Genomic DNA, 50,844 nt, shown 5'->3' on the forward strand with positions numbered 1-50,844 from the left:
AAGTGAAACAAAATGTTCCGGTTTGAGTTCAGCGATCGCCCCGTCCCGAATTGCGCCCCGACAGCAACAAATATCCTCATCCCGCGCAAACCAGAGAGTATCTTCCGAAATAGCCAGCCCCGTTGCGCCGGTAAACTTAGCCGTTTGAAATGGATTCAAAACAGTAGTGTTGTCATTTTCTCGATCGATCTCCAATAGCAGCCCTTCGGCGCGATCGACAGCGAACAACCTATTTCCTAAAAAAGCAATGCCGTGCAGTGCCAAGACTCCGATGGGTCTTACCATCCGCAGCCCCGAAGGCTGTTTGTCCGAGAGAACAGGTGAATCGAGATTCATGCTAAATTTCTTGCCGGTATTGTACACAAAAACTGATTTGTAACTTGTAGCCGATCGCTTGAGGTTCACCAGCACAATTGCCGAGTTTCCTGATATCCAGGACTGACGCATCAACCAGGTGTTTTTACGAAAAGAGGCGTTGTAGCCTCTTGCTAGAGTTAAAAGACCCCGAATATTAGTCTTTGTCAAAGTTGGGTTTAACAAGCTCAACCCAACCTGCAGCAGTGAATGGAAGTAAGTATAACTACTAAGCTACCACTGACAAACGCGACAGAGAATTCTATGTTGAGCAGATCGACCCAAATAATCGTATCTGCCTGAAGATATAAATTAAGTACAACAGATTACGATATCCGTCAAAACCTTGGATAGAATAAAACCGTGCGATAAAGTTCCTAGGTTCACCAAAAGGCAGGTTCGTCATGGCTTTGAAGTCTGCTCTAAATATCGGTGCTCTTTCATTAATTCTGTCTTTAGAGGCAGTTGCCGCCGGTAGTTTTTTAATACCAGCAGAGGCTCTCAACAGCCCCGCAAACCTTGTCCAGCACTCATCCAGACCGCAGCTACCCCTCAACTGGCAAACAGTTCAACTCCCTGAACCCAGCGGAAGCAGACCGAACAGCCAGCAATTGGGAGCGGCGTGGAATAGCTTTCAACCGCCGGAGGACGGAGTACCCGGAAGGCGGGAAGGGGGAGGAACCCGCGGCTTAGAATGCCCCACGGCCACAACTGCCTTAACTGCCTTGATTCCCCAATCAACTATGGGGCAAACCATATCAGCAAAGCCAACATTTTTCTACTACCTCCCCGTAGCCCTCGACAAAACAGTTCAGTTTGAGTTAGCAGACCAAAGGGACAAAACACTATACAAAAAAAGTTTTCGCATGGTAACTAGCCGTGCAGGTGTCGTTAGCGTCAGCCTCGGCTCCGACGACAACTCGCCAGCCCTGGAAGTTGGCAAAAACTATCAATGGTACTTTACTATCAAATGCAACCCCAAAAATACACAAGATGATGTTCTCGTTTCCGGGTGGATCAACCGCACTGCTGTCGCTCCAAGCGTGAAAACAGAGTTGGATCGATCGCCCGATCTCACCAAACTCAGCATCTTCGCCCAACAAAATCTCTGGTACGAGTACCTGGCAACTCTAGCTAAATTGCGTCTCCAGTCTCCCAGCGATTCCAGTTTAGCGATCAAGTGGTCAGCAGTTTTGAACTCAGTCGAACTCGGCAAAATAGCCCAAGAACCCTTAGTCGCCAGTGAAATAACACCGATCACAAGAAAATAATTCAATACCAGTTTCACGCAAAGAATGTAACGGTAGGCCCTTGTCCCAAACCCTGATAGCCATAAGTCATTGCCAATTCTAAAATCTAAAATCTAAAATCTAAAATCTAAAATGGTATGAGGGGTGCAGCAAGTACGAAAAGCTCGGTTTCGATCGCGGTATTTGGCAGCGCCCCAGATGATTTTTGGTTGTTGCGGGTTGTTTGGTCGATCGCCCTAAATAAATTAAAATTTGTGTACTGATCAGAAGTTCGGACTTCTGGCATCTTGAAAGGCCGACGGTGGAAATTTTGATGGTCAAATTTCGCCTAATACTAAATGATAAACTGGCATAGTGAAGCAGCCGAGAAACTTATTTTAGAGAAATTATTAATTATGCGCCCGAATGCAAATATTGCACTATTTCGGTTGGGGATTTCACTTCTAACTGCACTGCCGATGGCTTGCTTTTATGCCAATAAAGCTATATCCCAAACAAACGATATTTCTCTGTTGCCTGTCGTCGCTGACAACTCAGCAGATACGGGCAATCAAGTATTAGCACTGCAAAAACTGGAAATCAAGCAGGATGAAACAGCAACAAACTTAAATCAGCTTCCCGATGCGATCGAGACCAACCCTGAACCAGAAACACCATCGAACCCCGCCGAGAACAGCCAAGAAGCCTGTTCCACAATCGATGAAACTGCTTGTGGTGCGGGCATCTTGCCCGAACAAACAAATCTCGTTGACAACGATCCCCAATGTCAGAACCAGCTAGATTGCAATCATGTTTTAGCCCAGAACCAACCCTCGCTGCCTCCAAACCTGCCACCGCCGCCGACGGAGCCCGATCCAAATCGCGATCGATTTCTGCAACCAGCCCCGCAGCCTTCCCCAGAACCTCCCCAAGTACCACCCACAGTAGCGCCGCCGTCCCCGTCGCCAGTTCCCCCAACCCTGCCGAATACACCAATTGAGGTGAAGAAAATTCAAGTAGTTGGCAGCACAATTTTAAGCCAAGACGAAATTAATGCCTTAGTCAACCCGTTAGAAGGCCGTTCTACCACCCTAGAACAGCTCAAACAAATCGCCGACAAAATTACCGAAATTTACCTCAATCGTGGCTACATCACTTCGAGAGCAGTCTTGCCGCCCCAAACTATCACCGCAGGAGTAGTCCAAATTCAAGTTATTGAAGGCAAGCTAGCCCGAATTGAGGTAGAAGGAACTAAAAGATTGCATCCTAGTTACATCCGCAGCCGGATTCGACTCGGTGCGGGAATGCCTTTAAGTACAGCTTCATTAGAAGACCAACTCCGGCTGCTGCGAGTCGATCCTTTATTTGACAATGTAGAAGCCAGTCTGCGGGCTGGGGATAATGAAGGAGAGAGCATTCTGATCGTCCGAATCTCGGAAGCTAATCCATTTCAACCTACTTTCAGCATTGACAATTACTCGCCTCCCAGTGTCGGTTCCGAAAGATTGGGAGTTAGTTTGCGGCACCGCAATATAACAGGAAATGGCGACGAACTGGCGGCCGCTTATTATCGATCGATCGGCGATTCAGACGTGTTTGATTTCAGCTATCGCGTGCCGCTAAATGCGATGAACGGCACTTTGCAATTGAGGGCGGCACCGAACCGCAACAGTATTGTACAAGAACCTTTTGACAGTTTTGATATTTCGGGAAAATCGCATTTATTTGAAGTTAGTTACCGCCAGCCACTGCGGAGAACACCGATCGAAGAATTTGCCTTATCTGCCGGTTTTACTTATCAGACAGGCAGAACTTTTGTCGGTGGCGAACCGACTCCTTTTGGCATCGGCCCGGACTCCAATGGTGTCACCACTACGAGTGCAATTAAGCTGGGACAGGACTACATTCGGCGCGACCCGCAGGGTGCTTGGGCATTGCGATCGCAATTTACGATCGGCACTAGCTTGTTTGATGCTACTCAAAACGAAGGTTCCGATCCCGACGGACAATTTTTGAGTTGGCTGGGTCAAGTGCAGCGAGTACAGCGATTGAATGACAAACATTTATTAATTTTGCAGGCAGACTTACAGTTGTCAGCTAATAGTTTGTTACCTTCCCAGCAATTTGTAATTGGCGGCGGACAATCTTTGCGCGGCTACCGCCAAAATGTCCGTTCTGGCGATAACGGCTTTCGAGTTTCTATCGAAGATCGGATTACTTTGCAGCGCGATGCTTCGGGAAATCCCAAACTTCAATTGGCTCCCTTTTTGGATGCGGGTACGGTGTGGAATGTTGCGAACAATCCTAATACATTAACCAATCAGACATTTTTAGCAGGTGTAGGTTTGGGGGTCATCTGGGAACCGATACAGCGGGTGAACCTGCGCGTTGATTATGCTTTTCCTTTGGTGAGAATTAGCGATAAAGGCGACAATCTGCAAGATAACGGCATTTACTTCAACATAATTTATACGCCATAAGGAGAGAGGGGGGGAAAGAGAGAAATCTTCCCTCTTTCCTCTTCCTTATTCAACATCCGATATTAATCGCCGACTTCCCCGACAACCTCCGCAGCAGCCTGAGTTTCCAGCCAGAGTTTGAGCAGCAAGAGCTCCGCCCGATCGCCCAACACAGTCGCAAACACGCCGTCAGCCCCCTCAGACGCCTCAGAAATCCACGTACCGCGCAGTGTCACTTCTACAAAGTCAGCATCAGCAACACAAAGCTCGATCGCATCGTTGTCGTTTCGGCGGGCCTCAGATTCCAACAGAGACAGCGCCGGCAAATTCGCGGGCAGCAAAAATGCCGCAGTGCTCGGTTCGACGCTGATGCTTTGACCAACTCGCATAGCCAGCACAACTCGCAGCGCCACTAACTGTTCGGGAGATTGAGCCAAACGCTCGAGGTTAAAGCCCGTTTCAGTGTAAGTCAACTTCAGCATATTGACAGCCCTAAATTTGGAATAGAAAGTTAAAAATTGAAAATCGGGAATCGGGAATTGGGAATTGGGATTTAGGGCAGATTTTAGATGAGCATTACGCATCAATTTAAAATCTAAAATCTAAAATCTAAAATCTAAAATTCTTCCCATTCCCTATTCCCCAATTTGATATTCGTGCCAAAACAGTTCTGCAAAAGCAACAGTGGGGTGTATAGGAGCCTTCGGCTTAGTTCGCAGAGACATTCCAGCTTCTATGGGAGTTCGATCGCCCTTACGAGAATTGCACCGTTCGCAAGCAGTCACCACATTGTCCCAAGTATGCGGGCCGCCCTTCGATCGAGGCATCACGTGATCCAGCGTCAAATGCCGATTGCTGCCGCAGTATTGGCAAGAATGAGCATCGCGGCGCAGAACTTCCCGGCGATTGACCGGGGGTACTTTCCACAGGCGTTCCCTGTTACCAAAAGTCAAGCGGATTTGTTCAGGTACGTGGATGCTGGTGCTGGGCGATCGTACCAGCCAGCCGTTGCCAATGCTAAAATCCAGAGGTTCAGCCTTGCCTGTTACCAACAGTACGATCGCCCGTTTGATGTTGACACGGCTCATCGGTAGGTAATTCTGAGAAAATACCACCACAGATTGCCTCAATACATCAGTTACTACGGTCACGGCTTGCTCCTCCTCGTCAATTTTGAATTTTAGATTTTAGATTTTGAATTTTAGATTGTCGATTGTGAATTTTGGTTACTTCGTCAGCATTGGCTACATCTGATTTTTTGCCAGTTCCCCAACCCGATCGAATTTATCAAATACCCAATCAAATGCCCCCGCTTCTCTTACTTAGAAGCGGGGGCCAGAAAAACTGCTTTCATGCAAATTTTCATCCTGTCTTGGTACAGTAGTTTAGCTGTACCTCCCGCTTCGCGTCTCTCGATATGGCTGTGCCACTTGCCGACCGTGCTGATCTACCTCGTTGTCTTTAATTTCTGCAATTTCTCCTAATCCACTATAACCGTGTTTATTTAGGGCCAAGCCCGCCCACGAGGTCGCTGCGACAGTCGCAAAACCCGTGCTAAAGACGTGCCGTAACGACTCGGAGCGACCCGTGGGGCGATCGCACTTCAGTTGATAGGTGGAGTAGGTGGGGAGAAATTTCACTGTAGGCAGAAGGTGGTTAAGAGGCTTTCAATCTAGCTGTAAACATACTACACTGATATTACACATATGTCCACCCGTCACGGAGAAAAAATTATGCATACCCTACCTAGAACCTCAACCACCGAAATGGAAGTCACCAGCATTCGACTCGAAAAAGAGCTCAAGGAGAGACTTAAAGAACTCGCGGGCAATCAAGGCTATCAAGCTTTGATTCGAGATTTGCTCTGGAATTACGTGCAGCAGAAGTCTGGAGAGTATCGGCAGATGTTTTCTCGATCGGATATTCGAGCCAGCATTAATGCCACAGCACAGCAGGAGGAACGCTGCGCGCTTACAGGAGAGTTGATTCGACCGGGCGGGCCGATGTTATTAGGCCTGACAATGCACGGCGAAATGGTGCCGCTGAGTATAGGGAGTATGGCTGGATAAACCAGTTTATCGAAAATTTGTGAGAGCGATCGGCCTGGGGTGAAGGCCCCAGGCGCTGAAGATGGGTTTCCGAAGCATTTCAAGGAGATATATTTAACGAACCGCGAAGACGCGAAGTGCGCGAAGAAAGATTAGAGAAGGAAGAAAATAGGCAATTTTAGCGGTTCGGGAGTTTGGTAACGCAGATCCGGAGGCTCGCCCCACGCGCGAGAAGAATGCTAAACTTTCCATCGGGCGTGCCGAACAGACGATCGTACATTTGATGAACAAAAATAAAGTAATGCTGAAAAACCGCTACTTGACTGCTGCGAGTTCGATCGCCCTTCTCACAATTATTGCCGGATGCGCCGCTACTGAATCACCTCAACTTGCATCTCCCTCTCCTGTAGCTGAATCTTCCCCGCCCCCAGTTAAACCAAATCAGCCTCAGCCCTTAATAGTCTCTGTTAGCAATCCCGAAACAGCCACAAATACCAAAATCCAGCAATATCTCAACGGGTTGGCTGCCCAAGGTTTTGCCAAAGAAAACCAAGGAGTCTGGATGCAATCTGGCAACACTTTGCTAGCCAATCATCAAGGTACCGTTCCTCTGTCGGCTGCTTCTATTACCAAAGTAGCCACATCTCTGGTAGCACTGCAAGAATTCGGGCCGGAACATGAATTTATCACCTTAATTGGTACAACTGGAAAAATTGAAAACGGCGTATTAAAAGGCGATTTAATTGTACAGGGAAACGCCGATCCCTTGTTTGTCTGGGAAGAGGCGATCGCCCTTGGTAACGCCTTAAATCAAAAAGGCATCAAGCGAGTCAGTGGTAATTTGATAATTGTCGATAAGTTTTACATGAACTTTGAACTTGATCCCCTCAAATCGGGAGAATTGCTCAAACAAGGATTGAACAGTCAAATCTGGCCCAGCGAAGCCGCCGCCCAGTATCAAACACTGCCTCCCAATACGCCAAAACCCCAAATATCAATTGAGGGTACTGTAAAAGTTTTGGCAGCACCTCCTAATGACGTGCAGCCTTTAGTCAAACATTATTCTTTGCCCCTTGCTGAACTGATCAAAAAAATGAATCAGTACAGCAACAATCTCATGGCAGATATGCTAGCTGATACTGTCGGCGGCGCCAAAACAGTCGCGCAAAAAGCAGCAGCAGCAGCCGGAGTTCCTCCCGCAGAAATTCAACTCGTCAATGGTTCGGGATTGAGCGAAGAAAATCTCATTTCTCCCCGGGCTGCTTGTGCGTTGTTTATAGCTTTAGAACGCTATCTTGAACCTTACAGCATGACAGTTGCTGATGTCTTAACTGTAGTTGGGAAAGATCAAGGAATACTGGCAGAACGCGCGCTTCCCCAATTAGCAGTGGTCAAATCGGGCACGTTGGATAATGTTAGCGCTTTGGGCGGAGCTTTGCCAACTCAAAAACAAGAAACTGTGTGGTTTGTGATTATGAATGGAGGGGCAAATGTCGAGACATTTCGCACTCAGCAAGAGGTTTTGCTGAAAAGCTTTTTGAATGAGTGGGGAAGTGTTCAAGTTTCGCCGCCGGAATTAACGCCAAATCCTGCTAGAAAGAGTAAGGTATCTCGCAGCGAAATTGTTCAATAAACTGTTGTGCATTTAATTTGTATATTCCGGTTGGGCTAGAAGCCCACCCCACAACAGAGTTTGTAGGGTTCGTCAACACAGAAATTTTAAATTTTCAGCTAAAATAATGCAAGCTGATGCACTTTACGAATACAAACTAATTTAATTAGGGGTTTTCGCCCTCGCTACCACAATGCCGATCGCACTTTCGACTCTCCTAATATATCTCTGCAAGTCGTAAGCAACTGTCACCTGCCCAGCCGGCGAAGCGTGAATTAAACCCATATTGCCGTCAGCATTACGGTAGACTAAACCCGTGTGGGTGACATCCAATCCTTTAACATCCGTCGCTACTGCTATAATATCCCCTGGTTTTAACTGAGAATAAACACTTTTTATCTGATTTGTGGGGATGTAATTAACAGTAGTTTTTGCTAAGTCTGCTTCTTGGCTGACTATGCACTGATAAGTTGCTTCGTCTTTAACCATTTGCGGATAACTGTTGCGGTGCTGACTCATGAAATTTAGTGTTTTATTCATGGGCACTCCGCCTAATTCAGCGGTGATATTTTCCACTGTTTGCCGTTTTTGATTGTCATTAATCCATTCGGAAAAATAATGCAATCTGCTGCAATAACCGTTAATTTTACCGTTTAAATATCGCTGTTGTTCTATGCGATCGACAAAATTTTGATAGTCGTAATCTTGTACTGCTACGCCCCTGGCGATCGCCAAAACGGTTTCTACAAATAAAACGCAATCAAATTTATTCAAAGTTATGATCAACTTTTCTTCGCCGGATTTGTCCAACAACCCGGCGGCGTAGGGCTTTCCTAGAAAGTTATTGGCGATCGCCTGGACAATTTCTCCGATCGAGCGATCGTGCAAATTTTGTTGTTTTGCATACTGTACAACCTTTTCAAAACGTGCTATGTCTTCAGGTTGTGCAACGGTTTCTCTCTCGGTATTATTGGAGTCCGATCGTCTCGCAAGCACTTTCAGCAATTCGGAATAGGAAATTTCCGCTAAATTGTTGAAGTCCCACAACATACTCGGAAAACTGGAAACACTTTGCTTGTTTTTTATTTCCAGATTTTCGCTTTCTCCCGTCAAGGAAAACGCTAGATCCGCCCCCTGTCCTGCTGTTTGTCCATCGAGAACATATCCCGTAGCAGATTGAGACTGAAATGCCCAAAAATCAGGGATCAAAGAATTATTCACGCCGACGATCGCAAATCCCAAAACAGCCAGACTCCAAAAATTTCTCATGTTTTTCAAAGGATTTTGCTTCAACTCAGTGCTATCCTGAAAATTTTACAATTACTAGAAGTCTCAATCAGCCTAGTAGACAGATAAAATTGGCAACAGCGGACTAGATCGATACACTTGTCATTTAGACGCCGCCCTATTATAAACTGATCGTGCGAGTTTGATAGCACAAAACTGTAATGCAAGTAGAACGCCGACGCCGCCCACGCCCAATTCCCGCCCGACGCCCCATCGAGCCCCTAGGCCCAATCCGGCCACGACGCCAAAGCAGCCAGCCTCCTGTCCAATCCCGTCGTCGAGTCAGGACGAAATTTTCTCGCTTAAAATACCGTAATATCCTGTGCTTAATTGCCGGGGCGATCGCGATCGGGTGGATTGTCACAATACCGTTCAGAATTCGCCGTCCCCCAGAACCGCCAGTCATCTTGGCTAAACAGGCCGTCTCGCCTCAAGAAACACTCTCGCCTCCGACAATTGAACCATCGGACAATTTAGCCGATCGTCAAAGCGAGCCTACCTTTAGCTACAACATAAAAACACCTCCCAATCCAGTTTACTCTCAAGAATTGCAAGGGATTGTTGATGAAGCGGTGAAGATTGCAACCACCAAAGGAATGCCCGCAGAACGGCTATCAATTACCTTATTTGATGTCAGCAATTCCAAAAGTCACACCTTTGCCGGATATCAAAATCAAACTCTCCGATTTCCCGCTAGTGTTGCCAAGTTATTTTGGATGGCAGCGTTTTACTCAGCCATAGAAAAAGGCATCATTACGCAAAGAGAATCTGCCTTTAAAAACGACCTAGAGCAAATGATTCGCATCTCCAACAACGATGCTGCCAGCAGACTTTTAGACAAAATCACAGATACAAAATCCGGCGGCAGGCTCGCAGGAGAAGAGTTGCAAACATGGCTGAAAAAGCGCACTCAAATTAACACATTTTTCCAGTCCGCAGGCTACAATGATCTTCGTATAAGCACCAAAAATTATCCCATATACTATTTAAGACAAGAAGGGCCAATCGGTCGCGACTTGCAATTGCGGGGCGATGCTTCTCAGCCGATTCGCAATCAAGTAACTACCGACCAAGCGGCCAGATTAATATATGAAATCTATACTAGGCAAGCCGTTTCCAGCGTCGCTAGTCGCAAAATGGCTTACTTGCTGACTAGAGACTTAGACCCCAAGGCATGGAAAAATGACCCTAGCAATTCAATAAAAGGATTTCTTGGCGAATCTTTACCAACTAATATTTATTTTGGTTCTAAAGTAGGCTATACTTCCAAATCCCGCAGCGAAGCGGCTTTTGTCAGAACTTTAGACGATCGCGCGATTTATATCTTAGTTGTTTTTGCAGACGATCCGGCTTATGCCAAGGACGAAACAACATTTCCGGCAATTTCTCGATACGTTTTCGATCGGCTAAACGCTCGTGGCCCCAGCACTTTGGAGTGATATTGAGTAGGGCCGGTTGACTGTTGACTGTTAGTCGAAAAACTGAAGGATGGCTGATATCAAATCCGGTAGCATCGGAATTATTCATCTCTCTGTTCTCTTCCTCTGTTTTCTCTGCGTCAACAGCGGTTTAATCATTCCAATGCAACCGGATTTGATATGAGTGTTGAATGTTGACTCGATTTTACAATTCCGGCGCGGTCAGAAGTGAGATTATGCACAAACAACTGTTTCTGCGAAAAATGGGTACTGACGGCCAAAAAAAACAATTTTTTGACCACAACTCTATGCTTTTAGGTTAGGTAAAACCCGCATAAATAAACCCGGTTTCTGATATCCTATGATACTATGTCCGGCCCATTACCCTTAACCCTCTTCTGTCACTTTCGGCAAAAAATAATCTGCAATCCTTAGAGCATAAGACTTTTATCAAAAATCTTAATTTCCGCCATTCTGTTAGAAAATAAACGCTCAAATCCCCGCTCTATCTACAGTTAAAAATTTGGCTCTCACTTTTATTTTCCCAGAGTGACAGAAGAGGGTTAATAGGGTAAGGGCGGGTTCACGAAAAATATCTGCCAATAATTGACAATCTCAAAAACCCGCCCTTTTAATCACGGTCACTCGATCAGACATGATATGAGCAAGTGCTAATTAAGTTTGTCGTAATGAAGTCGTTTTTCTCTCGTCTGCCAAGCGCTAACTCTAAACGGTGAGTTTAACAATTGATTTACTGGATACAATTTAACTGGGGCGAAAGGATTCGAACCTCTGAATGGCTGGACCAAAACCAGCTGCCTTACCACTTGGCGACGCCCCAACGTCTCAACATTTAATATAGTAACACCCCGACACGGGAATCTGTCAAGCATTTTGACAATAAAATTTAAAAAATGTTTTTGGAACCGATCGCCCGCAGGTTTATGCTTTGACCGCAGGGGGGCGAGCTACCGGGATTTCAATCCTGAAATCCGCTCCCTGTCCAGGTTCCGAGATACAATTCAAACTTCCTCCGTGTTTTTCCACCACTATCTGGTAGCTGATAGACAAGCCGAGCCCCGTACCCTTGCCTACAGGTTTCGTTGTAAAGAAAGGGTCAAACAAATGGCATTTAGCTTTTTCGGGCAATCCGGGCCCGCTGTCTTGAATCCGAATCACCACAACTTGACCCCTCGACTTTCCTGACTCATCAGCCTCCGAGTCTTGGTTCACTACCGCCGTCGAGATTTTGATCGTCTTAGGTGGAGGCTGATTTTCCAAAGAGTCGATCGCATTCGCCAAAATATTCATAAATACTTGATTGAGCTGTCCGGGATAACACTCTACCTTCGGCAAGTCGCCGTAGTCTTTAATTACCTCAATTCCTGGCACTAGCCCGTTTGACTTCAAGCGACTCTGCAAAATCAGCAGCGTGCTGTCAATCCCTTCGTGAATGTCTACCGGCTTCATCTCGGCTTCGTCGTGCCGCGCGAAGTTCCGCAGAGACAGGACAATTTGGCGGATGCGTTCAGTTCCCATTTCTATTGAAGAGAGAATTTTCAGCAAATCCGGCACTAGGAAATCAACATCGATTTCTTCGTTTTTGTCGAGAATTTCGGGGCAAGGCTCCGGGTAATGCTTTTGATACAAGTGCAGCAAATCCAGCAGATTTTTCATGTACTGCTTGCAATAAGTCAAGTTGCCGTAAATAAAATTAACCGGATTGTTAATTTCGTGGGCGACGCCGGCGACCATTTGACCAAGAGAGGACATTTTTTCGTTTTGGATGAGCTGAGCTTCTTTCTGCTGCAACTGCTGCAAAGTTTCCGTCAGTTGGCGGGCTTGAGTTTGAGCGGCTAAGGCTGCCGCCCGGGTTTGGGCGTAGAGTTCGGCTTGGTCGATCGCGATCGCCAGTTGATCCACCACCGCTTGTAGCAATTCCACTTCGCTCGTCGCCCAGGAACGGTGGCTGCTGTAATGGTTACAAACTACAGCACCCATTTGACCGGAGCGAGTCTTGACTGGCAGCAGCAGGTTAGAAACAATCCCGATACTGCTCAAAAAAGCTCGCGTGGGCGGTTCGATGCACAGTGCTGTTGCAGCGTCGCCGATCCGGAGCGTTTGGCGGTGGCAAATTTTCTCGGCCAGCAGGGTTACTTGTTCGATCGGGTATTCTGTGAGCCGCTCTTTCAGTTCGGGATTTGCCGCCTCGTGGGTGATGGCAAAGCTTGGCTGCCCGTCTCGCGAGATCGAGTACCACAAAAAGTAGCACTGGTCAACCTGCAACAAGCTGCGAATTTCGTTGACAGCCGTATCTAAAATTTTGTCGAGGTCGAGGGAATTCCGCATCTGGCTGGCGAGACCGAAGAGCAAGCCTTCCCGGCGGCTCAACAATTCTTCTCGGGCTGCGTGGCGATCGATCGCCACGGCGATGGCGTTAGCCATGCAACCCAGAACTTCTAGCGCTCCCTCGCTTGCCAAAGCGCTACTGCACAGAGTCATCACTCCCACCAGTCGCTCCTCCACAATCAGCGGATAGGCAATGGTGCACAGAGACGGGTTCGACAGTAGGCACACAGGAGCAGTTTGGAGTTTTCCCGCTTCTGTTCGTACCCAATCTTCTATTTCTTTTGCCCACTCTTGGCTGCTAAGTCCTGAATTGGCCTGCAATTCTAACCGCTCTGTCTGCAGGTTAAAAGTCCAGATGCTCACCCCTGTGGCGTCGAGATACTCTACCATTGCCTCGGTGCACCGGTTGAGGATGACCGATATTTTCCCGCCTTGTCCAAGGGCTGCACCGACTTTAGCTTGCAGGGAACCCAAGCGAGCTCGCTCTTGTAGGGACGTTGCCGTTAGTTGGCGATCGGATGTGTCGCCGGAGCCGGCAACGATTTCTCGGGTTTGTTGAGTATCGTCCGCGCGCCCGATGCCCGCTGAAGCTTCCCACACATATTGAGATTTGCCTGTTTCTCCCAGCGTCGGGAGCTTTTTTGTTCCATATATTGTTGTCATGCTGCTCTGTGGCGTATGTACCGCAGACAAGCTCGATCGGTTCGAGCCAGGAACTAACTCCGAGATTTTCTGGCTGTCCGAGGTGATATCTTCTACCTCTGGCAACTGTTTCTGGGCTTTGACTAATTGCCAGCGCAGCTCCACCAAACTCGCAACTTGCCGACTCAAAGCTTGCAGACCTTCTATCGTTTCTTTTGTCAAGTCTCGCGACACCGAGTCCATGACGGATAGCACTCCCAGCATCTGCCCCTCTGAGGTCATGACTGGGATGCCGGCGTAAAATTTCACGAAGGGGTAGAAAACGATCAGCGGATGCTCGCCAAATCTCATATCTGTGGAAGCGTCTCGAACAATGGCGGCAGGCAGTTCTTTAAAGGAATTTATAGGGAGTTCCCTCGCAAATTCGGGAGCAACTGGCGGTTGTTGTAAAGAAATTGCCCGGTCAAATTCCGAGTTTGAGTTTGAACTCTGGGCGAACTCTTCGGGAGTTGGGTCCAGGGCCCGAGCGCAAAAATTCAGGTAACGGTGAGCCAAAGTTCGATCGATACCTAACTGCGACTTCAACCAGTGGCGATTACCGTCAATCAAGCTCAAGAAAGCAATAGGAGTTCGGCTTATATGAGCTGCCAAACCGACCAAACTGTCCAAGCAAGCCTCTGGATCAGAGCCAAGAAGCTGATACAAATCAATATTATGGAGCTTGAACACTTTTTTACCAAGAGGCAAGGGTGATTTCATCATGTGTAACTGCCCGTCTAGTTGCTGGCAACCGCCCTTCTCAATACTTCCCTTGAAAAACAAGCTATGAATTCTGTGCTGGGAGACTCTGGGCGCAACTTCAGCGCAGGTTGCTTGCGCCGAATTCAGACTAACCTCTTGACCGATATGGAAAATTTTGAGTTATGGGAGTTAGAGCACCCCAGATCTAAGACTATATAAATTATACTTCCAGTTGACTATGCTTTTGAATACCTCCGGCTCTCTAAATCTCAGAGCCTCTGTTGGGAGGAAGCAGCTTTCCAAAATATATGACTATTGCTTATCTATAATTTTTTTATCAGTTTAATTGTATTTTAACAGACTTGTCTAATCGTGGGTAGCTGGCTTGCTGGTAGATTTAAATCAGGGGTTTGTGCCACAATACCAGTGTCCTTTACCGAGCTGTGCCTTAACCAGGAGTTCAACTACAGTTAGGAGATGAATTACAAAAGATTGGTAAGATGTTAAACTTTGTAACAATAGTTGTTCAAACTCGACTTTTTAGGGATTTTGGGCCCGGATGCACATTTTGCAACTGTTGTAATTGCCGATCGACAACTCTCCCAATCCCTTTTTTCGAGTTTGAGGTAAAAAAACAGGGGTAAAGTTTCAACTAACGCTCCAAGGGAGTTGACAATTATTGGGTAGAGGCAACGCTCAAAAAATAACTGAACGAAGTATGTTTTGTATTTTCAAGAACTATAAATAAACAGGGAGAAGAATATGTCTGCAAGTAGCAGTCAAGTACCAACTATTTTGGCAGTTGATGATAGCGTCGTGATGCAAGGACTTGTTAAACAGGCCTTAAGCAAAGAGTTTCGAGTTCTCGTAACCGACAATGCAGTGGATGCTTTGTCAACGATTTATCACGAACAAATTTCTGTTTTGTTGCTGGATGTTTCGATGCCTGGTATTGACGGATTGGAACTATGCCGCACAGTGCGGAGCTTGCCTCAGTTTCAGAATTTGCCGATCGTAATGCTGACAGCGCGAGATGGAGCATTTGATAAGGTACAGGGGCGTTTGGCGGGAGCAACAGAGTATTTAACTAAGCCGTTTGATGCCGATAAGTTGCGCGAGGTAATTGGTAAGTTTATTAAAATCAAATAATCGGACTTAGGGAAAAAAGTCAGTTTTGAGTAATTAATCAAGTAATTTGAGTAATTAATGAACTAAAAAGTTGCGATCGCGTTCTGTGATCCTCGACTTCTTTAACAAGTCGAGGGGCGGGGCATTCTGCACTATTTGCGAGGTAAGTCCTAAATTTTTAATTTAGCCAGGAGTAGGGGAGCGATCGCACTGACAGGTAAAACATATTGGGCGGCACCAAGGGCGATCGCCTCCTTGGGCATTCCGAAGACAATGCAGCTAGCCTCGTCTTGGGCGATTGTCAACCCCCCTTCTCTGGCGATAGCCAACATTCCGTCAGCACCATCTCTACCCATTCCTGTCAGTAAAACCCCTGCTGCTGCCCGACTATAAAAATTAGCTACCGACTTAAATGTCACCGTTACAGAAGGGCAGTGTCCCGCAGCATGAGCAGCTTCTGAATAAATAAATCGCCCTTGAGAATCCAATTCTAAATGACGTTTTTCTGGCGGAAAATAAACAGTTCCTGCTTGTGGCAATTCTCCAAAAGAAGCTATTTTAACAGGCAGTTTCGATTCATTACCCAGCCAATCAACTAATCCTTGCAAAAAACCTTCACTGATGTGCTGAACGCAAATTATAGGCACTGGAAAACTAGCCGGAAGTTTAGAAATAATCGCGTACAGCGCTTGTGGTCCCCCCGTAGAAGCCCCTATGGCCAATACTTTAATAGTTGAAGATTTAACATTTTCGTTGGAAAATTTGTAATTAGGAACTGGTGCTTGGTTAATTTTTAAAATTTGATTATTATCTTCTAGTGGCGTCTTTTTTTGATGCCGTGTAAATACTTTAACTCCTGAGAGGATTTTTACCTTAGCTATTAATTGATTTGCTAGGCGATCGTAGTCAGATATCAACCCGCCAATCGGTTTCGGAAAAACATCCAATGCACCAGCCTTTAACACTTGAAATACATTCTGAGTATCATTCGCTTGCACTGAAGCACTAATTACTAAAATTGGTAGTGGATATTTCTTCATTACTTCTTCCGTAAATTCTAACCCGTTCATTGGTGCCATGTTCAAATCCGTACAGATTACTTGGGGCTGAACTTTGGGAATTAATTCTAGTCCTTCTAATCCGTTGCAAGCAGTTCCTACAACTTGGATGTCTGGCGAGGACTCAAAAATGCGTTTGAGGACGATCGTAACGACTGGAGAATCTTCAACTAACAATAGTTTAATGGGCGATAACATCAGTTTGCTGGGGAATGGGGAATGGGAAATGGGGCTGTTTCGGGGCAACCACGGGGGGATTGCCCCTACGGAAAATCAGGCTTTTGTAGGGGCGGTGCTAAGAATGCCAGCCCCCACCCACAGATGATTTCATGGGCATTTCAGGCATCGGGGCTCTTCACGAGGGTTTGCCCCTACAAGAAAATGAAACCCCCCTGGGGAATAGGGCACTTGTGCTACCCTTCGACTTACTTCCCTTCGGCGAAGCTTAGCGGGCAAGGCGCGCAGGGCGAGTGGCTAAGCTCAGCACGAGTCGCTCAGTAACCGCGTAGTCAAAGTATTGGGCATTGGGCATCGATGCACTGGTAATGGTGCACGGGACACTGGATATTAAACCTTGCTAATTGGTAGTAAATAACAAATGCCTCCTAACCAAGGAGTAATGACTAATGACTAAACTAACCTTTTTAGTGTCTCTACCAGCACATCTTGATTGAAAGTACCTTTAGGAATATAAGCATTTGCCCCCGCATCAGCCCCTCTTTTTTTATCTTCATCCGATGCCAAAGATGTCACTAAAATTATCGGCAACTCACTGTATTCTTTTTGCTCCCGAATCTTAATAGTCAGGGCCAAACCGTCTAAATTTGGCATTTGTATGTCAGAAATCACAGCATCAAAATCGCGAGTTTTTAATTTATGGAAAGCATCCAATCCGTCTACCGCAGTCACAACTTCGTAACCCGCACCTTCCAGGATGCGTTTTTCTTGAGTGCGCGTGGCGATCGAGTCTTCTGCTAATAGTATAACTTGTTTTCTGCTGGCTGTCTCAAGTTGTGATCGCGCACCAGAAACCCCACGGGACGAAACTTGCTGGCGTACAGATTTTATCAAATCGTGGGGATTGAGTACCATACAAACTTCCCCAGTACCGAGAATTGTGGCACCCGAAACATTTCGCACCCGTTTCAGCAATAGACTTTGAGGTTTCATAACCACATCCTGTTCGTCTATCAAAGCATTTACAAATAATCCCAATCTTTCCTCCCCAACTTTCAAAACAATACAAGGCATTTTTGCAGAGCTTGAATTTCGGAAGTAGTTTTGATTTTTTATCGAAATTTCACTCCCTGTTTCCTGTCTCAGATACCGACTTTTTTGCCACCCTTTTCTATTGTTTAATGCTAGTAAATCTGTCAGATGAGCAACTGACAGAGGCTGACCCTTTGAAAGTATAGTTTCCTTACCTTCTATAGCAAATATCTCAGACTGAGACACCAGTTGTGCCGTGTCTACAAACTCGACTGGCAGACCATAAGGAATGTCTTCAACTGTGACAATTAATACATTTGCTGTAGCTAAAGACGTGCTGATTTGCAGCCTCAAAGTGCATCCTTTTCCCGGTAAAGACTCTACTTGAATACTACCTTTTAGGGCTTCAACATTAGTGCGAACTACATCTAAACCCACCCCGCGCCCCGATACTTCGGTAACAAATTTTTTGGTCGAAAAACCCGGAGTAAAAATCAAAGATTGTACTTGATTTTCGGTCATTTCGGCCAGTTGTTCAAGCGTACAAATATTGCGTTTTACAGCAGTTTGTTTAATGCTCTCTAGATTTAGTCCCCGACCATCATCAGCAACTTCAATAATAATATTGCTAGCAATATTATAGCCTTTAATTCGGAGAGTTGCCACGGGAGGTTTACCTAGTTTTTTCCGCTCCTCAACCGTTTCAATGCCGTGGTCGATCGCATTTCTAAGCATGTGCATTAAAGGGTCTTTCATTTCTTCTAAAATGCGTTTGTCTGCTGTGGTTTCGCCTCCTTCAATCACTAATGCAACTTCTTTACCTTCCCGTTTTGCTAAATCTCGAACAGTTCGAGGAAATAAATTAAAAATAGTAGACAAAGGCAGAAGTCTCAGAGTGCGAATTCCTGATTCTAATGCCTCAGTGATTAATTCGAGTCTAGCAGTATCTTCATAAACTCGATTTCTCAAGCGGTTGACTAAAGTTCCGAGACGTTCTAAACGTTCTTCTGTACGTTGATAGTAATCCTGCAATTGGCTAAATTTACCGCTGGCTTTAATACCGTTTTCATCTATCTGCATCCGATCAACGGTCAAGCTCGTTACAAAATATTCTCGGCTCCACTCTTCCCACAAAGTTGTAATTTGTTCGATATCTGCAACTCGGTGTCCTAGCCGAGTTTTTGTGACAGTAAGTTCCCCTGCTTGAGTCATTAAATCGTCTAAATTTTGAGTAGCAACGCGAATGGTTTCAATGCGGTAAGATGAGGTTGAGGATGCAGTAACTGCCGACTGCGAAGCCGACTCAGTGGCGGGTCCAGAAGGTGCAGGCAAGTTTTGAGCTTCCAGTAGAAATTCTGGGTTGGATTGTAGGGGTAAAAAAGAGAAATTTTTCTCTAAGTTAAGGACTTCAGAAGTTTCAACATTTGTTTCTAGTTCTTGGGTATAAGGCTCAGTAAATTGCGCTTCTACCAAGGGTTGTTCTGGTACTTGTGAAGATGAGGGATCTACTATTGAGGCAGCAGCCTGTGGCTGTGGCTGACTAGAAGCACCCATCATGCTAGCGAGGATGTAAAAAGTATTAACGCCGGAATCTTCGCCGGTAACGGCTTCGTTAACGAGTTTCCGCATGGCGTCTAAACCTTGCAAAAGTCGATCGCTAATATCCGAATTCAGTTGAGTTTCTCCCCGTTTGACAGCTCCCAAAATATGCTCCATTTGATGAGCTAAAGATGCTACATTTTTTACTCCCAGCATCCCAGCATCACCTTTAAGAGAATGGGTTTCCCGCAACAATTGTTCTAACTTAGCTAAATCGCTCGGATATTGTTCTAAGTACAGCAATCCGTCGTCTAGTTTCTGTAAGTGTTCTTGACTAGCGACTTTAAATACATCTCGAAGTTCTTGATCTTCAATCATCATATATGTTATTGAGTAATAGGTAATTGAGCATGGCTCATGGGTAATTGCTAATGATAATAATGTTGAATACTCAGTCGATTGCTAATGACTAATGACTAATGACTAATGACTAATGACTACACTACTTCTTTAAGATTAAATGCAGCTTCTGTGAGTTGTTGAGTACCAATTTTAACTTGAGTAATGCCGCTGACTGTTTGAGACGCGGATTCCTTCATAGAACTCATGGCATCACCTACTTGCTGAATTGCTATCGCCTGCTGTTTAACATTAAATGAAATTTGCTGGTTGCTAGCAAACACCAGATTGCAAGCTTCCCTCACACCCGTAAAAGCTTCTGCCGTATCTTGTGCTGTTTTCACCCCTTCTGCAACCGTTTTGCGACTATCTTCAGTTGCTTTCACCGTGGAGTCGATCGCGCCCTTAATTTCTGGAACAATACCATTAATCTTTTGTGCTGCTTGTTGGCTTTCATCTGCTAACTTACGAATTTCGCTTGCTACCACCGCAAAACCTTTACCGTACTCGCCGGCTCTGACTGCTTCAACAGCGGCGTTGAGAGCCAGCATATTAGTTTGGCTGGCTAAATCGCTAACCAAACTTGCGAGAGTCGATATATTGCCAATCTGACTCGTGCTGTCGTCGAGTCGATGATTTTGCTTAGAAATTGCCACCACAGCTTCTCTAAGATTCAGCATTTGATTGAGAGTTTGATCTACCTTTTTAGTACCTTCTTCGGCTAGATTTAAAGCTTGGCGAGCGGCAATGGCAACAGACTCAGCTTGCTCGGCTGTTTGCTGGGAAGATCTGCCCAAATTTTCTAGAGTTATAGTTGTTTGATTGACCGAAACAAATTGCCTATCTGCTATTTGTTCTTGCCTATTCATATTAGATTCTATTTGCATTGAAAATGAGGATATTTGGTAAATCAGCCCCCGAATGAGAGCAACAATCTGTTTGAGAAAAAACCAGCCAAATCCCAGCACCACAGCCAGGGAAACAATAGCAATCAACGCTGCTATTTTTTGAAGCGAATCGATGGAATAAAATAGCAGTTTTTTGGGTGAACTATCCACTATCACTAAAAACTTATTGGTATTTTGTTTGCTGGGAAAAACTGTATTATAGCTAATCACTAGCTCCCTATTATCAATATTTCCCTGGCCACCTGAGAGTATTTTAGCAACAAGGTCTCCTGAATAATCATTTTTGACATTTTCCTTGGTTTTGAGTTCAAATCCCCATGCTTTTTTAGGATTGGGATGAGCCAGATAATACCCATCTTGATTTAAGATAAAAGATTGGTCTGATAGTTCAGGATTGAAATTTTTAACCATATCGAGTAGAGTGCTACCCAGAGCATTAGTAATGACAAAGCCTTGTCTTTCTCCTTTGGGATTAAAAATTGGAGTGGCATAGCGAATTGTTGGCTTGTAAGGAATTTCTATTTTCCCCCTTTCCTTATTCAGATTTAAGGAAGACACATAGACTTCTCCTGATTTTAGCTTCATAGTTGCCGAGAAGTAATCTGTGTCTGCTTTATTTTGTAGTTGAGAATCTGGAATAACTTTGATATTGGTGCCGTCAGAATCTACGCGCACGATCTCCTTACCGCTGTTATCTATGTAACGCAATTGCATATAATATGGCTTGGCTTCCATCATAGATAAAAATGTGAGTTGCATTCGATAAACCCAATCTTTATAAGTTGAATTAGTTTGTTTGTCTAATCCATTTCCTTCTCTAGCTCTAATCATTCCCTGAACTGGGGGAGTTTTGCGGAGAAACAAAATATCGGCTCTCAGATTTTCCAATTTGTTAGTCATTTGATTGGCGGTGGAATTAACACTGTCACTAAGGGTTATTAATGCTAAATTTTGCAGTGCTTCTGTTGAAGAAGAAATTCCATACCAACCAACAATAGATACTGGAATCAAGGTACTTAAAATTAGGAGCAGCAACAGTCGATGCTGCATTTTTTGGAAAAAATTGTTAATCATTAGTTACTGGGAATCGGTTACTGGTAACTTGTACGCTCGCATAGTCTAAGTATAGAGAACTAGAAAATTGTATGATCGGGTAGCCGAAGTATTGGGATTTGGGAAGTGGTAGTCAAGAAAAAATAACAACCCCCTAATAATAACTCACAACTCACTACACGACTGATTTGATATTAGGTTTTTATTGGCATTTGCCCATAAACAAGTTATTACTCCCGTTAATATCGCTGGAATTGTAGCGAGGCCTATCGCCAAAGCAATTGTTTTAATTCTTAAGGATATATTTAGCCTTTTTGGGGAACTACTCATAATTCATTGCTTTCCTACAAAACTGCTTTCAAATCTAAGGCTGCTTCATTCAATTTTTGAGTACCGACTTTAGTTTGACTGATACCGCAAGCGGTTTGGGCTGCGGCTTGATTGAGAGAGTTCATAGCTTGCACTACCTGTTCGATCGCGATCGATTGCTGTTTGGCATTCAGCGAAATTTGCTGAGAACTCAAAACCACATTGTTAATGGCATTGGCAACTCCTGCAAATGCCGCTGCGGTTTCTGAGGCAATATTCACGCCCGATTCCACTGTTTTAGTTCCTTCGTCTGTCACCATTACCGTTGAGTTAATCGCCTTTTGAATATCAGCAACTAATAGATTAATTTGCGCTCCTGACTTTTTACTGCGATCTGCAAGTTTGCGAATTTCTGACGCCACTACGCCAAACCCTTTGCCGTGTTCTCCTGCCCGCACTGCTTCAACAGCAGCATTGAGTGCTAACATATTAGTTTGATTAGCCAAATCGCTAACTACACTTGAGATATTACCAATGTGATCTGTTTGTTCGCTCAACTCTATAATTTGTCCTTGGATATCCTGAACTTTAGTTTTCAGAGTTGCCATTGCTTCTAAAGTTTGTTCTACAGCTTTTGTGCCACCTCCAGCTAAATTCAAAGCTTGCATTGCTTGAACCACGGCTGTTTCTATCTGCTGTGATGTCGCCCTGGAAGAGGCTCCCAATTCGTCCATTGTAGTAGTAGTTTGATTTACGGAAGCTGCTTGCTGACTTGCCATGCGTTCCTGTTCTTCCACGGTGGCTGCAATCTCAGTGGAAGAAGTGGCGATCGAGCTAATTGCGCGATCTATAGTTTGGGCAATTCCTGATGAAATCAGCCAAGCTATAACCGCACCTAACACCAATAAAAACACGGAACCAAATACCAATGCCGAGATCAAGAAAACTAAAGATTGCTTCGTTTTTTCTGTAGCTTGCTTAATCGCTTTTACTTCTATGTCGCGAAATTGCTTATTTATTTCCACAAATTCATCCACAAATTGTGTCTGTTTTCCGGTGTTAAAGAGAGCCAAGGCAGCAGTTCTATTATTTTTTTGTAATAAAGCAACTATTTCGCTAGAACCGTCATAATATTCGTTGCATAGTTCTAGCATCTTCTCTAAACGCATTCTCTGTTCAGGATTTTCCATCTTCAACTCCGCACTATTTCCCGACTCACGAGCTAATTCTCCACCTGTCTTAAAATCATTTAAAAACTGCGGATTTTTATTAATTAAATACCCGCGCATTCCCCGTACCATTTGTTCAGCACCTGCGGACATATCATTTGTGTCTCTGATCACATTTTCTATCCTTTCTACTTCTGCAAAATTATTCAACACATGATTAGTAGTTGTATAAACTAGCACGGGAAAACCCAAGTATATAGTTGCGGGCGCTACATAGGCCAGCAGCATTCTATTTCTAATATTTAATTTTATTAACTTAGAAAACATATTTTTCTCCTTAATTTAAGCACGTGAATACACAAATTAGATTGCTTAGTTAAATCTCGCTTGAAAAGCGGATTTGGTATAACTCAATACGCTTGGGTTAAAACTATTTATTCCTCAGAGATCTCCGTCGCATCCCCCCATCGTTGCGAGGATTTTGAGTAAGTTCTTGTTTGTCCCCCCATTTAGAAGGGGGGCTAGGGAGATCGAGCTTAACTGAACCGTATTGTGATATAATTAACTTCTTTAGTCCTGGACGCATTTCAAGATAATTCTCTCATGCTAAGTCCCGCTCGTTACCAGTTTTGATCTCTGCGTTGGATCGGGATTGCGAAGGAAATCAAGTATCCAGCTAGATGCTTCACTGCACTCATGACAGATATACTTTGCGTAAGTCCTGTTCTGGATTCAAACCTCTTCATCAACAACTACTCCTCCTTTTGTCAGCAGTTTTTGCAAGTTGAGAATAGCCATCATTTTTTCCCCATAAATAGCTGTCCCCCGTAGATATTCGCGGTTGGCAGAATGCAGTGCTGCCGGAACAGCCGCAATTTCCGACACATTTAAGTATATAATATCTAATATTTCGTCAACAACTATACCAGCGACCAAATCCGCCACTTCAACAACGATCGCCTTAGAGAGATAATTGGCAGTCTCCGACATATTTAAAGACATATTTAAAACACTGCGAATATCAATTAGCGTCACAATTTCTCCCCGTAAGTTTATATTTCCCACTATGCGATCGGGAGTGCAAGGAACCGGAGTTACTTGGTTGATATCAGTAAATTCGCGGACTAGATCTAAATGAATACCAAAGTATTCGCTATTCAAAACAAAAACCGCCAGGGACATATTAATTGCAGCATCATTTTCCCCCTCGCCTCGCAGCCTCAAATGATTAGCGCGCGATTGAAAAATTGCTTTTTCTTCTGGGGTAGCCTGCGGGCAAAAAACGTGACGCTTGCTCAAAATTTTAGGAGTTTTACCTAACACTTTTGCATTTATTTGCCCGTGTAAATTTTCCGTCTCTGCCTCACCTGCTGCTGCTTCACTACCTGCATTGCTTGGAGAAACAGGCTGGATTTCCTCTGACTTTTCGGGAGAATATCGAATTAAGTGATCGAGATTCAGCAGCATGATAATATTGGCTTCGCTGCGGGCAAGTCCAGCTACAAAATAATGAGAAGCTTCTGAATTCTCTCGTCCGTAAGATAGCTGCGGAGTGATGGCTTCTTCTGAGAGTTCCTTAACTTCGCGAACTTGATTGACAATTATACCAACTTTCGATTCTTGCCACTCTATGACGATCGTACTATCTGTCACAGAATACTCCTGCCAAGCGTATCCAAAACGCAGATTCAGATCCATCACGGGCAGAATTTCGCCGCGAAGGTCGATCGCCCCAACAATATCTTGAGGTGCTTCTGCAATTGCTGTCAACTCCGGCAGAAAGAAAATTTCCCGAACGTAGCAGGCTTCTATACCGCAGAGAAAACCGTTCTGTTCAAAGATAAGATACGGTTTAGTTTCCATATTTTAGTGTACAGTTTCTTTACTGTATAATTTTAACAATTTTTTTTTAACATTCATCAGCACTTGACTAGCTGTCATTTTTCCCTGTGAATCTATGGGAGTGTTTGGCGGCAGCGCTTTCAGGATTTCACAAGATGAATGGTACATTTTAAGAGCTCTTTTTACTTGGCCTTCTTTATTGTATATATTCCCTAGCTCTATATAAGCTGAAACAAAAGATGGACACATATAAATAGTCCTCTTTAATAAATTTTTTGCTGTTTCTAATTGACCCTGTTCTTCAGCAATTTGAGCTTGTAAATAATCAGTATATACTGATCCCGGCTCTACTTTTCTAGCTCGATTACAGTATTCTATTGCCTGAGAATAATTGCCGGCATTCGCCTGAACTTGAGCGATTAAAAAATAAGCATCAAAATTATGTCCCTGCAAGTCTATTGCCTCTTGTGCCTTGTTGATAGCCTCAGCATAATCTTGATTTTTAAATAATTTTTTAGCCTCTAAAATTAGCAGTTGAGGCGTTTGATTTTGAGTATTTTCTGCTATTATTTTTTCTGTAACTGACACGGCATTGTTCGGTAAGCCGTCCTCCAGATAGGGAGATGGCAGCATATTCCCCAGCAGATTACTTATTTTTAATACGGGCGGCATCTCTATCTCTGGAAAATTGCTGTTAGTAGTAAAACTAGGTGGCATAGTTTCTCCTGTTAGCAACTCACCACTATCATCGCCCATAGTATCTGCTTTCGGGAATTCCCGAAATGCCGAGTTTGCTTCCCCTAAAGTCGCAACCCTAGACTCTATTTGACAGCGTTCATCCGGTACTGCATCCCGACGCTGATACACCACTGACTCCGGGAAAATCTTGGATTCAAACTCGTTCATAATTTGACCGTAAACTTCAGCGTGACCGGTCATTAAATATCCTCCAGGTCTCAGTGTCTTGGAAAATTTTTGCAGTACCAGTGAAATATACTTATGTTCAAAATACACAAAAACGTTTCTACACAAAATTAAGTCTATGTTATAAAGATTTTGGTAAATATTAGGAAACTCATCTTTGATTAAATTTACACAGCTAAAGTTGACACTTTCGCGCAATTCTAGATTAATTTCCCAATCATTTTGCCTCTGATGAAAATACTGCTTTTGTATCTGCGGTTCAACCAAGCGAAACGACCAATGACTGTAAACTCCCTGGGGCGCTTTTTTGATTACTTTTTCATTGATGTCTGTACCTAAAATTAATATTTTCCATTGCTCCCAATCGGGAATCAATTGTTTTAAAACAATAGCTAAAGAATAAGGTTCTTCACCGGTGGAGCAGCCCGCACTCCAGATTCGCAGTGTCGGCTGCATTCCCAATGTTTTGTGCAAGTTTCTTTTCTGGTCTATCAATTCAGGAAAAATTACTCTGTTTAACAGAGCAAACTGTCCTTTATCTCGCATAAAATAACTTTCAGTTGTTGTTAATAGCAATACTAATTTTGCCCATTCATTTTTACTTTCAAAAGTTTTGGCGGTTAAAAGTTTATAATATTGTTCTGGTTCTGCAATTTTTTTTTCTCTCATCCGACTCATGATTTTATGAGACAGATCCGCTCGATCTTGGGTTCTAATTCGCACACCCATCTCAGTAGTAATTAAGTTTATAAATAGCTGAATTATGGAATCATTCATGTCCACTGAGGTAGATTAATTTAATAATTTGGGAAGTGGCAACTTTTACTGAGTTGGTGCTGAGCATAGCTGCTAGCCTGCGGCTCGTCGGTTCGCAAAGCCGCAGGGAGCCGAAGGGAAGTGCGTAGCTGAACTATTGGGAATTGGGGAACTTGTAAGCTCGTGTAGTAGAAGTATTGGGAATTGGGAATTGGGGAACTTGGAAGTAGAAATTGGGAATTTAGCCGATCGCCTTAACAATAACAGTGTTACACCACATCATATCAGAAACTTGCCAGCTACTTAAAGGAAAAAGGCAAAAGGCAGAAGGTAGAAGCCAGGAAAAGAATATCCCTTCTGCCTTCTACCTTCTGCCTTCAAAGGCACTAATCTCCAACTTTAAGCTGGATATATCCGCAGGCGGCGATTGGGTTCTTCCCCAAAACTGTGGGACTTCAGGTGATAGTGTTCCACAAGTTCGTGCTGCATTTTGCGGACGTTGGGAGAACGAGGCAGGAGTTCCACCGGCTGTCCCTTGGGAATGACAATTTGCTCCACTGCTAAGCGGGTTTCTTCGAGAGCTTCGAGCTCGTCAGAAGAACCGCTGCGGGCGAATAAGGCGAGGTCTGCCACTTCCGGCGTGCCGGGGTCATCCATGTCCAACAGACGCCGCAAAGCTCTCGCTACGTGGGGAATAGTCCCTGCCTTAATTGTGTGCAGGGGAACTTGGCGAGTTTTGGCCAAGTGCCTCAATTTCGACTGGTTCCGAACGTTCGATCGCAAAGCCAAAACCACGTCAGCGCTCTCAATATCCTTGGTCAGCAGTATCGGCAGGTTCAGCGTCGAAATCACCTGTTCGAGCTGGTGGCGAGGTATGCCGTAAGGATAAACGTGGAGGGGCAAATCTTCGCCGTTAGGGCCGACATTCTGGGAAAAACGTCCAGGCTTAGGTACAGGCTCAACGGACAGGGATTCTTCGAGCAGTTGCTCGAAATACCGAGTCTCAGCAACCGGCGCGCTCTTAGCAGCTAAGTTCTCGCTGGGAGCGGGCATCGGCACCATTTTGCCAGCACTCCGCCACCCTGAGATCGGTGTGACGGGCCGGATTGCCGAGACAGCAGCCGGGCTGCTGGAAGCTGCCATCCCCGGAAACCGCGCGGGGGGAGTTGCCGACTCCTGCTCGATAATTACTTCTCCTGTCTCGCTGATGCTTCTGATTTGCTGGCTCGGTTCGCGTCCCCGCAGCAGAGTGTCGATCGAATCTGCAACTCGCTCGTGGATTACCCAGCGCTGCCGTTCCAGCATTTCGATGGCAATTTCAAAAGTTGGTGGTGCTTTGCGTTCCAAAACCGTCTTTTGAGAACCGCGCCGTCTTGCTTCGTCATCTCCCAGCGTCACCGCTTGGATGCCCCCAATTAAATCTGCCAGAGTCGGGTTTTTCATCAAGTTTTCGATCCGGTTCCCGTGGGCGGTACCTACCAACTGCACGCCCCTTTCGGCGATCGTCCGAGCCGCCAAAGCTTCGAGTTCCGTGCCGATTTCGTCAATCACGATCACTTGCGGCATATGGTTTTCCACTGCTTCGATCATGACTTGGTGCTGGAGTTCGGGACGGGAAACTTGCATTCTGCGAGCTCTACCGATCGCTGGGTGGGGAATATCTCCATCTCCGGCAATTTCGTTGGAGGTGTCGATGATTACCACCCGTTTTTCCAAGTCATCGGCGAGGACGCGGGCAATTTCGCGCAGGGCCGTGGTTTTGCCAACCCCAGGGCGGCCGAGCATCAAAATTGACTGACCGGTTTCCACTAAATCGCGGATAATGCCGATCGTCCCGAACACAGCGCGGCCCACCCTCAAAGTCAAGCCGATAATCTCGCCGCTGCGGTTGCGAAGGGCGCTAATTCGGTGCAGGGTTTGCTCAATACCGGCTCGATTGTCGCCGCCGAAGTGGCCGACTCGCTCGATGCAATAGTTGAGGTGTGCCTTGGAAACCGGTGTTTGAGAAAGAGGTTCGGCCAAGGATGGAAAACGAGCTTCAGGTTGGCGGCCCAAATCCATGACAATCTCAATGAGATTGTTGCGCTGCGGGTGCTGCTCTAAGGGCTGCCGGATCTCATCTGGCACGATGTCTAATAATCTGTTGAGGTCGTCTGTAATCTGCATTCGCCTCGATGTGTTCGGTGACGTTTTCAACTTTTTAGTCTGTTGTCAGTTAACAGTTGTCAGTTGCCAGTTGTTATGTGTCAGTTGCCAGTTGTTGTTGGAATTAACTACTAACCACTAACTAATGACTAATGACTACTGACTAATGACTACTGACTAAAATTCTTTGAGCGGGGAAACTAGAGAACGAGCTAAACTTACGGCCTGTGAGAGAAGTTCTGGGACGGCTTCGAGCTGAGGTAGCCGAGATGTTTGAACTCCGGCTCCTGGCCGCGCGACTGCCACCGGAACGGCATAGGCTCGATCGGTCTGCATTGTTTCTAACTGTTCTAAAATTGGCGATAGCAAAACCCTGGCATAGCTGCCGTAAGCTACACCTGCAATATATGGAACAGGGGGATCTGACGAATTTTTCCCGGCATCCTTCATCAGTCCCTCGGCTCTCAATTTGCTGACAGTGTGAGCATTAGTGCCGCCTGCAAGTTGCACGTATCCCGGCAACTGGGCAGCCAAAACTTTTTGACCGAGTTTGACCGCGGCTCTAGTAGTTCCTGTTCCGATATCTCCGCTCATTGGCCTACCGTCCGTTTGCCAAATTAGCGGACAAGGAAGGGGGGAAATTATTTGATAGAGTGTCCGCAAATAATCAATCAAACCGTCTCCATCGGGGCAACTAATTGCTATTACCTTGAGTTGAGCGACCCAGGGAGCTATGCTCGACCAAAGTCGCGCAAAATCTGCCTCTCTGCCTACTTGCGTGTGGATTTCTAGGGCGTCCGCACCGGATTGCAAGATTAAAGGTGCGATCGCGGCGGGAGCAGACACGTAAGAACGAGTATAAATTAGTTGGCTCGGACAAATCGGCAGACAGCGACCGCAGCCATAGCATTGCTGGTCTATCACCCCGGAAAAACCACTGCCAGCACTCTGAAAAACTATTGCTTCGGCTGGACATATTTTTTCGCACGGCCGCCAGCAGTCCGCCGGACAATCGGCTGGGTTGAATTCGGCTTTGCGAAAATGCGGGTCTTCTCCATCGTTTAAACTCACCATCAGCAACGGCAACCCTTTGCCGCCAAACCTGCGGTTTTGAGTTCTTGCCTGTAATTCGCTGGCCACTTGTAGGGCTTCTTTCGCTGCGGCGACGGCGGCGGGATCTGCCGCGACATCGATACAGTCAGCGCCTGCTAAGGTGTAAGCCAAGGTGAGATTCCGTACAGCAGGCAGGTGTTGAAAGCTCGCCCCACAGATCAGCTTGAACCAATGGCCATCTTTTAATGAGTTTAGGGGATGATAATGTTCTGTCACCCTTATATGCTAATCCTTTCAGCTAAAAATTACTATGTGGAAATTTCTACTTAATTTGAAAATTTAGGCGGGTACAAGCTGGAAACGCTACTGATAGCAGTATATCTGGTGCTGTTGGCTCTATATGTAGAGTTCTGAGGTAAGTATTTTTGAGAAATCTAATTTTTTTGATAGTGCCTAACGATGAGGCTATTTTCCACTTTGGCGATCGGCTTGAGTGACACGTTGACTTACGGACAGAATTTCTATGATATCATATTTCGGTGGATTTGGCAAGGAAAAAGTAGACTAAAGATTTTTTTGGAAGTGGCCGTGCAGTCGTCATTGCCATAAAGTTCGATCGAGCATTGAAACCCAGCGACGAACCGCAGATGAACATTCTACTCCCTAACTTGAAGCTACATTCATCTGCGTTAATCTGCGATTCAACGAGCTCTACTACTTGCTCAGCCGCTTGTAAACCGTAGCCAAAGCATGGCTATCCCCCACATTTCCCGGAAACAAAACCACGGGTAAATTGGGAAACAGAGGATGATCTGTATCGGTTTTCACCACCGAACAACCTGCGATTATTTGACCGATTTGCCTGACACTTTTTAGCGACAAACCTGTACTCAAAACATCATTAGAAGTAATGCCGCCCTTGCTAATCAAAAACCCGATATCGGTAGGCAGTCCCCGCACGATATCCATCAGTAAAGCAGAAACCGCTTCTCCAAATTTTAACCTAATTTCTGCATTGTCAAATTCGAGTTCCTTGCGGCTGGTATAAATTACAGGCGTTTTACCATCGGCATGAGAAGTGCGGACTTTTTCGAGAGTTTCATCGAGCATTTGGGTGCGATACTCTGATGAATCTTCTAACAAGTGAGATACATCTATTTCAATGCTAACTATATTGGGTTCTTTTAACAAGCGTTCCAATTGTTCAGTAGTTTTCTTAACGTGGGAACCAACTATTACTGCACCCGGTTTCCCGTCCCTCACGTATTTTGCCATTTCGTCGGCTGCTACTGGCTGCGGGCCGAGGTCAGCTAAGGATGTTAAAATACTCGCCCCGCTGCGGAATAAAAACTTTTTGCCTTGACTGGCAGCAGCGAGAATGTGTTTCGCAAATGTGTCTAAATCGCCTTGGCTTTCGCCGTCAACAACTGCACATTGGTTGTCTTTCATCTCCATCAGTCGATCTAAACTTCCGTAGCGGATGTCTGCAAGTAAAATGCGATCGACTGCATCAGCTTTGATGCGACCTTTGGTTTTTTCTTCTACGTAGTCTGGCAGGTAACTGTGACTGTAGCCGAAGACTGAATCTTTGGCAAATTCGGTTTGGTGTACAGGCGTTGCGACGCTGTTAACCATTAGGTAATGCACGCTGTGGCGGGTAATTCTGCCTCCTTCAAAAAAGGCGGGAATTAGAAAATGGGCGTCGAAGGGGCCAAGTTCTTCGGCGATCGCATCGGTTTCGATGGGATAGTGACCGCGCAGGGTAGAATCGGAACGGCTAACTATTAGGAAGTCTTCGATTTTTTCGCTGGCGATCGCCCTTTTTAGATTTTGGCACACTTCGCGGGTGACGGAGGCTGCTTTTTCGGGAGTTAGCGATCGAGTATTTGTCAGTATGAAGAAAATCGGGCACTTGTCCCGCAGCCCCAAACGCAGGGTGTCTTCGTCCCAACGTGTCAGCAGCAAGCAACTGTGCACGGTTTGAGAACCAGTCGGATCGTCGTCGAGAACTATAATCTTGGGTTTGGCAGAAGACATACTGACCTGGTTGTTAACGTCACCTTTCCAAGATATCCTTACCTGTTACGTAACAGGAAAAAATTTACAATAATTATGATATTTTTTTAACAATTCTCCTAATTCATAATTTTAAAAATGTCTTTGAGTTCGAGTGGAACAGGCATCCTGCCTGTTGCGGTTCAGTAAGCTGCATATTGCTACTGGGTAAGAGGCGCACGCAGCCGTGGACGCTACTAACTTTTGCCATTTTTAAAATTAGCAGCGTTTCGATCTTGCAACTTTTTCATTTCTGCTTGAACTCCCACGGCTACTTGCAAAGCTTCGTTGAGCAATCGCCCCTGTTCGCTGGCTCGATCGCTAATTTGGAGGGCATTCAAATTTTTTAAATTATTGGCAAATAATTCTGAGTTAGTAGCGACAAATTTTTTGTTTTCCCTAAGAATTCTTTCAGTTTTCAAAGCTCGAACTAAATCGTCTCTGATTAGTTGCAAAGCTTGAATAACTTTGGCTCGATCGCCGATTTTTACTGCCACATTGCCGGCATCTTCTATCCTATCGTTAATTTCGATCGCTTTGATTATACCATTATAGCGATCGACATCATCAAAAAGATTGATTAAATGTGGGTTTTGGCGGCTGCACTGAATTTTCCACGCATCCTCAAAGATTAAACCGATGATCGCAGCGAAGTGAAGGGCGAACCACCACAAATAAGCTCTAGGAAATATCGCAACCAGCAGCCAACAACTGATGAGAACCAAAACAATTAAACCGACAGTTTTCAAAGCTTCGCGGGCAAACTTAGTCGCTGTCGGCGGCCGGTATACGCGATCGGGCCCGGCGCCGGTGAGGTGCTTGAGCTCACCGAGAGTAATTTCTAATCCCTGAATGTCAGCTCGCATAAATCTTTACAAATATATGTTAATTATAAAGTTTTGTAGTAGAACAAGGGGCTCGTCTACAATAAACCTAACACTTTTTCAAACCAAAACTGCACTATGTCCGTACGTCCTATATACCTCGACAACCACGCCACAACCCCGGTAGATCCACGGGTAGTTGATGCGATGCTGCCGTATTTCACCGAACAATTCGGCAACGCAGCCAGCATCAACCACGTCTACGGCTGGGAAGCAGAAGCAGCAGTAAAACAGTCACGACAAATCATAGCAGAAGCGATAAATGCTTCCCCCGAAGAAATTGTTTTTACCAGCGGTGCAAGCGAAGCAAATAACTTAGCGATCAAAGGCATCGCCGAAGCTTATTTCAGTAAAGGAAAGCACATTATCACAGTAAAAACCGAACACAATGCAATTCTCGACCCCTGTACCTATTTGCAAAAATTGGGGTTTGACATTACTGTTTTACCGGTGAAAAGCGACGGGCTGATTGATATAGGCGATTTGATCAAAGCGATTCGGGCCGAGACAATTTTAGTTTCAGTGATGACAGCTAACAACGAAATTGGCGTCATCCAGCCGATCGCAGAAATTGCTGCAATTTGTCGCGGAAATGACATTCTTTTTCACACAGATGCGGCACAGGCGATCGGCAAAATTCCCCTCGACGTAGAGGAGATGAATATCGATCTAATGTCCTTGACAGCCCACAAAATCTACGGGCCAAAAGGGATCGGTGCTCTCTACGTGCGCCGCAACAAACCGAGAGTGCAGCTAGCGCCGCAAATGCACGGAGGAGGCCACGAAAGGGGAATGCGATCGGGAACTCTCTACCCACCGCAAATAGTTGGGTTTGCCAAAGCAGTAGAATTGGCAATTGCAGAAATGCCGTCGGAAACAGAACGAGTGGTTAATTTGCGCCAGCGTTTGTGGGAAAAATTGAGTGAATTGGGCGATGTTTTTCTCAACGGTCACGCTACGAAGAGATTGCCGGGGAATCTCAATATTAGTGTAGCCGGGGTTGACGGTCAAGCGTTGATGTTGGGTTTGCAACCGGCGGCGGCAGTTTCTTCTGGATCTGCTTGCACTTCGGCGAAAATATCTCCATCTCATGTTTTAGCAGCGATCGGGCGATCGGACAAATTAGCTTATGCTTCAATTCGGTTTGGTATTGGCCGCTTCAATACCGAAGCCGAAATAGATGCAGTCGCCGAACACGCGATCGCAACTATTACATCTCTCCGACAAGCTCAAAAAGTCAATCAATTTTAGATTTGAAATTTGAGATTTTAGATGAGAGAATTGAAGATTAGGAAATAGTTTTGAGTTTTGAGTTTTAAATTATTTAACTTACAACTCAAAACTTTCCCTCTTTTTATGGCAGAGTATAATTGGTATCGAACCCTTACTTAGAACCAAACACCTCGCGCACCCGATAAATCGGTTTTCCCTGCGACTCGTGATAAGTCCGCATCATCACTTCCGCCAGCAAACCAAAACAAAATAACTGCACGCCAGTCAACAGCAAAACTACAGCCAAAATCAGCAAAGGACGATTTCCAATAATTTGACCAAAACCCAATTTTAAGACTGTCAAATAAATTCCTAAAACCGTTCCCAAGGTCATAGAACTCAGTCCCAAAAGTCCAAAAACGTGCATCGGTCGAGTCAGGAACTTTTTCATAAAAGAAATAGTTAACAAATCCATCAACACCCGAAAAGTCCGCCAAATTCCGTACTTACTTTGACCGAAACGGCGGGCGTGGTGTCGCACAGGCATTTCTGCAATTCTCGCCCCTTCAATAAACGCCAACGCTGGCAAAAAGCGGTGCAATTCCCCGTACAGATTCAAGTCTGCTACCAACTCTGATTTATAAGCTTTCAAAGAACAGCCGTAGTCGTGCAAAGTTACGCCTGTAACGCGACCAATTAACCAGTTTGCAATTTTAGAAGGAATCAACCTGCTAATAGTATTATCCTGCCTATTTTTGCGCCAGCCGCTAACTAAATCGTAGCCTTCATTTAACTTTGCCAACAACAGCGGAATATCAGCCGGGTCATTTTGCAAATCGCCGTCAAGGGTAACAATAGCACGGCCGCGAGCGCGATCGAAACCTGCCGACATGGCAGCAGTTTGCCCGTAATTGCGGCGCAAAATTACAGCACAAAGGTCATCGCGAGTGCTGGCTAATTGCTGCAGAAGTTCAGCAGAACCGTCCTTAGAACCGTCATCTACACAAATAATTTGATAGCTGAGTCCCGATGGTTGGATAGAAGAGGCGATCGCCTCAATCAAATGAGGCAAACTTTCCACCTCATTATACACCGGCACCACCACCGAAACATCGAGAACAACCTCAGCCTCAGCTTGCTGTCTCGCCAATTTTTCCAAAAATAATGCAGCGTCCATTTTTTTATTCGATAATATCAACAGTCAACCGTCAACAGTCAACCGTCAACAACTAACTAGGTTGATAACTTTCCACAACTTTACCATATCCCCGCAATTGCTGGTAATAAGCTTGACTGACTAGATCGCCATCCTCCGACAAAACATCGATACCGATACCGTTGCGACCTTGTGCTTTTCCAGAACTGTGAATGTAGCGATTATCTCCGAGATATAATCCTACATGAGTTGCTTTTTCAGGCGTACCAAAAAATACTAAATCTCCCGGTTTTAAAGCACTGATACTAATAGGTTTAGTAAAAGCTTCCTGCTGATAAGCATCCCTCGGCAACCAGATTCCCGCAGCCACAAAAGCAGCTTGCATCAAGCCCGAACAATCATAATTCGGCCCGACTGTACCGCCCCAAAGATAATAATTGGATTGGTTCATAGCCTCGCGAGCAAAAGTAATTACAAGTGGTAATTTTTCCTTTATTTGGGTCTCAGAAACCACGAGAGGATTGTACAATGTTTCTGTCGGAGCGAGCAACTCAACATCTCGAATATCCAGCCATCCCGGATAATCATCTTCGCACAGCCGCACCATCACAGCCGTTGTATCCAAGTTTACATCGCTCTGTCTTAGGGGGGGGTCAAAGACGCGCAAATGTCGCCCCAGCGCTGCTTGAGTTGCCAATCGATCGCACTTTGGGGAATCGTAAATATTTATGTGCGATCGGGCCCGGTACTCCACAACATCAGATAATTGATAATTGGCCATTGCTAATTGCTCATTGTGTGCTGTTAATTGTTCGCATTTATTGTTCGCATTTAACGATAGATTGCCATTAGCTGCTAGCCGTTAACCGTTAACCGTCAGCCATTAACCATGACATTTTTTCACAAAGACGAACAATTAGAAAACCTCGGCAGTAGCATTATAGACTCCGCATTGTCAGAATTTACAGGATTAAGTGGCGATCGTATAGCCATTACCTGGATAGTCTACGATCCCCCAGTGCGAGTCAATACAGGCGGCGCCCTGAGTGCAGAAGAATTTTGGAAATATCAACCGCGAGGTTTTAGCGCTAGAGCTTCCGAACGAATTTATCCAGCCAGCATCGTCAAATTATTCTACCTCGTTGCCATCTGGGAATGGGCGCAAAAAGGCATGATTCAAACATCGCCAGAATTAGAACGCGCCGTCCGAGATATGATAGTTGATTCCAGCAACGACGCCACCAGTTTAGTAGTAGACGCCCTCACCGGCACCACCAGCGGCCCAGAATTATCACCCGCCCCCTTTGAAACTTGGAAACAGCAGCGAAACATCGTCAACCGTTACTTTCAATCATTAGATTGGCCGGAATTACAAAATATTAACGTCAATCAGAAAACCTGGTGTGACGGCCCCTACGGTCGCGAGCGAGCAGTTTTGGGAGAGTTAATGGAAAATAGAAATATGCTGACTACAAATGCAGCGGCGCGTTTGCTGCACAGTATAATCGGCGGCGTAGCTGTTTCTGCCCAAGCATCGCAAGAAATGATGGGTCTAATGAAACGCAGTTTAGACCCAGCAGAATTAGAGGCAGATCCCGAAAATCAAGTTACAGGTTTTTTAGGCGGGGGATTGCCAGAATCAGCAAAATTGTGGTCAAAAGCGGGACTGACAAGTCAAGTGCGTCACGATGCTGCTTATATTGAAATATCCGGTTTGCGGCCGTATTTGTTGGTTGTATTTACCGAGGGGAAAGAGAATAGCAAGAATGAAGAGATTTTGCCATTTATATCGCGGCAATTTGTCGAAGCGATGAAGACATTGAATTAGATTTAGTAGTTGATTATTGCGGCTAGACTAGACTTGAACTGCAAAAATAATTGGGACGGGCTAGAAGCCCATCCCACATGGAAATTTTGTGGTATGGGCTTCTATCCCGTCCAAAAATTTGATTAAAAGGAATTTTTTCCTAGAAGCTCTAAAACGGAGAGGGAGGGATTTGAACCCTCGAAGGATGTTAACACCCTTAACAGATTAGCAATCTGCCGCTTTCGACCACTCAGCCACCTCTCCAAGATGACAGTAACTAACTATAGCACACACATCTTATTCTTGCCAACCCCTAATTTAAAAATTCCTCAATCCCTTACTCTGTATACTTTTCGCGACATCAACCTCCAGCCTCTTCCCCAAAGCCCCTGGCCTTCAAGTGCTTTTCCCAACTAAAATTGGAACTCAAAAAGAACCTCTTAGTATACAAATACCCCAAGCGGTACAGGTGAGCCTTGCGATCGCCATCGAGATTAAAGTCCGTCGTCGTCACCCCAGCTTCAGTCACATCAATATTAATCACCCTGCCCTTATCCATTTCTCGCTGGTGATAGCGGTCTCTTGCTTTCATCATCGTTCTAAACATCGCCGCCAGCATCGACAGGGGAGTATCAATCTTAGCTTTAGTCTCAATTCCGGTATCGACTAATCGAAACCCAAAGGTAAACCAGCGCGGTGCCACAAGAGTCGCACCGACGGATTGTTTGTCATAAATCCACAGGGGGAAATTGCTCAAAATTCCGCCATCTACAATTAAGTCATCGCCGAGTTTTCCTGGTTCAAAAAAGAGCGGAATACTCATCGACAACCGAACGGCTTCAGCAACGCTAAAATATTCAGCGCTTTTGAGTCGCAACTGCTCGTACAAAGGATCGGAATCCGTCGATTCGCGTCGGTGTAAGTCGTCGGGCAGCACCAACATTTCACCGCGAGTAAGGTTCGATACTACTACTTTTAATTCCCGGTCTTTTACGATTTGTTTGACATCGGCAAAAGTGTGCAAGTTACCTCGACCGAGCATTGCTTCCAGCCACTGCCGGAATGGCTGCGCCGAATATTCTCCCATCTGACGGCTAACTGTTAAGAAAAGCAGCGTCCAAGCAGGAGATTGCAAGTCGTCGGCGGGGTCGCCGTTTAAAATTAGAGGACTGTTTTTTTGAGTTAAAAATAGGCTGTAATCGAGCTGTCCTAAAATTTCCTCTAAATCATCAATTGACAAGTCGGTTGCCAATACTGCCGCAGTAATTGCACCGGCAGAAGTGCCGGCCAATTTTCGCCAGTTGATGCCCAAATCGCTGCAGCACCTGAGTGCTCCTAAAAACGCAACTCCGCGCACGCCACCGCCTTCAAAAACCCCGTCGGCATAGATTTGACCGTTGTCGTCGGGAGGCGGAAATTTGCTAAGAATTGTTTGTTTCTCGGTGGCAGTGATTCTGACACCGGGTTCTTGCAAAATTTGCTGGGGATACCACTTGCTCATGGGAAATACCTCGGATCAATTTTGGGTTTGAGATTTTAGAGAGATATCTATGGTTCTTGATTTTGGTCGGCATCCATTGCCTCTTTGACGTATTGTTGAACTTGCGATCGCACTTGTTCGTAGGCCACCGACGCGCACCAAGGTCGGAGAGATAAAATAGTTGTATCGGGAGTAATCTCGGCTACCAAACAAGTCGGGGGCGGATTCTCGAGCACCAGCGGGTGAGAGTGGGCAATTTCTAATAACTCAGCTACAGTTGGACGAATTGGCCGATCGCCAATATCAATCTTCAAGTCTACTCGCCTCGTTCCCATTGCCGTTGTATTTTTCAGTGTACCGTTAAACAACTGATTGTTCGGGACAATAATTTTTATGCGATCGTCTGTCACCACAGTTGTTGAAAAAATCCCGATGCTGTCCACCACTCCCTTAACATCGCCAGCTTCGATCCCATCTCCGACTTCAAAGGGTCGCAAACTAATCAACATTACCCCAGCAGCAAAGTGCGACAAAGTATTTTGCCACGCCAAACCAATGGCCAAACCCGCTGCACCCACCACCGCAACCACACTGGTAGTTTGAATTCCCAACTGACTCAAAGCGGCGACTACTCCCACTACCAAAATCGTAATTTCAGCAGCTTGAACTAAGAATTTCCGCAGCGTGGCTTCGGTGCGACTCAGTGCACGGCGAGTCACGCGCCCCGCAAAGTTGATCGCAAATCGCGTAATTAACAAAATGCCGATCGCCCACAGCAGTTGAGGTACAATTTTAAACCCCAATTCTACGAATTTTTTCGAGAATTCTTGGGCTAGTTCCAAGGCTTGTGTTCTTTCTGCATTTAGCTGAGAATAGAAGGTTTGGGCTATTGGTAAAAACTTCTGAATAACTGTCATATCAATTGGAAATTGGGAATTGGAAATTGAGAATTGGGCATTGGGCATTGGGCATTGGGCATTGGTAAACGCAGTCTCAGTCTTCTGCATAAGTCGGAGAGTCCGACAGGGGGTTTTAACCCCTGTCTCATAGCTAAAGTCTTCTCAAAGAGGACTAAAATCAATAATTTACTCGCTCAAAATCTTGAGTCGGTTTCAACCGACTTTAGCTATGAGGCAGGGGTTTAAACCCCTGCCGGACTATTGTTAATAGTGTACTGCTACGCGGGGCAATCGGTGTTTAAAACCGCAGAGAATTTCCCACGAAATAGTTCCTAAAGTCGCGGCCCAATCGTCAGCAGTAATTTGATATTCCCCATCTTTGCCCAACAGCGTCACCACTTCACCGACTTCTAAATCTGGAATGTCAGTTACATCCAGCATTAACTGATCCATCGTCACCGCGCCCACTTGCCGCACGAATTGACCCCTGACTAAAACCTGCATTTTATTAGAAAGATTGCGCGGAATACCATCTGCATAGCCGATACCAATTACGGCAATCTGTGTCGGCCGCTGAGCTATAAATTGATAGCCGTAACTGACGCCGGTTCCTGCTTCAATTGTTTTCACCTGCGTTACCCTAGCTTTTACCTGCATTGCGGGCTTCAAATTGGATCTCGACTGTAAGTGAGGTGCTGGATAAAGACCGTAGGTAGCTAAACCGACTCGCACTAAATCGTAGTGCAAATCCGGGTCAGCGAGGGCGGCAGCAGAGTTTGCCAAGTGGAGGCGAGGAGGGTTAATTCCTACTATTTTAATTTGCTCGATCGCCTGTTGAAACCGCTGGTGCTGCTCTCTCATAACTGCGGGGTCTGGACTGTCGGCTGTCGCCAAGTGAGAGTAAATACTGGCTAATTTTAAATTGGGCAACCGCTTGACTAATTGCACAAATTCTGTAGCTTCCTGCCAGGGTGTACCCAAGCGAGACATTCCCGTATCCAACTTAGCGTGAACTGGCAAAGATTGGTTGATATCGGCGAGAACTTCCGAAAAAATTAGGGCTTGTTTGGCAGTACAAATAGTGGGCTGCAAGTGCCAATGGGCGATCGCCTTTACCTGTGGGGCTGTATGGGTTGCCCCCAACAGCAAAATCGGCGCTTCTATCCCAGCTTCTCGCAATTCTATTCCTTCGGGAATTGTCGCCACTCCCAGCCAACTAGCACCTGCTTGCAATGCTGTTTGACTGACTGCAACAGCACCATGCCCGTAAGCATCCGCTTTCACAACTGCCATCAGTTCTGTATCGGGAGATAAGAGTTTTTTAAGCTGTTTTACATTGTGAGTTAAAGCTGCTAAATCGATTTCTACCCAAGCCCGCTGGCAAAGTCCCCCGTTATCGTCCCACAGCAAAGTCTGGCGGGATTCTTTTGTCGTTGATTCTGCGGTTGTTTGTTCCCCACTCCACATTGTCGATCGCTCCTACTTGCTTACACCATTAAAAACTGCTTGGAGATTTTACCCTAAGTTTGATTATAATAAGATTCTCTCTTTCATCAAAGTTAACTGGTGTATCATAGCACCAAAAATACCCGGTAAAAACTATGGACGGACTGGCCTACCTACATTTAGCTGAAACTTGGGAAACGGCTGCGGGTCAAACTCGATCGACCCACTCAAAAAGGCACCTGAATTTAGCCTCTTCTGCTTTACTTTTCTTTACGATCGCTCTCACAATTTTCAACTTAGTCAATCCCGCACTCGCCATCAAAAAAGGTGATTCAGGCCCGGAAGTAGCCGAACTCCAGAAAACTCTACAAAACGCAGGCTATTTTCGCGGTAAGGCTACAGGATTTTACGGTTCTCTCACCCAGGCTGCTGTGAAAAAGTTTCAAGCAGAGAACAACCTGAAAGTTGACGGAATTGTTGGCCCTAAAACCTTGTCAGCACTGAAAGGTAAGCCGGAAGACGCCAGCATGGAAGCTGCGAAAAAAATCTCGCCCAATGTCGATAAATCTTCGCCATCTCCTACCGCCACAGAAAACACAAACGAACTAGAAGATCCAACTAAAAATCAGCCCCAAAAACCTCTATTTCAAGAACCATCTTTGCCACCATTTAAAACTGAAAATTCCGAGGACAAAGAAAGTGAATTACCATCCACAAAGCTAGTAAATCCTCCAGACAACCCTCAAGGAAAAATGACATTGAAAAAAACAATTTATGGCAATATATCGCCAAAATCAATAGTTTATTCGGGAGACGGCTTGTTTTTTGCTCAAAACATGATGTACCGCCACACAATCACAGTTTACGACAGGAACTTTAAATTAGTCAAGACTATTCCTGATACAGTAAACTTGTCGAAGTTCGGCTTTTCTAAATTCAAAGGCAATTATAAAGGCTCTCCCGTAGAAGCTGCTTTTTCAACCGATGGAAAATATGCCTACGTCTCCAACTACAAAATGTACGGCTCGGGGTTTAGCAATCCGGGAACCGACAGGTGTTCTCCAGCGGCAAAACACGACCAAAGTTTTCTGTACCGCATCAATACCCAAACGTTAAAAATAGAAAAGGTAATTCCTGTAGGTGCAGTGCCGAAATTCAATGCTGTTTCGCCTGACAATCGCTTCGCCCTTGCTAGCAATTGGTGCAGTTGGGATTTGAGCGTAGTTGATATCAATAAAAATATCGAAATCGAGCGAGTGAAACTGGGTGCATATCCTCGGGGTATTGTTGTCACTCCCGACTCAAAAAATGCCTATGTTGCCATCATGGGTTCTTCCAATATTGCGAAAGTCAATCTGATAGACTTTTCGGTAGAATGGCTGAGAAATATTGGCAATGCGCCGCGTCATTTGACGATCGATCCCAATGGAAAGTATCTTTATGCAACTTTGAACGGTGAAGGAAATGTAGCAAAAATTGACCTACAAACTGGTAAAGTGGTGGACAAAGTTTCGACAGGAAAAGCACCTCGCAGCATGACTATTTCCGATCAGGGAAAACTGCTTTATGTAGTTAACTATTTCTCGAATACTGTTAGCAAAGTTAGGACGAGCGATATGAAAGTGCTGCAAACAGTCAAGGTTAATTCCAGCCCGATCGGGATTACTTACGATCCGGAAACTAATCAGGTTTGGGTAGCTTGCTATTCGGGCAGCATTATGGTGTTTCAAGATTAATTTAGGTGCTTCGTAGTGAGGGCTTCAGTCCTGACTACAAACAAGAGCGATTAAATGTTATTGGGGGCGTTGCTCTGAGCATCGCCCCTAAAATATTACTTGGACAACTTTACAGGCTTCACAACATACTCAGAAGACTTAGCAGGTACTTGACCTTTTTTGGCCATAGCTTGGTAAATCATGGCGGCTACTTCAGCGCGAGTTGCTGTTCTATTCGGCTGCAAAAGTGCGCGCTTCGGGTGGTTGACAACAATGCCAGCTTCTGTGGCTGCTGCTACTTTGTTAACTGCCCATTTCGGCACTTTTGCCCTGTCTGTATAAACTTGTAAACTTTTGGTTGTTTTTGTTGATGGTTTCAGGCTCAAACCGCTCGCTAAAGCTGCGATGACTTCGACACGGGGAATATTTTTGTCGGGACGGAACTCATTGTTTGGGTATCCTTTAAGATATCCAGTTGTGACGGTGTGGTCGATCGCCGGAGCGACAGGACTTTGGTCTTTTACGTCTTTAAAATCAATCGGTTTTCGGATCGGCTTTTTGTCGTCGGACATTCGCTGAATCAAGCGTGCTAGTTCGGCTCGCGTCATCGGTTCGTCGGGCCGAAATTTGCTGTCGGTGAAATCAGTAAAGATTTTGCGATCGACTAAAGCGACAATGAACGGACGCGCCCAATATTTGTCTGGAACATCGGAGAATCTAACGGGCCCAACTTTGGGTTTATCGGCTTTGGGTTTATCGGCTTTGGGTTGGGTAATTGCTGGATTGGGAGTCGATGGCGCAATTGGCTTGGGAGGAACAACGATTACACCCACGGGAGGATTTTCCGGTAAAATCGGCCCTAAAGGTGCAACAGGTGCGACATCCTGTTTTAACGGAACGGGGGTTGCAGCAGGCGATCGCAAATCCGAACTTGGCGATTCTGGCGTTAATATTCCCGGAGTCGCGGGCGTAACAGCAGGCTGAGAAAAAACGGCTGGAAATTGCCAATTTCTGGCATTCAATCGATCGGGATTTTTACCTGTTACCCAAAATAAAATTGCTCCCATCGTGCCGAAGGCAACCAAGATAGCAATCAATTCATCCAATCCTAGAGGATTTCTTTCCCCTGACGGGGGTTGTGAAGAAGACATATTGTCACCTACATACTAATGTAGAAATTAAATCACATATTTTTTTGGTCTGGGGGAAACAGAGAAGGCTAAATCAATTATTCCAAAGTTTTCACTCTCCCTACCTGCGGCGGCGTGGCATCGGGAGAATATATAAAATCAACTTTTACCGATGTCATTTGCTGATTTTTGCCATCTTCAACTCAGCGCCTTCTACTCCCGAAAGAGCGATTCCGACTCGGTTGACGAGAATTCCTGCCACTACCAAAACTTGGCTGCCGCTTGTTTTGATTTTGACGTGGCTGCGGCGATCGCCTCAAAGTGCTGCCACCGTAACCCGAACCGGTCGATCGATTGCCATTTGGACGTACTGAGGGTCTTACTGGCTGGTTGTATGTGGGCGATCGCAGGCGGCCGGTTGTCCTTAAAACTTGACGGTTTCTCACCTCTGGAGGCGGAGTTCGGTAGCGAGTTTGATATTGGTTAACAGCTTGACCGTAAGTATTGCCATAGCCGCCATATCCTGTCATAATTCCAGGCTGATAGACTGGCGGCATATAATATTGCGGTCTAAATAACAAACTGCCGATCGCCTGACCGGCAACAGCTCCAGCAAACGGCGCCCAGAAGCCAGATTGCTGCCGTACTACTACGGTTTGTGGCTGACCGGTTTGAGGATTAGGAACAGTTTCGGTAACGTTGTGGACGTACTCAATTTTAAAATCTTCTGTCAAATGCAAAACCGCTTGATTGTTATCCAAGTTTAGATAACTTTTCTTGCCTGCTGATATTTCTTCATCTGTTAAGCGAGCCATTTGCAAATCCCTAGTCCGGTAAACTGGGGGACTGCCGGCGGGAGTATTCAGCAACATCAAACTGTATTCGCCATCCGCATCGTCGTAGGTAGCTTGCTGTACAGGATATTGACCTTGAGCCAAGTTATTGTTTGGTGCAGGACGCACTGTGTTAATATTTGGATTGCCAGCAGGATTTGTAGAAGTTTGTCTACTAGGAGAACCGCAGGCGGTTGCCGTCCATAAAAAAGTTAAAGCCATTAAATAAATTGTCAGTCTTCGCAGCATCATAAATAGTAATTGGTAATTGGTAATTGGGCATTGGGCATCGCGCATGGGGCAGCGCGCATTGGTAGCAAATAACTAATAACTAATAACTAATAACTAATTACTCCTTCCTTAAAGGGGAATAAGTTCTGGGAAATTGACCAACACTTGGTCGTTGGTAAGTTCGTCTCCCAACTGTGCGGGAGAAAAGTGAACTTGCACAGCTCGGAGCCTTTCTTGGTAATGTAAATTAATCAGTGCTTTTAAACCGACTTTAAGCGCGCTGATGTCAGCGAGGTCAGTTTCTAGGGCAGGAACTTCGCCTTCATAAGCAACTGTCAGCATCACCACCACATTTCTAGTTACCGGCAAAGACAAGGGGGATTTTTTATCGTAAACAGATGTACTGTATTGAGGCTCGCTGAGATAGCGATCGGCTGAATCAGTGAAAAGTTCATCCACATAATCGCCGGCTTCGCCTTCATTCCAAAAAACATCGCCTTCATTGGCGGCTGCTTGCCAGTAGTTGTCGTACTGCAACAGGTGATTGCAAATTTCTACAAGACCTTCTCCTAAAACTGCTATGTCGCCATCGGCATCAATTGCTTCTCTGGCGGTGCGATTGAGAACTCCTAACAGCGGTGCAACTTCTTCGCCTGTTAGGTGAACGAACACCCGGCAAACTGCCAATCTAGTTTTACCTGTAAATTGATTGAATCGATCGCGCCAAGCATTCATAATAACCTCTAGTTGTAATCTGTAGGGCTATATTTCCAACGATAGCAGGCGATTTGCACTCTTGCCGTCTAACCTCAGATTGATATCGAGGGCATTTTGAGCGATCGCCTCGGCAGCGTACTGTCTCGCTTTGACTCATCTAATTTTATAACAGTTTTCAATCGGATCAAATACAGTTCAAATACAGTAGGGAAACGGCACAGCATTGTCCTGACGGAGAGCGGCGACTTTTAATAATTGCTATGAGATTGATGATTGTAGCCAGAGTTTTTTTTATTTAGCTTAATTCGGCGTTCCTTTGCTTTGCCGAAATATGAGATTGTGTGCTATCGATTCATCTGTCTATTGTTGGCAGTGCTTCGCGATGCCCGGACAAGAAATTGTAGGCTAGATAATTTCCACTCAAAAAACCTCCAATCTTAGAAGATTGGAGGTGCGCTAAGCGAATACTTTGGTTTGAGATAACTATTTTACGATCGCGCTTTGGACTTGTTCGATCGCAATTTCAGAACTCAACTCAGCACCTGGCGAAACTGGCAAATCCAGCTCGCCGCCTGGAGCTTCTGGGTGTTCGCGAACGACTGCAACCGCATCTGCTGACTCAGCTACAGCACCCGCCGCCGTCAAATCGAGCAAGGCAGGAACTTCCATGTGTCCAGAAACACCTGCATCTGCCATCGGAGCCGACTCTTCAAAAACTTCAAAATTATCGGTCATCGCAGCGCAAGCAGCAGAGGCGCGCTTGCCGGCACGGTAGCTCATGTAGGCCGCTCCGCCACCCAAAACTCCAGCCAAACCTAGGAAACCGAGAGCTGCTGTTTTGTATGATTTCCACGGATTCATGCGCTCCGAGCCGCCAGAACCTAGGATCGTTGTCGCAGAACCAGATTTAGCTGCCCCTGATTTGCTGTAGGAACAGGGGAAAGCAGATGCGGCGTCACCTATGGCGATGCTGCTTGCGATCGCGACGACGGAAGCAATGCCAGCTAACACTTGAAACTTCTTCATGGTGCTGTGCAGATTGTAAAGGATAATTAAAAAATTAATGGTAACAGCTCTTTACAAATGTATCAACTCTGCGCGCCGCCCATATCGAGGATCGATCGCAAAAGTCAGCTATAGCCTCACACAATTCAAATTTAAAATTGCCAGCTTAAACATCTGAAATGCTTAGTCTGTAAGCATTTGGACTAACAGCTCGGTAGAAGTTCAAGTTTTGTGAACCAATACTTCGATCGCGCCCAAATTACAAAATCTGAGGTGAGACAGTAGAAATTTTAATTACAGAGTGGCAAACAGTTGGTGACAAACTACTTTTAAGGCTACTTTTGTAAAGGCTTAGTTATTGGAATAACTCTTATTTTTATGACAGACAACGCGACTCAAGGCATTGAGCGAGCTCCTCGCCGATTGTTGGTGACGGGCGGGGCTGGATTTATCGGCTCGAATTTTGTGCATCACTGGTGCAGCAGCTATCCGGGCGATCGAGTAGTCGTACTCGACGCTTTAACCTACGCCGGAAACAGACAAACCCTGACAACTTTGGAAGGAGGCGAAAATTTTCGGTTTGTGCAGGGGGATATTTGCGATCGAACCTTAGTCGATACCTTGCTCCAAGAAGAAAACATCACCACAGTCGCGCACTTTGCCGCAGAATCCCACGTTGACAGGTCAATTATCGGGCCTGCCGCCTTTGTTCAAACCAACGTTGTCGGAACCTTCACACTTTTAGAAGCCTTCCGCAAGCATTTTGAAGCAATTGATGAGCCATCTCTCAAAGCACAAATGCGCTTCCTCCACGTTTCTACCGACGAAGTTTACGGCAGTCTCAGCCCCGATGACCCAGCCTTCACAGAAACAACCGCCTACTCGCCCAACAGTCCCTACTCAGCCTCCAAAGCTGGCAGCGACCACCTCGCCCGCGCCTATTTCCACACCTACGGCGTCCCGACAATTATCACCAACTGTTCCAACAATTACGGCCCCTATCACTTCCCAGAAAAGCTCATTCCATTAATGTGCATCAATATGTTATTGGGCAAACCGCTGCCAGTATACGGCGACGGTCAAAACGTGCGAGATTGGCTCTACGTTCTCGACCACTGCCGCGCTTTAGATGCCGTTATTCACCGTGGTCAGCCTGGGGAAACCTACAATGTTGGTGGCAACAACGAGGTCAAAAATCTCGATTTAGTCAGAATGCTGTGTCAGCTAATGGACGAATTAGCTTCTGATTTACCCGCCCGTCCTTGCGAACAATTGATCACATTTGTCAAAGACAGAGCCGGGCACGATCGGCGTTATGCTATCGATGCCACCAAAATTAAAACCGAGTTAGGTTGGACTCCCTCAGTAACAGTTGAAGAAGGTTTGCGACAGACTGTAGAATGGTACTTAGCCCATCGGGAGTGGTGGGAACCCCTGCTTTCGGAGGAATATCAAACTTACTACCGGAAAGTCTACTCTAACTAATCTACTCATGGACGCACGGGCTACCACGAACCAGAACCACTAAAAAACTGGTTTTTCAGCTCAAGAGTGCGTCCAGAAAGGTTTCTGTCTTGCCTTCAAGCTTTACATTTTAACTTTTGGCGCAGAAACCGGGTTTGACGGAGGAAAATCTTTCGTTAAGTGCGATCGATCCGAGTTAAAAAATCAGTTTTCTTTTGTCTTTGCTCCTAACTTCAGATTTAATTAGGTGAAGGTAGATATCACACATATTTGCTCTTGTCAATCTTTGTGAAGATTTAGTGAAAAATCATCCCAAACGCATAAATTTAAGTGTTTGTAGCTGATAATTTTAATAGAGTTACAAGCTTAAGCCTTTTAGAAGCTTTTAGGAAAAACAAAAAGCAGCAATGACCGAAATAAACTCGCTCAAGCACATCCAAGAACCTAAATACTGGCTGTTAGGCATCGCCTCCGGTTTGATTGCCATACACCTAACTCTGACTTCCAGAACAAACGACACTGACCTGTTCGGTACAATGTTACTTTTTTGGGGAGTCGTAGCATTTTTAATTTGGGAAAGGCACGAATCCTTAACTTTTGAAAGCGGAATTTTCGCCAGCGTCTTTGGGTCATCGTTAATTGCTTTAATTTTGCTAAAAAGCTCGTCGATATCTGGATACGACTTTTTCATCCGAGCAACGCCTTTTTTGTCAGGAATCAGTCTTGCATTGCTGGCTTCCGGCACAAAAGGACTGAAACAATATTGGCAGGAACTTCTAATTCTTGGCTATACAGCTATTCCTCCCGGATTAATCGGAGTCTTCGTTGATGTCGCCCTATTAACAGCAAAATTTTCAGCTTTCCTCCTGCACTATATAGGATTTGAAGTGGTGCGGAAAGGGGTTTTTCTCATCCTGGAAAAGGGCAGCGTGGAAGTGTATCACGGCTGTTCCGGCGTAAATGCGATGCTACAATTGTTAGGACTAGCTCTGGTTTTCTTACTGATGTTTCCTACCACTACGGGTCAGAAAATTGTATTGCCATTCGTAGCCATAATTACTGCATTTCTAGTTAATGCCGCGCGAGTTGGTCTCCTGGCAGTGCTGGTATCGCTATCTAAACCAGAAGCATTTAAATACTGGCACGAAGGAAATGGTTCGGTAATATTTTCGATGATTGCTGTATTTATTTTCGGGTTATTCTGCTGGTTCGCAATTTTGAAAGACCAACCCCCAAATCAGGAAGGACAGAATTGCTAATGGCTATTACCTCTTGGAAACCACTTAGGCTTTCCCTGTTGGCTGTTACTTTGGGAGGCGTTTTGTTGGTTGCCGGAAAATTGGTTTTCTATCCATCGGATGGCAAGAATGTGGCAACCCCGTTTGAGTTTCCCGAGTCGGTGCCTCTAGCCGATTGGAAACTAAACAAGAGCGCGCTTCTGGAAATTAAGGAAAATTCAGAATTCAAAGCTGCCAGGAAATATGAATATCAAAAAAATAGCATGGATCTAGAAATAGAGATGCGCTATGCGGTAAACACCATTGGGGATGTGGAAGGTATGATGAAAGGACATACTATTCTCAAGTCGTATCCTGTTAAACTAGCATTGGCAAACACTCAAGGCGCGGGGTTTCACGGAATTTTGCAACAGCAAAATCGACTGTACTTGAGTTCGTGTATCAATCCTAATGGCAGTGCTACAGTAACTTCCCAACAGTTTAGATATAATCGAAATACTCGCGATTGGCAGCCAAACCGTATTCTGTTTTGGTTGTTAGGTAGGGGAAATATTCAAGACCGGCGCTGTTTGTGGACTCAGATGTCTGTGCCTTTGGATAAAACAACTCCAGAAGATGCCAAAAAAATTCTAGAGAATGCTTGGGTTTCTTGGTATGAGTGGTGGCAACCGCGATTCCCCGATCCTTGACTCGATTCAGTAGATTTTAGCTTTTAGCTTTTAGCTTTTAGCTTTACTCCACAGGTGAATCTGGAAGCTTGAACAAGAGTCTAAAATTTTTGACTCTCCACGACTGTTGTCGGGAGCTTGTATCCGTTCTTGAGCGGGGTCAAGAGAGATTTTTCTTAACAACAACTCTGATTATTTTATGAATGACTTACAAGGCGAACAAGGTTTTTCTATCTACAGACTGCGTTGGATTGGCTACGGTCTATTAATTTTGTCTGTATTAGATACAATTGCAGTTCTTATACCAGCAAATTTTGGTAATCGCCTCTGGGAATTGCAGACGATTGGGGCTGTAGTGGAACGAGTGCCAGTTCCTCTACTGGCAATGGCGCTGATATTTTTTGGCGAAGGGTACGATCGCAGAGCCTTGGAAGACGTTTTTTTGAAGGTTTTGTCTTGGGTGTGTCTGCTGCTAGGTCTGCTTTTTCTGTTGATGCTGCCTTTGGGAATTTTTGGCACTATCTACGTCAACAACCAAAACAACCAGCAAATTACTACTCAAGCAAACCAACAATTAGCTCAGTTGCAGCAGGTGGAAGAACGGCTGAATAAGGGTAGTCCTGAAGATTTAAGGAATTTGGCCGGGGAACTTACCCGTTTGGGAGTACCAGCGGATACGCAAAACCCACAGCAATTGAAAGAGCAAATTCTTTCGAGAATTACCCCGGCTAAGGAAAGGTTACAGACGCAAAGTGCTGCGGTTCAGTCTAGTCAGCGCTTGGGGTTATTTAAAAATGCTATTAAGTGGCTACTGGGCGCGCTAATTTCTAGTGTTTTGTTTTTTACGCTGTGGCGCGGTACTGACTGGGCTCGGTAGTAGTTTTGAGTTTTGAGTTGCGATTTGTGAGCTAGTAAGGTGCGCTAGGTGCACCCGGAAAGTCTTGTTGAGGATTAAGGTGCGCCCTGTACACGCCGCCCGCGTCTTGGTGGTTAAGAAGACCCTCAAACCCTAGAAATTTCGTTGGGTGCAGCGCTGGCTCTTCTTCTTTTCAAAAGATATCGGTAATAAATCTTGTTTATTGCCGATAGCAAACACCGAGAATGATGCAAATCCGTCGTTAGCGCAGTCCTCGAAGAGGAGCGCACCAAGACGCGGTCTGGCATTGTGAAATCCACAATTTAAAATCTAAAATCCACAATCTAAAATCTAAAATCTAAAATCTAAAATCTAAAATCTAAAATCTAAAATCTAAAATCTAAAATCTAAAATCTA

At 45.4% G+C, this 50,844-nt stretch carries 39 protein-coding genes and 2 tRNA genes (1 of these 41 cut by a window edge); 13 read left to right on the forward strand and 28 right to left on the reverse strand.

Features of this window, described 5'->3' with window-relative positions; translation table 11 throughout:
• Positions 1-336: the 5' end (the start) of a transglutaminase domain-containing protein gene (locus Q5691_RS01520; RefSeq protein ID WP_333343804.1), read on the reverse strand. It extends 1,356 nt beyond the left edge of the window; 336 of the gene's 1,692 nt are visible here — the first part of the coding sequence; it begins with the start codon at positions 334-336; its stop codon lies beyond the left edge, outside the window.
• A 422-nt stretch (positions 337-758) separates the two neighbouring features.
• Here Q5691_RS01520 and Q5691_RS01525 point away from each other — a divergent pair, with 422 nt between their 5' ends.
• Complete coding sequence (locus Q5691_RS01525) at positions 759-1,625, forward strand: DUF928 domain-containing protein (RefSeq protein WP_333212129.1); 867 nt, start codon at positions 759-761, stop codon at positions 1,623-1,625.
• 106 nt (positions 1,626-1,731) lie between these two features.
• Here Q5691_RS01525 and Q5691_RS01530 read toward each other — a convergent pair whose 3' ends face one another.
• A complete protein-coding gene (locus tag Q5691_RS01530) occupies positions 1,732-1,890 on the reverse strand; it encodes a hypothetical protein (RefSeq protein ID WP_333343791.1) in 159 nt (52 codons plus the stop codon).
• A 52-nt stretch (positions 1,891-1,942) separates the two neighbouring features.
• Between Q5691_RS01530 and Q5691_RS01535 the strand changes: the two genes are divergently transcribed.
• Positions 1,943-4,063, forward strand: a complete 2,121-nt coding sequence (locus Q5691_RS01535; RefSeq protein WP_333343792.1) for a ShlB/FhaC/HecB family hemolysin secretion/activation protein — start codon at positions 1,943-1,945, stop codon at positions 4,061-4,063.
• Positions 4,064-4,125: 62 nt separating this feature from the next.
• Here Q5691_RS01535 and Q5691_RS01540 read toward each other — a convergent pair whose 3' ends face one another.
• Together Q5691_RS01540 and Q5691_RS01545 are read right to left on the reverse strand one after the other, a co-directional pair.
• Positions 4,126-4,524 carry an alr0857 family protein gene (locus Q5691_RS01540; protein WP_333225423.1) on the reverse strand — a complete coding sequence of 133 codons (399 nt, stop codon included), beginning with the start codon at positions 4,522-4,524 and terminating at the stop codon, positions 4,126-4,128.
• A gap of 153 nt (positions 4,525-4,677) precedes the next feature.
• Positions 4,678-5,193, reverse strand: coding sequence for an HNH endonuclease (locus Q5691_RS01545; protein WP_190660760.1), 516 nt, complete (start codon positions 5,191-5,193; stop codon positions 4,678-4,680).
• 582 nt (positions 5,194-5,775) lie between these two features.
• Here Q5691_RS01545 and Q5691_RS01550 point away from each other — a divergent pair.
• Together Q5691_RS01550 and Q5691_RS01555 are read left to right on the forward strand one after the other, a co-directional pair.
• A complete protein-coding gene (locus Q5691_RS01550; RefSeq protein WP_333121924.1) occupies positions 5,776-6,111 on the forward strand; it encodes a ribbon-helix-helix domain-containing protein in 336 nt (111 codons plus the stop codon).
• A 262-nt stretch (positions 6,112-6,373) separates the two neighbouring features.
• Entirely contained in the window at positions 6,374-7,723 is a 1,350-nt protein-coding gene (locus tag Q5691_RS01555; RefSeq protein ID WP_333343793.1) for a D-alanyl-D-alanine carboxypeptidase, read from the forward strand.
• A gap of 141 nt (positions 7,724-7,864) precedes the next feature.
• On the opposite strand, the gene Q5691_RS01560 is transcribed toward Q5691_RS01555, so the two are convergent.
• Positions 7,865-8,971, reverse strand: coding sequence for an N-acetylmuramoyl-L-alanine amidase-like domain-containing protein (locus Q5691_RS01560; RefSeq protein ID WP_333343794.1), 1,107 nt, complete (start codon positions 8,969-8,971; stop codon positions 7,865-7,867).
• A 179-nt stretch (positions 8,972-9,150) separates the two neighbouring features.
• On the opposite strand from Q5691_RS01560, the gene Q5691_RS01565 reads away from it, so the two are divergent.
• Entirely contained in the window at positions 9,151-10,428 is a 1,278-nt protein-coding gene (locus Q5691_RS01565; protein WP_333343795.1) for a serine hydrolase, read from the forward strand.
• A gap of 748 nt (positions 10,429-11,176) precedes the next feature.
• On the opposite strand, the gene Q5691_RS01570 is transcribed toward Q5691_RS01565, so the two are convergent.
• Together Q5691_RS01570 and Q5691_RS01575 are read right to left on the reverse strand one after the other, a co-directional pair.
• A tRNA-Gln gene (locus Q5691_RS01570) sits at positions 11,177-11,248 on the reverse strand.
• A 101-nt stretch (positions 11,249-11,349) separates the two neighbouring features.
• On the reverse strand, positions 11,350-14,160 hold the full coding sequence (locus Q5691_RS01575) for a GAF domain-containing protein (RefSeq protein WP_333214308.1): 2,811 nt from the start codon (positions 14,158-14,160) through the stop codon (positions 11,350-11,352).
• Positions 14,161-14,901: 741 nt separating this feature from the next.
• On the opposite strand from Q5691_RS01575, the gene Q5691_RS01580 reads away from it, so the two are divergent.
• Complete coding sequence (locus Q5691_RS01580) at positions 14,902-15,288, forward strand: response regulator (RefSeq protein WP_015175702.1); 387 nt, start codon at positions 14,902-14,904, stop codon at positions 15,286-15,288.
• Between the two features lie 149 nt (positions 15,289-15,437).
• Here the strand turns inward: Q5691_RS01580 and cheB are convergent, their stop codons facing one another.
• The 10 genes from cheB to Q5691_RS01630 form a co-directional block, all read right to left on the reverse strand.
• The gene (gene cheB / locus Q5691_RS01585) at positions 15,438-16,523 is read right to left on the reverse strand and encodes a chemotaxis-specific protein-glutamate methyltransferase CheB (RefSeq protein WP_333214310.1); all 1,086 of its coding nucleotides are present in this window, start codon (positions 16,521-16,523) and stop codon (positions 15,438-15,440) included.
• Between the two features lie 432 nt (positions 16,524-16,955).
• Positions 16,956-19,451, reverse strand: a complete 2,496-nt coding sequence (locus tag Q5691_RS01590) for a hybrid sensor histidine kinase/response regulator (protein WP_333343805.1) — start codon at positions 19,449-19,451, stop codon at positions 16,956-16,958.
• A gap of 119 nt (positions 19,452-19,570) precedes the next feature.
• Positions 19,571-21,454, reverse strand: a complete 1,884-nt coding sequence (locus Q5691_RS01595) for a methyl-accepting chemotaxis protein (protein ID WP_333214312.1) — start codon at positions 21,452-21,454, stop codon at positions 19,571-19,573.
• Positions 21,455-21,777: 323 nt separating this feature from the next.
• Positions 21,778-23,238 (reverse strand): methyl-accepting chemotaxis protein, encoded by a 1,461-nt coding sequence (locus tag Q5691_RS01600; RefSeq protein ID WP_333308455.1) that lies wholly within the window; start codon positions 23,236-23,238, stop codon positions 21,778-21,780.
• A 405-nt stretch (positions 23,239-23,643) separates the two neighbouring features.
• Entirely contained in the window at positions 23,644-24,774 is a 1,131-nt protein-coding gene (locus tag Q5691_RS01605) for a chemotaxis protein CheW (protein ID WP_333159887.1), read from the reverse strand.
• Positions 24,775-24,777: 3 nt separating this feature from the next.
• Positions 24,778-26,454, reverse strand: coding sequence for a CheR family methyltransferase (locus tag Q5691_RS01610; RefSeq protein ID WP_333214316.1), 1,677 nt, complete (start codon positions 26,452-26,454; stop codon positions 24,778-24,780).
• Positions 26,455-26,832: 378 nt separating this feature from the next.
• A complete protein-coding gene (locus Q5691_RS01615; protein WP_333214318.1) occupies positions 26,833-28,599 on the reverse strand; it encodes a R3H domain-containing nucleic acid-binding protein in 1,767 nt (588 codons plus the stop codon).
• 156 nt (positions 28,600-28,755) lie between these two features.
• Positions 28,756-29,907, reverse strand: a complete 1,152-nt coding sequence (ldpA, locus tag Q5691_RS01620) for a circadian clock protein LdpA (RefSeq protein WP_333343796.1) — start codon at positions 29,905-29,907, stop codon at positions 28,756-28,758.
• A gap of 438 nt (positions 29,908-30,345) precedes the next feature.
• Positions 30,346-31,668, reverse strand: a complete 1,323-nt coding sequence (locus Q5691_RS01625) for a four-carbon acid sugar kinase family protein (protein WP_333343797.1) — start codon at positions 31,666-31,668, stop codon at positions 30,346-30,348.
• Between the two features lie 215 nt (positions 31,669-31,883).
• Complete coding sequence (locus tag Q5691_RS01630; protein WP_333343798.1) at positions 31,884-32,552, reverse strand: hypothetical protein; 669 nt, start codon at positions 32,550-32,552, stop codon at positions 31,884-31,886.
• Between the two features lie 96 nt (positions 32,553-32,648).
• Between Q5691_RS01630 and Q5691_RS01635 the strand changes: the two genes are divergently transcribed.
• Complete coding sequence (locus Q5691_RS01635; protein ID WP_333214320.1) at positions 32,649-33,821, forward strand: IscS subfamily cysteine desulfurase; 1,173 nt, start codon at positions 32,649-32,651, stop codon at positions 33,819-33,821.
• Positions 33,822-33,954: 133 nt separating this feature from the next.
• On the opposite strand, the gene Q5691_RS01640 is transcribed toward Q5691_RS01635, so the two are convergent.
• Entirely contained in the window at positions 33,955-34,959 is a 1,005-nt protein-coding gene (locus tag Q5691_RS01640; RefSeq protein ID WP_333159900.1) for a glycosyltransferase family 2 protein, read from the reverse strand.
• A 52-nt stretch (positions 34,960-35,011) separates the two neighbouring features.
• Positions 35,012-35,719 carry a C40 family peptidase gene (locus tag Q5691_RS01645; protein ID WP_333159902.1) on the reverse strand — a complete coding sequence of 236 codons (708 nt, stop codon included), beginning with the start codon at positions 35,717-35,719 and terminating at the stop codon, positions 35,012-35,014.
• Positions 35,720-35,827: 108 nt separating this feature from the next.
• On the opposite strand from Q5691_RS01645, the gene Q5691_RS01650 reads away from it, so the two are divergent.
• Positions 35,828-36,766, forward strand: coding sequence for a serine hydrolase (locus Q5691_RS01650; RefSeq protein ID WP_333159904.1), 939 nt, complete (start codon positions 35,828-35,830; stop codon positions 36,764-36,766).
• Between the two features lie 154 nt (positions 36,767-36,920).
• On the opposite strand, the gene Q5691_RS01655 is transcribed toward Q5691_RS01650, so the two are convergent.
• From Q5691_RS01655 to alr, 4 genes are all read right to left on the reverse strand, one after another.
• Positions 36,921-37,009, reverse strand: a tRNA-Ser gene (locus Q5691_RS01655).
• Positions 37,010-37,106: 97 nt separating this feature from the next.
• Positions 37,107-38,246 (reverse strand): patatin-like phospholipase family protein, encoded by a 1,140-nt coding sequence (locus Q5691_RS01660; RefSeq protein ID WP_333343799.1) that lies wholly within the window; start codon positions 38,244-38,246, stop codon positions 37,107-37,109.
• 47 nt (positions 38,247-38,293) lie between these two features.
• On the reverse strand, positions 38,294-39,142 hold the full coding sequence (locus Q5691_RS01665) for a mechanosensitive ion channel family protein (RefSeq protein ID WP_333158594.1): 849 nt from the start codon (positions 39,140-39,142) through the stop codon (positions 38,294-38,296).
• A gap of 246 nt (positions 39,143-39,388) precedes the next feature.
• On the reverse strand, positions 39,389-40,591 hold the full coding sequence (gene alr / locus Q5691_RS01670; protein WP_333214322.1) for an alanine racemase: 1,203 nt from the start codon (positions 40,589-40,591) through the stop codon (positions 39,389-39,391).
• Between the two features lie 134 nt (positions 40,592-40,725).
• Here alr and Q5691_RS01675 point away from each other — a divergent pair, with 134 nt between their 5' ends.
• Positions 40,726-42,306: a peptidoglycan-binding protein gene (locus Q5691_RS01675; protein WP_333343800.1), complete on the forward strand. Its 1,581-nt coding sequence runs from the start codon at positions 40,726-40,728 to the stop codon at positions 42,304-42,306.
• Positions 42,307-42,401: 95 nt separating this feature from the next.
• Here Q5691_RS01675 and Q5691_RS01680 read toward each other — a convergent pair whose 3' ends face one another.
• The 5 genes from Q5691_RS01680 to Q5691_RS01695 form a co-directional block, all read right to left on the reverse strand.
• Complete coding sequence (locus tag Q5691_RS01680) at positions 42,402-43,436, reverse strand: S-layer homology domain-containing protein (protein WP_333308468.1); 1,035 nt, start codon at positions 43,434-43,436, stop codon at positions 42,402-42,404.
• Between the two features lie 77 nt (positions 43,437-43,513).
• Complete coding sequence (locus Q5691_RS27650) at positions 43,514-43,594, reverse strand: hypothetical protein (protein ID WP_445242648.1); 81 nt, start codon at positions 43,592-43,594, stop codon at positions 43,514-43,516.
• A 24-nt stretch (positions 43,595-43,618) separates the two neighbouring features.
• Complete coding sequence (locus Q5691_RS01685) at positions 43,619-44,500, reverse strand: hypothetical protein (protein WP_333214328.1); 882 nt, start codon at positions 44,498-44,500, stop codon at positions 43,619-43,621.
• A gap of 108 nt (positions 44,501-44,608) precedes the next feature.
• Positions 44,609-45,214, reverse strand: a complete 606-nt coding sequence (locus tag Q5691_RS01690) for a DUF1517 domain-containing protein (protein WP_333214329.1) — start codon at positions 45,212-45,214, stop codon at positions 44,609-44,611.
• 465 nt (positions 45,215-45,679) lie between these two features.
• Entirely contained in the window at positions 45,680-46,222 is a 543-nt protein-coding gene (locus Q5691_RS01695; protein ID WP_333343801.1) for a hypothetical protein, read from the reverse strand.
• A 357-nt stretch (positions 46,223-46,579) separates the two neighbouring features.
• On the opposite strand from Q5691_RS01695, the gene rfbB reads away from it, so the two are divergent.
• From rfbB to hpsJ-A, 4 genes are all read left to right on the forward strand, one after another.
• Complete coding sequence (gene rfbB, locus Q5691_RS01700; RefSeq protein WP_333343802.1) at positions 46,580-47,686, forward strand: dTDP-glucose 4,6-dehydratase; 1,107 nt, start codon at positions 46,580-46,582, stop codon at positions 47,684-47,686.
• A gap of 386 nt (positions 47,687-48,072) precedes the next feature.
• Entirely contained in the window at positions 48,073-48,924 is an 852-nt protein-coding gene (crtA, locus tag Q5691_RS01705; protein WP_333216918.1) for a cyanoexosortase A, read from the forward strand.
• Positions 48,924-49,592, forward strand: a complete 669-nt coding sequence (locus tag Q5691_RS01710) for a cyanoexosortase A system-associated protein (RefSeq protein WP_333216920.1) — start codon at positions 48,924-48,926, stop codon at positions 49,590-49,592. Before crtA ends, Q5691_RS01710 begins: the two co-directional genes overlap by 1 nt.
• Before the next feature lie 178 nt (positions 49,593-49,770).
• The gene (hpsJ-A, locus tag Q5691_RS01715) at positions 49,771-50,448 is read left to right on the forward strand and encodes an HpsJ-like protein, cyanoexosortase A-associated (protein WP_333216922.1); all 678 of its coding nucleotides are present in this window, start codon (positions 49,771-49,773) and stop codon (positions 50,446-50,448) included.
• Positions 50,449-50,844 lie beyond the last annotated feature (396 nt).

Source organism: Microcoleus sp. w1-18aA5, from assembly GCF_036701705.1.
GTDB lineage: Bacteria > Cyanobacteriota > Cyanobacteriia > Cyanobacteriales > Microcoleaceae > Microcoleus.

What these genes read in the sequence shown, in the direction of transcription:
- Q5691_RS01525 (WP_333212129.1), top strand. Translation starts at nt 759, where the DNA reads ATGGCTTTGAAGTCTGCTCTAAATATCGGTGCTCTTTCATTAATTCTG.
- Q5691_RS01530 (WP_333343791.1), bottom strand. Translation starts at nt 1,890, where the DNA reads ATGCCAGAAGTCCGAACTTCTGATCAGTACACAAATTTTAATTTATTT.
- Q5691_RS01535 (WP_333343792.1), top strand. Translation starts at nt 1,943, where the DNA reads ATGATAAACTGGCATAGTGAAGCAGCCGAGAAACTTATTTTAGAGAAA.
- Q5691_RS01540 (WP_333225423.1), bottom strand. Translation starts at nt 4,524, where the DNA reads ATGCTGAAGTTGACTTACACTGAAACGGGCTTTAACCTCGAGCGTTTG.
- Q5691_RS01550 (WP_333121924.1), top strand. Translation starts at nt 5,776, where the DNA reads ATGCATACCCTACCTAGAACCTCAACCACCGAAATGGAAGTCACCAGC.
- Q5691_RS01555 (WP_333343793.1), top strand. Translation starts at nt 6,374, where the DNA reads ATGAACAAAAATAAAGTAATGCTGAAAAACCGCTACTTGACTGCTGCG.
- Q5691_RS01560 (WP_333343794.1), bottom strand. Translation starts at nt 8,971, where the DNA reads ATGAGAAATTTTTGGAGTCTGGCTGTTTTGGGATTTGCGATCGTCGGC.
- Q5691_RS01565 (WP_333343795.1), top strand. Translation starts at nt 9,151, where the DNA reads ATGCAAGTAGAACGCCGACGCCGCCCACGCCCAATTCCCGCCCGACGC.
- Q5691_RS01575 (WP_333214308.1), bottom strand. Translation starts at nt 14,160, where the DNA reads ATGATGAAATCACCCTTGCCTCTTGGTAAAAAAGTGTTCAAGCTCCAT.
- Q5691_RS01580 (WP_015175702.1), top strand. Translation starts at nt 14,902, where the DNA reads ATGTCTGCAAGTAGCAGTCAAGTACCAACTATTTTGGCAGTTGATGAT.
- cheB (WP_333214310.1), bottom strand. Translation starts at nt 16,523, where the DNA reads ATGTTATCGCCCATTAAACTATTGTTAGTTGAAGATTCTCCAGTCGTT.
- Q5691_RS01590 (WP_333343805.1), bottom strand. Translation starts at nt 19,451, where the DNA reads ATGATTGAAGATCAAGAACTTCGAGATGTATTTAAAGTCGCTAGTCAA.
- Q5691_RS01595 (WP_333214312.1), bottom strand. Translation starts at nt 21,454, where the DNA reads ATGATTAACAATTTTTTCCAAAAAATGCAGCATCGACTGTTGCTGCTC.
- Q5691_RS01600 (WP_333308455.1), bottom strand. Translation starts at nt 23,238, where the DNA reads ATGTTTTCTAAGTTAATAAAATTAAATATTAGAAATAGAATGCTGCTG.
- Q5691_RS01605 (WP_333159887.1), bottom strand. Translation starts at nt 24,774, where the DNA reads ATGGAAACTAAACCGTATCTTATCTTTGAACAGAACGGTTTTCTCTGC.
- Q5691_RS01610 (WP_333214316.1), bottom strand. Translation starts at nt 26,454, where the DNA reads ATGAATGATTCCATAATTCAGCTATTTATAAACTTAATTACTACTGAG.
- Q5691_RS01615 (WP_333214318.1), bottom strand. Translation starts at nt 28,599, where the DNA reads ATGCAGATTACAGACGACCTCAACAGATTATTAGACATCGTGCCAGAT.
- Q5691_RS01625 (WP_333343797.1), bottom strand. Translation starts at nt 31,668, where the DNA reads ATGTCTTCTGCCAAACCCAAGATTATAGTTCTCGACGACGATCCGACT.
- Q5691_RS01630 (WP_333343798.1), bottom strand. Translation starts at nt 32,552, where the DNA reads ATGCGAGCTGACATTCAGGGATTAGAAATTACTCTCGGTGAGCTCAAG.
- Q5691_RS01635 (WP_333214320.1), top strand. Translation starts at nt 32,649, where the DNA reads ATGTCCGTACGTCCTATATACCTCGACAACCACGCCACAACCCCGGTA.
- Q5691_RS01640 (WP_333159900.1), bottom strand. Translation starts at nt 34,959, where the DNA reads ATGGACGCTGCATTATTTTTGGAAAAATTGGCGAGACAGCAAGCTGAG.
- Q5691_RS01645 (WP_333159902.1), bottom strand. Translation starts at nt 35,719, where the DNA reads ATGGCCAATTATCAATTATCTGATGTTGTGGAGTACCGGGCCCGATCG.
- Q5691_RS01650 (WP_333159904.1), top strand. Translation starts at nt 35,828, where the DNA reads ATGACATTTTTTCACAAAGACGAACAATTAGAAAACCTCGGCAGTAGC.
- Q5691_RS01660 (WP_333343799.1), bottom strand. Translation starts at nt 38,246, where the DNA reads ATGAGCAAGTGGTATCCCCAGCAAATTTTGCAAGAACCCGGTGTCAGA.
- Q5691_RS01665 (WP_333158594.1), bottom strand. Translation starts at nt 39,142, where the DNA reads ATGACAGTTATTCAGAAGTTTTTACCAATAGCCCAAACCTTCTATTCT.
- alr (WP_333214322.1), bottom strand. Translation starts at nt 40,591, where the DNA reads ATGTGGAGTGGGGAACAAACAACCGCAGAATCAACGACAAAAGAATCC.
- Q5691_RS01675 (WP_333343800.1), top strand. Translation starts at nt 40,726, where the DNA reads ATGGACGGACTGGCCTACCTACATTTAGCTGAAACTTGGGAAACGGCT.
- Q5691_RS01680 (WP_333308468.1), bottom strand. Translation starts at nt 43,436, where the DNA reads ATGTCTTCTTCACAACCCCCGTCAGGGGAAAGAAATCCTCTAGGATTG.
- Q5691_RS27650 (WP_445242648.1), bottom strand. Translation starts at nt 43,594, where the DNA reads ATGACATCGGTAAAAGTTGATTTTATATATTCTCCCGATGCCACGCCG.
- Q5691_RS01685 (WP_333214328.1), bottom strand. Translation starts at nt 44,500, where the DNA reads ATGATGCTGCGAAGACTGACAATTTATTTAATGGCTTTAACTTTTTTA.
- Q5691_RS01690 (WP_333214329.1), bottom strand. Translation starts at nt 45,214, where the DNA reads ATGAATGCTTGGCGCGATCGATTCAATCAATTTACAGGTAAAACTAGA.
- Q5691_RS01695 (WP_333343801.1), bottom strand. Translation starts at nt 46,222, where the DNA reads ATGAAGAAGTTTCAAGTGTTAGCTGGCATTGCTTCCGTCGTCGCGATC.
- rfbB (WP_333343802.1), top strand. Translation starts at nt 46,580, where the DNA reads ATGACAGACAACGCGACTCAAGGCATTGAGCGAGCTCCTCGCCGATTG.
- crtA (WP_333216918.1), top strand. Translation starts at nt 48,073, where the DNA reads ATGACCGAAATAAACTCGCTCAAGCACATCCAAGAACCTAAATACTGG.
- Q5691_RS01710 (WP_333216920.1), top strand. Translation starts at nt 48,924, where the DNA reads ATGGCTATTACCTCTTGGAAACCACTTAGGCTTTCCCTGTTGGCTGTT.
- hpsJ-A (WP_333216922.1), top strand. Translation starts at nt 49,771, where the DNA reads ATGAATGACTTACAAGGCGAACAAGGTTTTTCTATCTACAGACTGCGT.